The 57,671-nt window shown below is 48.3% G+C and carries 53 protein-coding genes (1 of these 53 running past the window's edge); 13 read left to right on the plus strand and 40 right to left on the minus strand.

The annotated features are described in order from the left end of the window. Positions 1-353: 353 nt before the first annotated feature. The 13 genes from rfaD to Q8L79_RS06110 all read right to left on the minus strand — a co-directional run bounded on the left by rfaD (position 354) and on the right by Q8L79_RS06110 (position 12,397). Positions 354-1,298 carry an ADP-glyceromanno-heptose 6-epimerase gene (gene rfaD, locus Q8L79_RS06050; RefSeq protein ID WP_305269000.1) on the minus strand — a complete coding sequence of 315 codons (945 nt, stop codon included), beginning with the start codon at positions 1,296-1,298 and terminating at the stop codon, positions 354-356. Next, positions 1,295-2,719 carry a bifunctional D-glycero-beta-D-manno-heptose-7-phosphate kinase/D-glycero-beta-D-manno-heptose 1-phosphate adenylyltransferase HldE gene (gene hldE, locus Q8L79_RS06055; RefSeq protein WP_305269003.1) on the minus strand — a complete coding sequence of 475 codons (1,425 nt, stop codon included), beginning with the start codon at positions 2,717-2,719 and terminating at the stop codon, positions 1,295-1,297. The genes rfaD and hldE overlap by 4 nt, the downstream gene beginning before the upstream one ends. After that, positions 2,719-3,276 carry an SIS domain-containing protein gene (locus Q8L79_RS06060; RefSeq protein WP_305269006.1) on the minus strand — a complete coding sequence of 186 codons (558 nt, stop codon included), beginning with the start codon at positions 3,274-3,276 and terminating at the stop codon, positions 2,719-2,721. The genes hldE and Q8L79_RS06060 overlap by 1 nt, the downstream gene beginning before the upstream one ends. 11 nt (positions 3,277-3,287) lie before the next feature. Beyond that, the gene (gene msbA / locus Q8L79_RS06065) at positions 3,288-5,081 is read right to left on the minus strand and encodes a lipid A export permease/ATP-binding protein MsbA (protein ID WP_305269009.1); all 1,794 of its coding nucleotides are present in this window, start codon (positions 5,079-5,081) and stop codon (positions 3,288-3,290) included. A gap of 29 nt (positions 5,082-5,110) precedes the next feature. Then, positions 5,111-5,959 (minus strand): glycosyltransferase family 2 protein, encoded by an 849-nt coding sequence (locus Q8L79_RS06070; RefSeq protein ID WP_305269011.1) that lies wholly within the window; start codon positions 5,957-5,959, stop codon positions 5,111-5,113. 2 nt (positions 5,960-5,961) lie between these two features. Continuing rightward, on the minus strand, positions 5,962-6,708 hold the full coding sequence (locus Q8L79_RS06075) for a glycosyltransferase family 2 protein (RefSeq protein WP_305269014.1): 747 nt from the start codon (positions 6,706-6,708) through the stop codon (positions 5,962-5,964). Between the two features lie 25 nt (positions 6,709-6,733). Further along, a complete protein-coding gene (locus tag Q8L79_RS06080) occupies positions 6,734-7,459 on the minus strand; it encodes a glycosyltransferase family 25 protein (protein ID WP_305269015.1) in 726 nt (241 codons plus the stop codon). Between the two features lie 113 nt (positions 7,460-7,572). Then, positions 7,573-8,676, minus strand: coding sequence for a putative lipopolysaccharide heptosyltransferase III (rfaQ, locus tag Q8L79_RS06085; protein WP_305269018.1), 1,104 nt, complete (start codon positions 8,674-8,676; stop codon positions 7,573-7,575). Positions 8,677-8,784: 108 nt separating this feature from the next. Next, entirely contained in the window at positions 8,785-9,210 is a 426-nt protein-coding gene (locus tag Q8L79_RS06090) for a desulfoferrodoxin family protein (protein ID WP_305269020.1), read from the minus strand. A gap of 95 nt (positions 9,211-9,305) precedes the next feature. After that, on the minus strand, positions 9,306-10,091 hold the full coding sequence (locus Q8L79_RS06095) for a hypothetical protein (RefSeq protein WP_305269022.1): 786 nt from the start codon (positions 10,089-10,091) through the stop codon (positions 9,306-9,308). A 170-nt stretch (positions 10,092-10,261) separates the two neighbouring features. Next, positions 10,262-10,699: a YqaA family protein gene (locus tag Q8L79_RS06100; protein ID WP_370869884.1), complete on the minus strand. Its 438-nt coding sequence runs from the start codon at positions 10,697-10,699 to the stop codon at positions 10,262-10,264. A 49-nt stretch (positions 10,700-10,748) separates the two neighbouring features. After that, positions 10,749-11,651 (minus strand): copper oxidase, encoded by a 903-nt coding sequence (locus tag Q8L79_RS06105; protein ID WP_305269025.1) that lies wholly within the window; start codon positions 11,649-11,651, stop codon positions 10,749-10,751. Between the two features lie 155 nt (positions 11,652-11,806). Then, positions 11,807-12,397 (minus strand): hypothetical protein, encoded by a 591-nt coding sequence (locus Q8L79_RS06110; protein ID WP_305269028.1) that lies wholly within the window; start codon positions 12,395-12,397, stop codon positions 11,807-11,809. A gap of 276 nt (positions 12,398-12,673) precedes the next feature. Between Q8L79_RS06110 and pgi the strand changes: the two genes are divergently transcribed. Then, positions 12,674-14,329, plus strand: coding sequence for a glucose-6-phosphate isomerase (pgi, locus tag Q8L79_RS06115; protein WP_305269030.1), 1,656 nt, complete (start codon positions 12,674-12,676; stop codon positions 14,327-14,329). Between the two features lie 129 nt (positions 14,330-14,458). After that, positions 14,459-15,982 (plus strand): membrane-bound lytic murein transglycosylase MltF, encoded by a 1,524-nt coding sequence (gene mltF / locus Q8L79_RS06120; protein ID WP_305269031.1) that lies wholly within the window; start codon positions 14,459-14,461, stop codon positions 15,980-15,982. Positions 15,983-15,989: 7 nt separating this feature from the next. Here the strand turns inward: mltF and tadA are convergent, their stop codons facing one another. The 5 genes from tadA to metG all read right to left on the minus strand — a co-directional run bounded on the left by tadA (position 15,990) and on the right by metG (position 23,048). Next, positions 15,990-16,451: a tRNA adenosine(34) deaminase TadA gene (tadA, locus tag Q8L79_RS06125; protein WP_305269033.1), complete on the minus strand. Its 462-nt coding sequence runs from the start codon at positions 16,449-16,451 to the stop codon at positions 15,990-15,992. Then, positions 16,442-18,028 (minus strand): glutamine-hydrolyzing GMP synthase, encoded by a 1,587-nt coding sequence (gene guaA / locus Q8L79_RS06130; protein ID WP_305269036.1) that lies wholly within the window; start codon positions 18,026-18,028, stop codon positions 16,442-16,444. Before guaA ends, tadA begins: the two co-directional genes overlap by 10 nt. A gap of 123 nt (positions 18,029-18,151) precedes the next feature. Then, positions 18,152-19,618 (minus strand): IMP dehydrogenase, encoded by a 1,467-nt coding sequence (guaB, locus tag Q8L79_RS06135; protein ID WP_305269038.1) that lies wholly within the window; start codon positions 19,616-19,618, stop codon positions 18,152-18,154. 609 nt (positions 19,619-20,227) lie between these two features. Beyond that, positions 20,228-20,935 (minus strand): RnfABCDGE type electron transport complex subunit B, encoded by a 708-nt coding sequence (locus Q8L79_RS06140; protein ID WP_370869885.1) that lies wholly within the window; start codon positions 20,933-20,935, stop codon positions 20,228-20,230. A 94-nt stretch (positions 20,936-21,029) separates the two neighbouring features. Continuing rightward, the gene (gene metG, locus Q8L79_RS06145; protein WP_305269041.1) at positions 21,030-23,048 is read right to left on the minus strand and encodes a methionine--tRNA ligase; all 2,019 of its coding nucleotides are present in this window, start codon (positions 23,046-23,048) and stop codon (positions 21,030-21,032) included. A 189-nt stretch (positions 23,049-23,237) separates the two neighbouring features. Here metG and apbC point away from each other — a divergent pair, with 189 nt between their 5' ends. Then, the gene (gene apbC, locus Q8L79_RS06150; protein ID WP_305269045.1) at positions 23,238-24,329 is read left to right on the plus strand and encodes an iron-sulfur cluster carrier protein ApbC; all 1,092 of its coding nucleotides are present in this window, start codon (positions 23,238-23,240) and stop codon (positions 24,327-24,329) included. Positions 24,330-24,584: 255 nt separating this feature from the next. Beyond that, on the plus strand, positions 24,585-25,151 hold the full coding sequence (dcd, locus tag Q8L79_RS06155) for a dCTP deaminase (protein WP_305269047.1): 567 nt from the start codon (positions 24,585-24,587) through the stop codon (positions 25,149-25,151). An 87-nt stretch (positions 25,152-25,238) separates the two neighbouring features. On the opposite strand, the gene Q8L79_RS06160 is transcribed toward dcd, so the two are convergent. Continuing rightward, positions 25,239-25,496 (minus strand): YcgL domain-containing protein, encoded by a 258-nt coding sequence (locus Q8L79_RS06160; protein ID WP_305269048.1) that lies wholly within the window; start codon positions 25,494-25,496, stop codon positions 25,239-25,241. A 94-nt stretch (positions 25,497-25,590) separates the two neighbouring features. On the opposite strand from Q8L79_RS06160, the gene Q8L79_RS06165 reads away from it, so the two are divergent. Further along, a complete protein-coding gene (locus Q8L79_RS06165; RefSeq protein WP_305269051.1) occupies positions 25,591-26,196 on the plus strand; it encodes a CPBP family intramembrane glutamic endopeptidase in 606 nt (201 codons plus the stop codon). Between the two features lie 9 nt (positions 26,197-26,205). On the opposite strand, the gene Q8L79_RS06170 is transcribed toward Q8L79_RS06165, so the two are convergent. The 3 genes from Q8L79_RS06170 to Q8L79_RS06180 are packed head-to-tail and all read right to left on the minus strand — an operon-like array spanning position 26,206 to position 27,841. After that, positions 26,206-26,487 carry a YkgJ family cysteine cluster protein gene (locus tag Q8L79_RS06170; protein WP_305269054.1) on the minus strand — a complete coding sequence of 94 codons (282 nt, stop codon included), beginning with the start codon at positions 26,485-26,487 and terminating at the stop codon, positions 26,206-26,208. Next, a complete protein-coding gene (locus Q8L79_RS06175) occupies positions 26,484-26,897 on the minus strand; it encodes a hypothetical protein (RefSeq protein ID WP_305269056.1) in 414 nt (137 codons plus the stop codon). Before Q8L79_RS06175 ends, Q8L79_RS06170 begins: the two co-directional genes overlap by 4 nt. Positions 26,898-26,911: 14 nt before the next feature. Beyond that, on the minus strand, positions 26,912-27,841 hold the full coding sequence (locus tag Q8L79_RS06180; RefSeq protein ID WP_305269059.1) for a hypothetical protein: 930 nt from the start codon (positions 27,839-27,841) through the stop codon (positions 26,912-26,914). Positions 27,842-28,029: 188 nt separating this feature from the next. On the opposite strand from Q8L79_RS06180, the gene Q8L79_RS06185 reads away from it, so the two are divergent. Further along, positions 28,030-28,977, plus strand: a complete 948-nt coding sequence (locus Q8L79_RS06185) for a DnaJ C-terminal domain-containing protein (RefSeq protein ID WP_305269061.1) — start codon at positions 28,030-28,032, stop codon at positions 28,975-28,977. A 5-nt stretch (positions 28,978-28,982) separates the two neighbouring features. Next, positions 28,983-29,300: a chaperone modulator CbpM gene (locus Q8L79_RS06190; RefSeq protein ID WP_305269063.1), complete on the plus strand. Its 318-nt coding sequence runs from the start codon at positions 28,983-28,985 to the stop codon at positions 29,298-29,300. A gap of 141 nt (positions 29,301-29,441) precedes the next feature. On the opposite strand, the gene Q8L79_RS06195 is transcribed toward Q8L79_RS06190, so the two are convergent. Both Q8L79_RS06195 and Q8L79_RS06200 read right to left on the minus strand, forming a co-directional pair. After that, positions 29,442-30,974 carry a hypothetical protein gene (locus tag Q8L79_RS06195; protein WP_305269066.1) on the minus strand — a complete coding sequence of 511 codons (1,533 nt, stop codon included), beginning with the start codon at positions 30,972-30,974 and terminating at the stop codon, positions 29,442-29,444. 123 nt (positions 30,975-31,097) lie between these two features. Then, entirely contained in the window at positions 31,098-32,591 is a 1,494-nt protein-coding gene (locus tag Q8L79_RS06200) for an OprO/OprP family phosphate-selective porin (RefSeq protein ID WP_305269069.1), read from the minus strand. A gap of 801 nt (positions 32,592-33,392) precedes the next feature. Between Q8L79_RS06200 and Q8L79_RS06205 the strand changes: the two genes are divergently transcribed. Next, positions 33,393-34,685: a lipopolysaccharide biosynthesis protein gene (locus Q8L79_RS06205; protein ID WP_305269072.1), complete on the plus strand. Its 1,293-nt coding sequence runs from the start codon at positions 33,393-33,395 to the stop codon at positions 34,683-34,685. Positions 34,686-34,766: 81 nt separating this feature from the next. Here Q8L79_RS06205 and Q8L79_RS06210 read toward each other — a convergent pair whose 3' ends face one another. Next, entirely contained in the window at positions 34,767-36,140 is a 1,374-nt protein-coding gene (locus Q8L79_RS06210; protein ID WP_305269075.1) for a sensor histidine kinase N-terminal domain-containing protein, read from the minus strand. After that, positions 36,133-36,807 carry a response regulator transcription factor gene (locus Q8L79_RS06215; protein ID WP_305269078.1) on the minus strand — a complete coding sequence of 225 codons (675 nt, stop codon included), beginning with the start codon at positions 36,805-36,807 and terminating at the stop codon, positions 36,133-36,135. The genes Q8L79_RS06210 and Q8L79_RS06215 overlap by 8 nt, the downstream gene beginning before the upstream one ends. A 155-nt stretch (positions 36,808-36,962) precedes the next feature. Between Q8L79_RS06215 and Q8L79_RS06220 the strand changes: the two genes are divergently transcribed. After that, positions 36,963-39,278, plus strand: a complete 2,316-nt coding sequence (locus tag Q8L79_RS06220) for a SulP family inorganic anion transporter (RefSeq protein WP_305269080.1) — start codon at positions 36,963-36,965, stop codon at positions 39,276-39,278. 258 nt (positions 39,279-39,536) lie between these two features. Here Q8L79_RS06220 and Q8L79_RS06225 read toward each other — a convergent pair whose 3' ends face one another. Next, positions 39,537-39,722: a hypothetical protein gene (locus Q8L79_RS06225; RefSeq protein WP_305269083.1), complete on the minus strand. Its 186-nt coding sequence runs from the start codon at positions 39,720-39,722 to the stop codon at positions 39,537-39,539. Positions 39,723-39,839: 117 nt separating this feature from the next. Next, complete coding sequence (locus Q8L79_RS06230; RefSeq protein WP_305269085.1) at positions 39,840-40,388, minus strand: DUF4136 domain-containing protein; 549 nt, start codon at positions 40,386-40,388, stop codon at positions 39,840-39,842. A gap of 224 nt (positions 40,389-40,612) precedes the next feature. On the opposite strand from Q8L79_RS06230, the gene Q8L79_RS06235 reads away from it, so the two are divergent. Together Q8L79_RS06235 and Q8L79_RS06240 are read left to right on the plus strand one after the other, a co-directional pair. Beyond that, positions 40,613-40,822, plus strand: coding sequence for a hypothetical protein (locus Q8L79_RS06235; RefSeq protein WP_305269087.1), 210 nt, complete (start codon positions 40,613-40,615; stop codon positions 40,820-40,822). 98 nt (positions 40,823-40,920) lie between these two features. After that, entirely contained in the window at positions 40,921-41,430 is a 510-nt protein-coding gene (locus Q8L79_RS06240) for a hypothetical protein (protein ID WP_305269089.1), read from the plus strand. A gap of 71 nt (positions 41,431-41,501) precedes the next feature. Here Q8L79_RS06240 and recC read toward each other — a convergent pair whose 3' ends face one another. After that, positions 41,502-44,687 (minus strand): exodeoxyribonuclease V subunit gamma, encoded by a 3,186-nt coding sequence (recC, locus tag Q8L79_RS06245; protein ID WP_305269092.1) that lies wholly within the window; start codon positions 44,685-44,687, stop codon positions 41,502-41,504. A 113-nt stretch (positions 44,688-44,800) separates the two neighbouring features. On the opposite strand from recC, the gene rpiA reads away from it, so the two are divergent. After that, positions 44,801-45,454, plus strand: coding sequence for a ribose-5-phosphate isomerase RpiA (rpiA, locus tag Q8L79_RS06250; protein ID WP_305269095.1), 654 nt, complete (start codon positions 44,801-44,803; stop codon positions 45,452-45,454). A 136-nt stretch (positions 45,455-45,590) separates the two neighbouring features. Here rpiA and gspD read toward each other — a convergent pair whose 3' ends face one another. Genes gspD through gspE form a run of 11 tightly spaced genes read right to left on the minus strand, consistent with a single transcriptional unit; the run spans position 45,591 to position 56,234 of the window. Next, positions 45,591-47,735 (minus strand): type II secretion system secretin GspD, encoded by a 2,145-nt coding sequence (gene gspD, locus Q8L79_RS06255; RefSeq protein ID WP_305269098.1) that lies wholly within the window; start codon positions 47,733-47,735, stop codon positions 45,591-45,593. Next, positions 47,732-48,355 carry a hypothetical protein gene (locus Q8L79_RS06260; protein WP_305269101.1) on the minus strand — a complete coding sequence of 208 codons (624 nt, stop codon included), beginning with the start codon at positions 48,353-48,355 and terminating at the stop codon, positions 47,732-47,734. Before Q8L79_RS06260 ends, gspD begins: the two co-directional genes overlap by 4 nt. Beyond that, positions 48,352-48,984 (minus strand): type II secretion system protein GspM, encoded by a 633-nt coding sequence (gene gspM / locus Q8L79_RS06265; protein ID WP_305269104.1) that lies wholly within the window; start codon positions 48,982-48,984, stop codon positions 48,352-48,354. The genes Q8L79_RS06260 and gspM overlap by 4 nt, the downstream gene beginning before the upstream one ends. Then, positions 48,968-50,113, minus strand: coding sequence for a PilN domain-containing protein (locus tag Q8L79_RS06270; protein WP_305269106.1), 1,146 nt, complete (start codon positions 50,111-50,113; stop codon positions 48,968-48,970). The genes gspM and Q8L79_RS06270 overlap by 17 nt, the downstream gene beginning before the upstream one ends. Then, positions 50,088-51,095: a general secretion pathway protein GspK gene (locus Q8L79_RS06275; protein ID WP_305269109.1), complete on the minus strand. Its 1,008-nt coding sequence runs from the start codon at positions 51,093-51,095 to the stop codon at positions 50,088-50,090. Before Q8L79_RS06275 ends, Q8L79_RS06270 begins: the two co-directional genes overlap by 26 nt. Next, a complete protein-coding gene (locus tag Q8L79_RS06280) occupies positions 51,092-51,910 on the minus strand; it encodes a prepilin-type N-terminal cleavage/methylation domain-containing protein (protein WP_305269111.1) in 819 nt (272 codons plus the stop codon). The genes Q8L79_RS06275 and Q8L79_RS06280 overlap by 4 nt, the downstream gene beginning before the upstream one ends. Then, complete coding sequence (locus Q8L79_RS06285) at positions 51,907-52,308, minus strand: prepilin-type N-terminal cleavage/methylation domain-containing protein (protein ID WP_305269114.1); 402 nt, start codon at positions 52,306-52,308, stop codon at positions 51,907-51,909. Before Q8L79_RS06285 ends, Q8L79_RS06280 begins: the two co-directional genes overlap by 4 nt. Further along, positions 52,301-52,744, minus strand: a complete 444-nt coding sequence (locus tag Q8L79_RS06290; protein WP_305269117.1) for a GspH/FimT family protein — start codon at positions 52,742-52,744, stop codon at positions 52,301-52,303. The genes Q8L79_RS06285 and Q8L79_RS06290 overlap by 8 nt, the downstream gene beginning before the upstream one ends. Positions 52,745-52,803: 59 nt before the next feature. Continuing rightward, positions 52,804-53,268 (minus strand): type II secretion system major pseudopilin GspG, encoded by a 465-nt coding sequence (gspG, locus tag Q8L79_RS06295; protein ID WP_305269120.1) that lies wholly within the window; start codon positions 53,266-53,268, stop codon positions 52,804-52,806. 18 nt (positions 53,269-53,286) lie between these two features. Next, positions 53,287-54,501, minus strand: coding sequence for a type II secretion system F family protein (locus tag Q8L79_RS06300; protein WP_305269123.1), 1,215 nt, complete (start codon positions 54,499-54,501; stop codon positions 53,287-53,289). Next, positions 54,501-56,234 (minus strand): type II secretion system ATPase GspE, encoded by a 1,734-nt coding sequence (gene gspE, locus Q8L79_RS06305; protein ID WP_305269126.1) that lies wholly within the window; start codon positions 56,232-56,234, stop codon positions 54,501-54,503. The genes Q8L79_RS06300 and gspE overlap by 1 nt, the downstream gene beginning before the upstream one ends. A gap of 725 nt (positions 56,235-56,959) precedes the next feature. Here gspE and Q8L79_RS06310 point away from each other — a divergent pair. Beyond that, positions 56,960-57,671: the 5' portion of an NAD-dependent epimerase/dehydratase family protein gene (locus Q8L79_RS06310; protein WP_305269131.1), read on the plus strand. The gene runs 1,796 nt beyond the window's last position; the window shows 712 of its 2,508 coding nt (coding positions 1-712); its start codon is at positions 56,960-56,962; the stop codon falls past the right edge of the window.

Consider the following 57,671-nt stretch of genomic DNA (forward strand, 5'->3'; position numbering starts at 1 on the left):
CTTGTGTCGATTATTTATTACAAGCATAAACAATCCATCACAAGCACCCACACAAATTATTTTGATCAGGTTTTTAAAGAGCGTGGAGTTAAACCCCGGTTGAGCTGGACAATTATACAGATCCAATTCAGTTTGTCAACAGCCTGTTAACTTTATTTTTCATCCCGAACTACCGAAGCCGTTTACCGAACCCCGATGAAGCCGACCATTATAACCTACTCAGTCCGCTTGTCAACATCCTTGCCAACTTTATTTCTTGTTGCTGTCTCTGCCAAGGCGCCTGCCCTGAAAGAACTGCGCATTCTACAGCTTTTTCTGACTGCGTCAAGAGGTTATTTTCTTATAAACGCTCTTTATGCATTCAACCAATCCAAGTATCTTGCGACGCCTTGCTTAACGGTCAAAAAGTCCTTCGTGTAACCGGCATCTCTTAGCCCGGAAATATCAGCTTTCGTATAGCTCTGATACGCGCCCTTTAAATGCTCGGGAAACGGAATATACTCAATCTCTCCTTCTTTATGCCAATCAGTCACCGTCTGAGCGACCGCATTAAACGTTTCCGCTCGCCCCGTTCCTACGTTATAAATACCGCGTTGCTCCGGATGATCCAAAAACCACAAATTTACATCCACAACATCATCAACATGAACAAAGTCCCGCTTTTGTTCGCCATTAGCCATGCCATCGCAACCCTCAAACAACTTTGCTCTTTTTTGCTCAATAACCTGCCGATTAAAATGAAATGCAGTGCTACTCATAGAGCCCTTATGCTGTTCTCTTGGTCCGTAAACATTAAAATAGCGAAAACCGACAATCGGGCTTTTTGTTTTACTTAATAAAGGACGGACATATTGATCGAATTGAAATTTTGAATAGGCATACATATTGATAGGATGCTCGCAGCTACGATCAACCCGAAATCCATGCTCGCCAGTCCCATAAACCGAAGCGGAAGATGCGTACATAAATGCGACATTCTTCGCGATGCACCAATGCAATAGACGCTTAGAATAATCATAATTATTCATCATCACATACTTTCCATCCCACTCCGTCGTCGCAGAACAGGCTCCCTGATGAAAAACCGCCCGCACCCCATCAAAAAAATGAGCCACGCCAATTTTCTCTAGAAACTCCTCCTTGTCCATGTAATCGGCAATATCAAGATCGGCGATATTGTGCATTTTCCGCCCATTAGCCAGATGATCGACCAGCAATATATTGCTTTCGCCGCGCTGGTTTAACGCTCGAATAATATTACTGCCGATAAAGCCGGCGCCGCCCGTAACAACAATCATTCCAATCCCCTCGCTTTTTTTATCATCGCGGTTGTCGACTGCCCGTCAACAAACTGCAAAATCTTTACTTCACCGCCCGCCTTAATGACGCAATCCCCGCCGGCGACCTGCTCCGAACTATAATCTCCACCCTTGACGATGACATCCGGCAGCAATCTGCAATACAGTCTTTCCGGCGTTTCCTCTTCGAATGAAACCACCCAGTCGACGCAGGCTAATGCCGCCAAAACCGCCATCCGTTCCTGCAAACCATTGATAGGCCGGGACTCCCCCTTAAGCTGTCTGACCGACGCGTCCGAGTTTACGGCCACAACCAACCGATCGCCCAAGGCCTTTGCCTGCTGCAAATAAGTCACATGTCCGGCGTGTAATAAATCGAAACAGCCATTGGTCATGATGATGCGTTCATCATGGGCTTTGGCGCCAGCCATTATTTGCGCCAATTCGTCTTCCGAAACGATGCCGTATTGGGAATCCCGATCACCGTGCATTGCCCTCGTTAGCTCCTGCATTGATACGGTTGATGTACCCAGCTTTCCGACCACAATGCCTCCCGCCAGGTTAGCCAGATACATCGCATCATACAACGCCATATCCAGCGCCACGCCCAGAGCCATCACCGCAATAACCGTATCTCCGGCACCAGTCACGTCAAAGACATCCTTGGCCTGAGCCGGTAATGAATGCACTTGATCGTCTTGTATCAAGGTCATGCCCGCCTCGCCGCGAGTCAACAAAAGTGTCGGGATTTGATACCGCTTTAACAGTCCTCGCCCTTTTTCAATCAAATTATCTTCATTTTCAGGAATACCGACCACCGCCTGCAATTCAGACAGATTCGGCGTTATCAGGTCCGCTTGCGCATATCGCTGATAATCCACCCCTTTCGGATCCACCAAGACCTTAACTCCGGCTTGCTTGACCTTAATGATATACCTTGAAACATCCGCCAATGTTCCTTTGCCATAATCCGAGAAAACAACCGTATTATTTTCAGGCAGATGTTCAACCAGCCTTGCCAACAACGCATCCGAATCAAACTTAAGAGACGTCTCTTCAAAATCAATACGAATGAGCTGCTGATGCTGCGCCATAACCCGTAGCTTGCAGATGCTGCGAATTTCCTGCTCGACTACAAAATCGCAGGCCACGCCTTCCGCTTCCAGCAGCCGCCTCAGTATCTCGCCTTCGGCATCATCGCCAACAACGCCCAGTAGAGTCACCTTGCCGCCTAATTTGGCAATATTGAGCGCGACATTGCCCGCGCCGCCGACGCGATCTTCAATAGTTTTAACCCTGACCACCGGCACCGGCGCTTCCGGCGAAATACGCGCGGCCTGCCCGGACCAGTACCGGTCCAGCATCACATCGCCGATGACTATGATACGAGCTTCCCTAAACTCAGGTGTAGCTGCCAACATTAATAAGCCCCCTCAATCGCGCCACACCACCAGTGGCCGATCAATATATGCGCCTCCTGAATTCTTGCAGTTACATCCGAAGGAACAATCACCGAATGCGTAACTTGTCCGCTCAGCTCACCGCCTTCACACCCGGTTAACCCGATAACAGCCATACCTTTCAACCTTGCAGCGTCCACCGCGTTTAATATATTTTTGCTGGTTCCTGATGTGGAAATAGCAATCAAGCAATCTTTTTCATTGGCAATGGCTTCAATCTGCCGGGAATAGACTGTATCGAATCCTATATCATTGCTGTGCGCCGTTAAAATCGAGCTGTCAGTGGTCAACGCAATTGCAGCCAGAGCCTTCCGGTTCTTTTCATATCTCACCACCAACTCCGCAGCGATATGCTGACAATCGGCCGCACTGCCGCCATTGCCGCACAGCAATATTTTCCCGCCCTGCCTTAATGTTTCAATCAGCAACGCTCCGGCCGCCTCAATAGCCCCGGAACAATCAGCCAAGCGCTCCATCATGGCCTTATGCTCTTCAAGCTCGGAAATAAATGTCTTCAAAATAATGCCCCCTAGGCAATGTCTGAATTTAATGCTTCAGTAGCGGCGATCGGTTGATCGCCCTTGCGATGTTCCTTAAATTGCATGGAATGCAAACGCGCATAGGCTCCATTTTTTGCAATCAGCTCCTGATGAGAGCCTCTTTCCACGATGCGCCCGTGATCCATAACCAAAATCATATCTGCATTTTCAATAGTCGACAGCCGGTGGGCAATAACCAGCGTCGTCCTATTGCTCATTACTTTTTGGAGCGCCGCCTGTATAAACCGCTCCGATTCGGTATCGAGCGCCGATGTTGCCTCATCCAGTATCAATATGGGGGCATCTTTCAGCAATGCCCTGGCCAAAGCCAACCTTTGCCGTTGTCCGCCTGACAGCTTGACGCCATTCTCGCCTATTTCGGTATCCAGCCCCTGTTCATACTTGGCGATAAATTCCATCGCATAAGCGTCGGTTGCAGCCTGGGTTATTTCACTTCGGGTCGCGGTCGCAAGCGACCCGTAGGCGATGTTGTTGGCTATCGTGTCATTGAATAAAGTGACTTGCTGGTTGACCAGCGCCAACTGTTTCCTCAAATTTGCCAGCTCATACGTATTAATTTCCACACCATCCAGCAATATTTCACCGGTATCATGCGGATAAAAACGCGAAACCAAATTGGCGAGCGTACTTTTACCGCCGCCGGAAGCCCCTACCAACGCAATAGTCTGTCCCGGCTCGGCCTTAAAATTGATGTCGATAAGTGCAGGTTCATTTGCGCCTGCATATTGAAAGGTCAGATTTTTGAATTCCAGCGCACCTTTGCATCTTTCGGCTTGATACGTACCTTCATCCAACTCGCCCGGCTCATCCAAAATCTCGAATAACGATTCGGCAGCCGCGATACCTTTTTGAATATCCCCATTTGCATCGCTCAACTGCCTGATAGGCCTCGGCAATAAAAATGCCGCCGTCAGGTAACCGACAAACTCGCCGACACTGGCTTGCTTCATGAAAAACAAAGCCATATACATCAGGAATGACAAGGCGATGGCAATAATAAACTGCATGATCGGATTGTGTATCGCCATCGTCGTTGACAGCTTTAGCGATTGCCTCCGGTTGTATAAACTGCTTTCCAGAAAGCGCCGACGCTCGTATTCTTCACCGCCGTAACTGCGCACCACCCGGTGTCCGCCCACCAATTCCGACGTGATATGCGTCATGTCGCCAATCGATTCTTGTATTTTTTTACTGATCCCCCGGAGACGCTTACTCACATAGCCAACCAGCACCACAATAATCGGCGCTATAGCAATAAAAACCAGCGACAACATCCAGTTTGAATAAAACAGATAGATTAACAAACCTATCGCAGTAAAACCTTCGCGTACAAAAGTGCGCACTGCATCCGTGGTGGCCTGGGTAACTTGCCCCACATTATTGGTTATCCTTGAAATCATGTAACCGCTGTTATGCGCATCAAAGTAGGCTGTCGGCAGTCGCGTATACTGATTAAAAATTTCACAGCGCAAGGCATGTACGACATTGGTGGATACTTTGGCCAGAAAATAGTTGCCCAAATAAGCGCCAATCCCATGCACCACAATTAAACCGCTAAATAACAGCGGTAAATAACTCATACCCTCCCGAGTCTCGGTTTGCAACGTGTCAATGATATGTTTGATTAATGCCGCAAATAAGGTCTGAGTACCTGAATACATCAGGAAGCCAACAATACTGATTGCAAAAAGACCACGATGCGGCTTTACATAGGTCAATAATCGCTTATATATTTGAGTGCTTGCTTTGGGTGTTTTGTTCATATTTTTGAAAAGTTCATTAACGGTTAACGCTATTTGATCTTGCTCTGAGTCGAGGAGCTACTCAAAAGATACTGGGAGACGCCTTTTGTTGCGACAATAAAATCCCGCTGCTTCAGGCGGTCCAACAATCGTTGGTAATTAAGGTCTTGTTTGCTTTTGTCATTATGAGGGTGCCATAAATGCAGCACAGGCACCGCAAATCGCCCTTCCTTGCGTTTAATGCCGGCGTGTATCAAGCGAATAACCAGGTCGGAATCCTCAAAACCCCAGCCTTCAAAAAGCTCATCAAAACCATTGGTCCGTAAAAAGTCGCTTTTCCAGAGCGCCAAATTACAGGTCATGGCTTTTTGCCACTTCTCAGGTTGAGATTTTCTTAAAAACCCTAAGGGCAGCCGAATAAAGGCGGAAATCCGGTTGATCTTTTTTTGTACCCAAAGAGAAATGAAATAACTTAGCGGTTTTTGATGTAACGGAATATGTTTTCCAATGACGTCCTGAGTAAACGACTCGCTTAGCAGCACCCTGTTTCCCGGCACGAAATACCCGGGCTCTGCCAGCTGCCGGTGCCGTGCGATAAAATCAGGCCCAAGAACGCAGTCGCCATCGATAAACAGCAAATATTCACCCTGACTGCTCGCAACCGCCTTATTCCTGATGGTTCCCGCCCTGAATCCGTGATCATCATGATGCACATATTGAATGGGCACCGGGCTTTTAGCGCAATAAACCTGGGCTTGGGCCTGGTTGACCGGTGTGGAGCCATCATCAGCGATGATGATTTCAAACGCCGGATCACGCTGGGCAAACAAGCTGTCCAGACAGAGTTCTAATGCGGCCGGCCAGTTATAGGTGGTTACGATAACGGAGATTAAATTCATTGTTAACGGGACTGCCGGTTTTGCAGTTCCAGTAATTTAAGGTACTTATAATAAGCGCCTTCCGCATTGGAAATCGACAGCATCAGCCCTTCCCGCCCATCCAGAATAGCGGATTTAAGCCAATAGGTGCGTATGAATGTCCAAAGCGCTTTTAAAATGGCTTTGCTCAAAGATGAGCGAACGCCCCGTTGATAAAGCAACTCAGCACCCAAGGTCGAATAGCAATTCACTTTATGTAAAACCTCATCCAGGTTTATAAAAGCATCGTGCAGCAACGGAGTGGTTAACTGCCCGATTTGCCCCTGAACAATAATACGCTCATGAACAACTGAATCAGTAAACTGGCCGCAATCATGACGAAATAGCCTAAGCACATGATCCGGCCACCAGCCGCCATGGCGCATTTGCCTGCCGCAATAGCTGGAAAGACGCGGGATCTCATAGCCGTTATAGCCTTCTTGCCGGAGCGCTGTTTCGATTTCCAACCTTAATTCCGGCGTTACAACTTCGTCGGCATCTATCGATAAAATCCAGTCGCCGCTGGCTTTATCGACAGCGCGTTGTTTCTGAATACCGAAGCCGGGCCAGTCTGTTTGATAAACCTTATCGGTGTATTGACGACAGATCGAGACCGTATCATCCTCGCTGCCCGAATCCAGAACGACAATCTCGTCGGCCCAGGAAACTGACTCAAGACAACGAGCGATATGCCCGGCTTCGTTTTTTGTAATGATGACTACACTAAGCATGGCGTATCGATAGAAGAATAAGTTATTAGCGCCATAATTGATAAATGTGTTTTCGCTTAAGCTTTTCCCAATTGAACAAGAGGCGCTGCAACCAGACAGGCGGGGCTTTTTCGACAGCGCTCATAAACAAGCCGGCCTTACTGCCTTGCTCCACTACGGGTTCTTCGAGCCACAGCATGCTGATTCCCAGTTCCCGATCGATTTTTTCAAACTGATTGTCTATCGGCAATGAAACCTTGTTGCGGGTAATCCAGTCCAGCCGTTTTTGTGCCGTGTTGCAATCAATAATATAGGAGTCGGTAAATCGACCGCGAGAACCCACGTACAAATGCTGACCGGGTTTTCTAAGGCTTTTCGGCGTATAAAAGTTGCCGCCGCAACCGATAAAAATGACTTTCGGCCCGTCAAAGCGAGGGCTTTCTTCCAACGCATAATGCAGGCCGTCGTTAAACCCAGGGGAAAAAATAGCATCATCTTCCAGAACCAATGCCTGTTGCTGTTTGTTTTCAACAATGCTTTCCAACGCCATGATGTGTTTTAAGGCACATGACATTTGGTTGACCGATAAGTTATCACCAATAAAATATTTGTTAATAATCTCCGCTGTCAGCTCGTCAGCATCACCGTCAAGAATAAACTCAGCCGTCATGTCATGCTTTAAAAGCTGCACCTCCATAAACGCACGACGCTCATGGAATGCTTTTACGTTTATTACGTAAAGACCATCCAGTTGTTTTGTTGCTAAATGCATTCCGGCTATTACCTTGAAAGACTGCGGACTATATCGGGAAACTTTACCAAAAACCGCAAGTAAAGCGAAATCAATTACGGACAAATCATTATTTATCGTTATTCAGGACAGGATTACTCTTTTCCAAGCGCACGTCGAATAGCTTCTTTGACTCGCTCAGGGCTAAGCGTATCAAGACATAGGCTTCGGCTTTGCCGATGTTTATCACAGCCTTCCAAATGACAGGGAACGCAGTCGCCTTTACCTTGAATCAAGCTGATATTGTTAAGCTGCAGGCTGCCTGTTTTATGAAAGGGATTTATGTTTTGGTTATACCCGGCAGGCCAAGGCGCCCATTTTACCGGATTGGTCGGCCCATAAAGTGCAATCACCGGGATTCCCGTTGCAGCCGCCAAGTGAGTGATACCGGTATCCGGGCCGATATATAATTTTGCCCGAGCAATAATAGTCTCCAACTGCGCCAATGAAACCTGACCAGCCAGATTGATCGTATCTTCGGGAAGTTGACGTTGAATATTAGCGACATAATCAACTTCCTCTCGGGCCGGTCCTCCCGAAAGAACCAGTCTTAATCCCAGTTTTTTAAGATAAAAACCAATCTCTATCCAGCCTTCTACAGTCCATTGCTTGTATGTCCACTGTGGATGCGGGTGCAAAACGGCATAAGCGGTATTATCAGTTAAAAAAGGAAATTGCTGCGCCAACTGCCTGGCATCATTGATTTGCGGAGGAACCAGTGAAAAGCACTTCGGAACATTGATCAATTCCAGCAACTTCAGATGTTGCAGGACCGTATGCGTATTGTCGTCGTCAAATTCTGTCCAGTGTTGAACAAAAAAACGCTTCCACCAGCCTGTGGTGTTTTTCGGCGGCACTACGGCAACCCGTAATGGCGCTGCAAGTAATGTATATAAAAAAGGGCGATCCCCGGCCTGCGTAGCAATGGCAAGATCATACCGCCTGAACAACTGCCGTAATAACTGCCAATAATCATGGCGCCTAGGGCGGTTAGGCGTAGTAATGATGTGACTTATATCAGGATTGCCTTCGAGCATGGAGGCGGTATTGCGAAACACCAAGACGTCAAGCTGAGCATCAGGATAAGCCTGCCGCAACGAATGCAATAAGGGTGTTGTCAGTAGCACATCGCCGAGGTATCGCATTGCGATTACCAGAATTTTTGTTGGCTTTGGCTGTAAAGATGGGTAGCTTTTCATTGATTGAATTATATTACGGCGACGGCTAAGCAGATCATTGAAGTTAACGCGACTTAATGAGCTGCCTGCAATAAAATCAACGCCAAAATAATAATCTAAAGCTTATCCTTACACTTCTGCGCCGTTTAACCAAAGGTCATGCTTATTACACATGCTCAGCGCGTAAATCGGTCCACTGTAGTCATGCAGTGTAAATGTCGATATGGCTGCCTTGTCCTTAGTAGGGTTAAAGAGATATTCATCTATAAACTTATAGTTTTGATCCAGTAAAACATGCTTAACAATATAGTGTTCGTAACCTTTCATTTCATGTGCCGTTACGATTTTTACAGCGATATTTCCTCCCGCTTTTTCTATTTCAATGCTGGGCAAGTGCGTTGCAACTTTATCACTCCAGCGACCGGGCGCCTCTTTTGTATAATAGATGTTTCCTGTAGCTGCCTGTTTGCCACTGTCAGCCAGTGCAATTGCTGGCACGATTATACCGGCACCAACACCCACTACACTTAATCGAATAAAATCACGACGTTCCATAACACTCACCTTTTTTGATTACTGATTCCCCTGCCTATCACAGAGGCGTTTTACTTAACTAGCAAATCCGGTCGACGCTATTTTATCTAAGCACCTTATTCATTCTCCGCGCCTTGATATGCGTTTTTCCGCAATTTGCCGGACTTTATCCAGTCACGGGCATTCTTCGCTCTTCTTAATACCGGTGCAGCGCCACCCATCGCTACCGCATCGACGAGGCAATACCAGGCAGCAACTCCGCTAGGCGGGTTCCCCTGAGGCAAACCGAGAACCGGATCTATTGCCGCCCATGCCCAGGTTCCAACAGCGGTGCCAATTAACTCCAGCCATGTGGTAATAAAAAAGGCCGCCAGATAAACCATTGGCGAGCGGCCTTTAAAAAGATAGCCCAGAAAAACACAAAACAGTAGCGCGCCTACTGAATCACCCTGTTCTGCATAACCGCTGATACCCCAAATTGACCATGCGCCGCACACCAATACCACCAATGTGGCGATTTCTCTGGCATAGCGCAAGAATAATCCGGAACGCCCCAGCGCAACAGCGGTTAAATAAACCATGCCGTGACCGGGCGGCACATAAGCGGGCACATTCTCAAACCGATACGTGTATCCCCCCATGAAAGGGGACGCAAAATGCTCGCCGATGGTCGCGAAAATGACCGCAATGCCAACCTGCACTCTTATTTCCCTATTTTCTCCGAGCAACAATCCAATCAGAAACACCCAGCCGCATACACCGAGGGCGTTTTGCTTTTCCAAACTTGCATGTGCATCGCTGATTAAGCAGACCGCCACGCAAAAAAAAGTAAACGCCGCTATAAAATAGTCCCGTTTTCTATGGGCGTAAGCGATGTTAACTTGTGGGAAATGGCGTAACACAATTACCTCGTATTCAATGTAAGCGGATTAATTAACCACGAAGAATACGAAGTTTTATCTTGGTTTTTTTCGTAACTACTCAGTGTCATCAGTATTCTATTTTTGGTTGCTAAGTAGTTATCGTTTTTCTTCGTGGTGATATATTTTAAGTTGTTAGAAAATCCAAGCCTTCACACAAACATCCAGGCTATCACCGTATATCGACCCAACTTGCCCAGCAATATGATTAAACAAGCCTGAAAGAATGGCAGTTTTAGCCATCCGCCCGCAAAACACAAGGCATCCCCCACCACCGGCAACCAGGTAAAAAACAGCGTCCAGATACCTTTTTTTCTGACTACATCCAACGCTTTCTGTTTTTTTTCCGATAAGAGCGTAGCAACCGGGAATTTTTTAGCTGCCAGCACACCCAAGCCCCATGTGGTCATAGCCCCCAGCGTGTTGCCTATCGTGGCAACGATGACTAAAAGCTCAACCTGATAATGTCCTGCCGCTACCATATAAGCCAAGACAGCTTCAGAGCCTCCTGGCGCTATCGTTGACGATATAAATGCGCTGATAAACAGCCCGCCTATTTCAAACCCTGTGTCTTGCACTTTTTCTCTCAAAAAAAACCCCTGCACTCAAAGAGCGCAGGGGTTTTTGTGTTGCCCGAATTTAACTCCCAGGCAATATTTTATTTTTATTGGAAATAATCAGCTTAACCAATCTGGACAACAGCTTTACGACCAACTCAATTCCGGTTCTTAACATATCAAAAATAGTAGCTACCACTTCTGATATGCTCATACCTTTAAATTTTTTCGCTAAAAATGGGGCCAGCAGTAAGCCAATCACCAAACCGATCACAGTAACACCTGAAATAATAGAATCTTCTTTTGGCGGCTGACTTACCGGCGCAGGCTTATTGGCCACAACAGCCGCCGGTGCTGCTTCAGCTGCAGCCGAAACATCGGCCATCACTGTCGGCAGACTTCCCTTGTAATCATCGGGTATGACGTAAGCCGTCACGCCTGGAATACTGGGCAGATCGCCATCACCTTTACCGACTTTCAACTGGGCTTTCATGCCTTTTTCCATATGCTGGGCAATGTCGCAATGCACCAGATAGGTTTTATCGCCGGGAGGCAGGATTAATGTTCCGGAGATTTTTGCGGGACCGGATATTTCCAAATGGAACATGCCTTTAGGGTATAAATACTTGGGCAAGCCGTGCATCATCCATTGATGACGAACATTATCGTCATTGATGAAATGAACCGTCAATTTAGTGCACGGTTTAAAATTAAATTCCTGAGTATCAAACGCAAACATTCTGCCCGGAAATTTCTCAGCATATTTATGACCGGCATGCACGGTAATTTCCTTGGTCTCAGCAATGCTATCGCAGCCACCCGGCAACGTGCTGGTATTTTGACCCATAACCATACCACCGGCCATATCCATCAAATGGCCATCACCGTGATCCATGAGCATCCCATCATGATCTTCATACTCCACCGCCAATACTGACGTAGAAAAAAGAAAAACCAGTGCCCCAGCCGATAATAACTTCACCATTACTTATTTCCTCTATTGTTCAATAAAATCAAAGCCTCCGCTCCTACATCTTGCCTACGTCCATGTAAACAATGCCATTGCTTTTTTAAGGCCAACTCTCTACCCGTAACCAAGCAATGGCACCAACACACAACCTACCAAAAAGTCGTGCCTGCTTAGCTTTTAATCTTCGCTATTGCTTCATCTACCTTACTTTTGAAACCAGCGTGTGACAGATAAAGTACATATAGTCCGGCGAATGCGAAAAATGCATATAAGAGCAGGTTATTTTTGCTCACTGCTTTACCGCCGCCTGCACTAAAACTCATATGCGCATCTAATCTATCACCCGAATCAGGAACCAGAGTAATATGAATCAGGTATTTGCCTGCCTCTGGTACACCATTTGGGAGTTTTAACTCAACCGTACCTTTTTTATGCTTTGCAGCCGGCAAGAAGAATACGCGAGTACCTTCAGGTTCTTTTGTCACTTCAAATTCAACCGCCATATCTCTGTATTTCATATCTTGATAGTCGAATACGAGTAAAGTCATTTCATTAGCGCGAGGAAGATTGGCACAAAAATCCTCTGCGGGAAATGCGTTAGGTTGATAAGCAGTGTAATGTAACCAATGAGTAGGTTCCAATTCAAATTTACATTGGTCGGTATCGGTACCTGCGGCTCCACCATGCGCCCATAACGATGCAGAAAATAACAACCCAAGAAGTACCAGGAAACCCTTTCTTAAAATATGTGTACTGTTCATAACGCCTTCCAGTTTTGATAAAATTATTATTATGAGAAAAATGTAGATGCTATTAATGTATTTTGAACTCATCAAAAACAAGTGTCTTGCGCTGTACTTTTGACTAATAGCAATAAGTCACTCTAGCACATCGATTTAGCCAAATACAAGGAATTGATGGGAGTCGAATCTACAAGAGCCATTATATAAGCAAAAGGTAATGCGTTGTTGTACTATTGCTATCCTTCCCTGCTTTTCGTAGACTTAAGCCAACTTTATTTAAACGGAGCTTTACGCATGTCATCCTTGACCACCTCTACAGCCTGGACAGCTTTAATAACGCATCACAACGAAACCAAAAATATCCTCCTGCGCGACAGCTTTAATGCTGATCACAACCGCCACCTCAAGTTTTCTCTTCATTTTAATGACATCCTTTTTGATTACTCCAAAAACAGAATAACCGATCAAACCTTGCCCTTGCTCATCGATCTTGCGAAACATGCAGGGCTGGAAGCAAAAATTAAAGCCATGTTTTCCGGGGCAGAAATAAATAAGACCGAACACAGATCCGTACTGCATACCGCCTTACGTAATAGAAGCAATCAACCTGTTTATGTTGACGGGCAGGATGTGATGCCGCAAATTAACAGCGTTCTCGCCAAAATGCGAGCTTTCAGCACTTGCGTTCGCTCAGGCGAATGGAGAGGTTATACCGGCAAGGCCATTACTGACATCGTTAACATCGGTATAGGCGGCTCCGACTTGGGACCGAAGATGGTCTCAACAGCTCTTACTCCTTATGCTTCCGAGACATTAAAAGTTCATTTCGTCTCCAATATTGACCAAGCCGACCTTGTTCAAACCCTAAAGCACCTATCCCCTGAAACGACACTATTTCTTATTGCGTCCAAAACATTTACTACGCAAGAGACCATGACCAATGCAAAATCAGCAAGAAGCTGGTTTCTTGATAGTGCGCAAGATCAGCAAGCTATTGCCAAACATTTTGTTGCCATTTCTACCAGCACCAAGAATGTCGCCGAATTCGGCATAGATACCAACAACATGTTTGAATTCAGGCATTGGGTCGGCGGACGTTATTCATTATGGTCGGCGATAGGGCTGTCTATCGCTTTATATGTAGGCATGGATAATTTCGAGGAGCTTTTACAAGGCGCTTATGAAGTTGACGAGCATTTTCGCGCCACGCCTTTTGAGGAAAACATCCCTTTAATCATGGGCTTGCTTGGCATCTGGTATAACAATTTCTATAATGCCGAATCCCACGCCCTTTTACCTTACGACCAATCCATGCTTTATTTTGCTGATTATTTTCAGCAAGGCGACATGGAAAGTAATGGTAAAAGCATAGATCTTAATGGTGATAAAGTAGATTATAGCACTGGCCAGATTATCTGGGGGCAACCCGGTACCAATGGACAACATGCTTTTTTTCAGCTGATCCATCAGGGCACCAAACTCATACCCTGCGACTTTTTGGCCGCCGCAAACAGTCACTACAAACTGCCCGAACATCATGATATTTTGATTTCAAACTTTCTCGCCCAACCCGAAGCCTTGATGAAAGGTAAAACAGCCGAAGAAGTTAAGCGGGAATTGTCTCCCGAAGACCAGGCCGATGCCGTACTGGTCGCCTCCAAAATATTTGACGGCAATAAACCGTCCAATTCATTTTTGTTTAGCAAACTGACGCCCAAGACCTTAGGCTCGCTCATTGCATTTTATGAACATAAAATTTATGTACAGGGCGTTATCTGGAATATCAACTCATTTGATCAGATGGGCGTGGAATTAGGAAAAACTTTAGCCAAGATCATCCTGCCGGAACTTCAAAATGACAAGATCATTGATAGCCACGATTGCTCAACCAATGCATTGATTAATGCCTACAAACAATCACGACTGTCAGGGACAGTGGAAGCATCGTAACCGGTACGGCTGTATGGACAGATTTTTGCTCCTCGGTAATCGCTCCTGCATTACCCTACTACACGCCATCCATGGCGTTAATGCAAAATCTGCCTTGCCTGCATGAATGCAGGAGGTACGACCACAAGGATGAGGGCGGTAGAATCGCGTCTGGAACAGCAATCGAGAGCAACGCAGGAGCAGTTGCCGAGAAAACTGATGCGATCGGCAATCTTGATCCGCCTGCCCAGACTGATTATTGGCTTTATTTTCACCATTACGCTGACGACTTGCGATAGCGGATTCCTGTCGTTTAATAAGCTGGAGCAGGTTAAACGGGCAGGAATCTTGCACGTATTAACCAGAAACGACCCAACAACCTATTACGAAAGCCCGGAAGGCTTTACCGGACTGGAGTATGATCTGGTTATACTTTTCGCCAACCAGTTAGGCGTCAAAGTAAAGTTTGAAACCCCCAGTACCTTTGATGACATTCTAAATCGCATTTCCAAAGACAAGGCCGACATTGCCGCCGCAGGCTTGACCGTCACCGAACAGCGTAACAAAAAAATGCGCTTTGCCCCTGCCTATCATGAAATAACCGAACAGCTCATTTACCGGTCGAGTACTCGCCGCCCCAATAATATCAGCAGTCTGACCCACGGCATTATCGAGGTCGCCAAAAGCACCAGCCACATCGACAGCCTGATCTATCTACAGAAGGATACGCCTGACCTGACCTGGAATGTCAACGATGAGTTGGATACCGATGGCTTGCTGTATCTGGTTAACGAAGGACTTATCGATTACACCGTAGCCGACTCGAACCAGACCGCTTTAATCCGCCGCTTTTATCCCAAACTTAACATTGCCTTCGACATTTCCGAACCCCGTCAACTGGCCTGGGCGTTAAGCCCATCGGACGACAACAGCTTATACAATGAAGTGGTGCATTTTTTCGAGCGCATAAAAAAGGATAAGACGCTCGATCAACTCATTGAAAAACATTACGGACATACCAGTAGTTTGAGCTATATCGGCAACTGCAAATTCCGTCAGCAACAAAAAAGCAGACTTCCCCTGTATCAGAAATATTTTAACGCAGCGGCAACGCAATACAATATAGACTGGCGCTTACTGGCCGCAATCGGCTATCAGGAATCCCACTGGCTGGATAAAGCGGTTTCCCCGACCGGTGTCGAAGGCATTATGATGTTAACCAACGACACGGCCGCCGAACTCGGCATCAAAAATCGTGCCGATCCGGCACAAAGCATCGCCGGCGGTGCGCGATATTTTCAACAAAGAATCCAGACTATCTCCGCGCAAATTCCGGAACCGGATCGCACCTGGTTTGCATTAGCCTCATACAATGTCGGCCTGGGTCATCTTGATGACGCCAGAGCGTTAACAAAGAAGCAAGGCGGCAATCCCGATAAATGGATGGATGTCAAGCAGAGGCTGCCATTGCTCACCCAGCAAAAGTGGCATCAACAAACCAAACACGGCTACGCCCGAGGCCAGGAACCGGTTGAATTTGTAGAAAATATCCGCAGCTATTACGATTTGCTGGTCTGGTTGACCGAGGAAAACCAGATAAAGAAAAATGCCATGAAAGCAGATAGCGAAGATACTGAGCATGAAGCGGTAACTGTTGATCTATTGGCGCTTTAAAACGCTTTCACCGTCTGGCTTTAAAAAAATCCCTCAACATTTCCGAGCATTCCGTTTCCAGCACGCCGCCGTCCCAGCTGATCCGGTGATTTAAAAAACTCGCATCGGTCAGGCTCAATGCATTGCACACCGCGCCCCGTTTGAGATCGTACGCGCCGAACACCAGCCGCTTAATTCGTGCATGGCTCATAGCGCCTATGCACATCACGCAAGGCTCCAAAGTCACGTACAAGGTCGCATCATTCAGCCGATAATTTTCCATGACCACGCCAGCGCCACGCATTGCAACCACTTCGGCATGGGCTGTCGGGTCATGGCTGGTTATCGGAATATTCCAACCTTCCGCGATACATCGATTATCCCTGACCACGATAGCGCCAACCGGGACTTCACCCTGCTGCTCGGCTCTTTGCGCCAGCCTGATGGCATGACGCATCCATGCTTCATCCGTTGTACTGCTTATTCCCATTCGATAGTTGCGGGAGGCTTGCCACTGATATCGTAAGCTACACGGGAAATACCCGGAACTTCATTGATAATGCGCCGGGAAATCAAATCCAAAAACTCATAAGGCAGATGCGCCCAGCGAGCGGTCATAAAATCGATAGTTTCGACCGCGCGGATAGCGATCACATAATCATAACGTCGACCGTCGCCCATCACGCCGACCGACTTGACCGGCAAAAATACCGCAAATGCCTGACTGACCTTGTCATAAAGATCATGGCGATACAGTTCTTCAATAAAAATAGCATCGGCCTGACGCAGTAAATCGGCGAATTCTTTTTTCACTTCACCCAAAATTCTGACGCCCAAACCGGGACCTGGAAACGGATGGCGGTAAACCATATCAGCAGGCAAACCCAACTCGACGCCCAGCTTTCTAACTTCGTCCTTGAACAGCTCACGTAACGGTTCAACCAACTTTAAAAGCATATTTTCCGGTAAACCGCCGACATTGTGATGCGACTTGATCAAATGCGCTTTGCCGCTTTTGGAACCGGCCGACTCGATCACATCCGGATAAATCGTACCTTGCGCCAACCATTTTGCATCGGTGATTTTCGCGGCTTCCTCGTCAAAAATATCAATAAACAAGCCGCCGATGATTTTGCGTTTTTGTTCCGGGTCGGTGATGCCGCTCAAGGCATCCAGATAGCGCTTCTCGGCGTCCACCCGGATAACTTTAACGCCCATGTGCTCGGCGAAAGTCGCCATCACTTGGTCGCCTTCGTGCAGGCGCAGCAAACCGGTATCGACAAAAACGCAGGTCAACTGGTCTTCAATAGCTTTGTGCAGTAGCGCCGCAACGACCGATGAATCAACGCCGCCGGACAAACCCAAAACCACATGATCGGTACCGACCGTTTTACGAACGACTTCGATGCTGTCTTCTATAATATTGCTGGATGTCCACAATGCTTCGCAGCCGCAAATTTCCAGCACAAACCGCGACAATATCCGCCCGCCTTGTTTGGTATGGGTTACTTCGGGATGAAACTGCAAGCCGTAAAAGCCCTTGTCTTCATTGGCGATACCGGCAATCGGCGCACCGTCCGAGCTGGCAATCAGACTAAAACCGCTCGGCAAATCGACCACGCGGTCGCCATGGCTCATCCAAACATCCAACAGGCCGAAACCTTCCGGCGATAAATGATCCTCGATATCGGCCAATAATTTCGAATGGCCGCGCGCCCTGATTTGCGCATAACCGAACTCCCTGTGATCGGAGCTTTCAACCTTGCCGCCCAGTTGCTCGGTCATGGTTTGCAGACCGTAGCAAATACCCAGCACCGGAACGCCCAACTCGAAAACGATTTGCGGCGCTCTTGGCGTATCGCCGCTGGTTACCGTTTCCGGGCCACCGGATAAAATAATGCCGTTGGGCGCAAATTTTTCGATTTGTTCAGCACTACATTCGCAGGAATAAATTTCGCAATAAACGCCGATTTCACGAATGCGTCGTGCGATTAATTGAGTGTATTGCGAGCCGAAATCCAGGATTAGGATTTTATGAGTGTGGATGTTTGGGGATTGTTGATTCACGATAGAACTCTTTTAGATCAGGCGAAAGGTCAAGGGCGAAAGGCAAAGGACGAAAGGCGAAAAAAACCGAGCTTCAAAATTAGGTCAACCTTTAGCCCTTCGCCTTTCGTCTTTCGCCTAAACTCACTCCATCCGGTAATTAGGCGCTTCTTTAGTAATGGTCACATCATGCACATGGCTTTCCCGCATACCGGCACTGGTCACCCGTACAAACTGCGCTTTTTCATGCATGATTGCAATGGTTTGGCTGCCTGTATAGCCCATGCTGGCGCGAATTCCGCCCAGCAACTGATGAATAACGGCCAGCAGACTGCCTTTATAAGGCACACGGCCTTCAATACCTTCCGGCACCAGTTTTTCGACCAATTCGGTTTCTTCCTGAAAATAGCGGTCACTGGAACCTTGCTGCTGCGCCATCGCGCCCAGCGAACCCATGCCGCGATAAGATTTATAAGACCGCCCTTGAAACAGCTCAACCTCTCCCGGCGCTTCTTCAGTACCGGCAAACATGCCGCCCAACATCACCGCATAGGCACCGGCAGCCAGCGCTTTGGCGACATCGCCGGAATAGCGGATACCGCCATCGGCAATCAACGGCACGCCGGTTCCTTTTAACGCATCGGCGACATTGCTGACTGCGGTAATTTGCGGCACACCGACACCGGCAACAATACGGGTCGTGCAGATGGAACCGGGGCCGATGCCGACCTTAACGCCATCGGCACCTGCCTCAACCAAGGCCAAAGCCGCCGCTGCGGTGGCAATATTACCGCCGATAACCTGCACCTGAGGATAGTTCTGTTTTACCCAGCGCACCCGGTCCAATACACCTTGAGAATGACCGTGCGCTGTATCGACGATAATCACATCCACGCCGGCTTCAACCAGCGCGGCAACCCGCTCTTCAGTGCCCTGTCCGGTACCGATTGCCGCACCGACCCGCAACTGCTCGTGTTCGTCTTTACAAGCCAACGGATAATCCTTAGCTTTTTGTATATCTTTTACCGTAATCATGCCGCGCAAATGAAAAGCATCATTGACCACCAGCACTTTTTCGATGCGATGTTCATGCAGCAGCGCAATCGCTTCTTTACGATCGGCATTCTCGCTGACCGTAATCAAACGCTCTTTAGGCGTCATAACTTTTGAAACCGGCTCATCGAAGCGCGTCTCAAAGCGTAAATCACGGCTGGTCACAATACCGACCAACTCATCGCCGTCAACCACAGGCACACCGGAAATATTTTTCGAGCGGGTGAGTTTGATAACGTCCCGAATGCTCACATCCGGCGAAACCGTAATCGGATCTTTAATCACACCGCTTTCGTATTTTTTAACGCTACGAACTTCACGCGCTTGCTGCTCGGCCGTCATATTTTTATGAATAATGCCGATACCGCCTTCCTGGGCAATCGCAATCGCCAGCCGAGCCTCGGTAACCGTATCCATCGCGGCCGCAACCAGCGGGATATTCAGCATAATGCCCCGCGTCAGCTGTGTTTTCATTTCTACATCGCGTGGCAGCACAGTCGAGTGCGCAGGCACTAATAAAACGTCATCAAACGTCAGCGCTTCCTGAAGAATTTTCATAGACCACACCTTATAACTCAGTGAAAAATAACCGCGTATTATACATCGTAGGATAGGTAGAGCGCGAGCGAAACCCATAATTTGTTGAATAATTTGGGAATTTTTGGTTGCGAAGGAGTGCGTTTGCGGCATCTAGCGTTTAGGTTTATTATCCCTATACTTTATAGGTACCTATACTTCGATTCCTTATCAATTTTATGAGTTTTTGGCTAAATTATGACAACAGAACGAAGCAACAAAAATGTGGCTACATGCCTGATTCAGTCATGTAGCATCGCTACTCAACCTATTGCATCAAAGATTCTATTCGCGGAGCTCGCTATTTCCAGGCTCTATTGGGTGCATCGCATCAATCTTAGAAAGTGCCGCCCTTAAGCGCAGTCAGTTTCACATATGAATTTGGCGCACACCAAAGTAATGCGGCCTAACGAATAAAGTCCTGTAGGCCGGAATAAGCTGGTTCAAGCGACAGCGAGAACTGGCGTTTCCCCCCCGGATCACCGGAAACGCCACCTCGCGCTACGCGCTTGGATGGTCTTATTCCGGCCTACGCCATTTTGATCGAATTGGGGTGACGGGAGGATCGCGCGCGCCAATCCGATCTCCGTCCTATTTCTTCGCCGCTTGCAGCTTCAGCAATGCCAGTTTTCTCTTTTTCGTACGCTCCGCTTTTTCAGCCTCTTCCATTTCCTTGCGCAAACAACGCGCATCGTAGCGTCGCTTTGCCTGCACGGATTTTTGCGCCCGACTCCCTTCGGTATTGTTGACCGGTGCGGGTTGCATGATGATGCAATCGACCGGGCAAGGCGCTATACACAATTCACAACCTGTACATTCCGAAGCTATGACCGTGTGCATGAATTTTGCAGCGCCCAATATCGCATCGACCGGACAGGCTGCGATACATTTAACGCAACCGATACAGTCTTCCTCAATAATCAACGCGACGCTTGGGGGTTTGTGGAGGCCGAATTCGGTATTCAGCGGCTTGGGAGGGACGGCTAATAAATCGGCCAGATCGCGTATGCCTTCGTCTCCGCCCGGCGGGCACTGGTTGATGTCCGCCACGCCCGAGACGATGGCCTCGGCGTAAGGGCGGCAGCCTTGGAAGCTGCATTGCCCGCATTGGGTCTGCGGCAGTAAGGCATTGATTTGGTCAATTAAGATGGGGGTTTCAAGCATGGGCACTACGCAAGCCATGTCGCTGTCATTCCGGCAGGGATTGCCGGAATCCAGATTACAAGGATGTGAAAAATAGATACAAAAGATTTCATTTGGATAAAAAACAGTCTGCGAAATGCGGTGTTTGCCATCCATGGCTTCTGGATCCCGGCAATCCCTGCCGGGATGACGTGCTTTAAAATACTTGTGTATAACAATGAACGCCGGAGCGTGGGAATGATAACGTAAGTTATTTAACCCGCATCCCAGGCTCGGCGCCTTCATCCGGGCTCAAAATCCAAATATCCTTGCCGCCGGGACCTGCGGCCAGCACCATGCCTTCGGACAGGCCGAAACGCATTTTCCGGGGTGCAAGATTGGCGATGACCAAGGTCAATTTTCCTTCCAGATCTTCCGGCTTGTAGGCGGATTTAATCCCGGCAAAGATATTGCGGGTTTCATCGCCGATATCGACGGTCAGTTGCAATAACTTGTCCGCGCCTTCGACATGATCGGCCTTGATGATTCTGGCGATACGCAAATCCAGTTTGGCAAAATCTTCAAATTCGATGGTGTCGGCAATCGGTTCGCATTTTTTAGCTTTCACAAGCTCGGCGGTTTTTTCCAGGTTTTCTTTGGACGCTTCTACAATCGCCTCGATTTTATCCGCCTCAACGCGCGTCATCAACGGCTTAAATTCATTGATCGCGTGATTTAACAAAGGTTTGGCATCAACCGGCCAAGCTTGCGCTTCGATGTTTAAAAAGCTTTCCGCATTACCAGCCAAAACAGGAAGAACCGGCTTCAAATAAACGGCCAGCAACCGGAACAGGTTGAGTCCCATGGTGCAGACTTCGTGCAGTTCCTTGTCTTTGCCTTCTTCCTTGGCGATTAGCCACGGCTTAAGCTCGTCGATATATTGATTGGCTTTATCGGCCAGCGCCATGATTTCGCGCATGGCCTTGCCGAATTCGCGTGCTTCGTAAAGTTCGGCAATTTGTGCATTGGCGGTAACGAACTCATGAAACAAAGCTTGTTCCGAACATTGCTCTGACAACTTGTTATCAAAGCGTTTGGCGATAAATCCGCTGCAACGGCTGGCGATGTTGACCACTTTTCCGACCAGGTCGGAATTGACCCGCTGACTGAAATCGTCAAAATTCAGGTCGATATCATCGACCCCGGCGCTGAGTTTGGCGGCAAAATAATAGCGCAGGTATTCTGGGTTCAAATGATCCAGATAAGTTCTTGCTTTGATAAACGTACCGCGCGATTTGGACATTTTTTCGCCGTTCACGGTTAAAAAGCCGTGCGCAAAAATCGCGCTGGGCGTCCTGAAATGCGCACCGCTCAGCATCGCAGGCCAGAACAAGGCGTGGAAATAGATGATGTCCTTGCCGATAAAATGGTACAGCTCGGCGTCGCTGTTTTTTGACCAGAATTCATTAAAATCGAGTCCCTGTTTATCGCACAGGTTTTTAAAGCTGGCCATGTAGCCGATCGGCGCATCCAGCCAGACATAGAAGTATTTGCCCGGCGCATCAGGGATTTCAAAGCCGAAATACGGCGCATCGCGACTTATGTCCCATTGCTGCAAGCCGCCATCCAGCCATTCGGCTAATTTGTTGCTGACTTCGGGCTGCAAGTGACCGGCGTTGGTCCAGTCGCGCAACATGTCGCTAAAGTTAGCCAGATCGAAAAAATAATGTACGGAATCTTTATCGATAGGTTTTGCGCCTGAAATCGCGGAAACCGCGTTTTTCAGTTCGGTCGGCGCATAAGTCGCACCGCACGCTTCGCAGCTGTCGCCATATTGATCGGCCGCGCCGCATTTGGGGCATTCGCCTTTGATAAAACGGTCGGACAAGAACATGTTCTTAACCGGGTCAAAAGCCTGGGTAATGCTGCGTGAGCTGATATGCCCGGCATCGCGCAAGCGTTCGTAAACCAGCGATGACAGCGCTTTATTTTCTTCGGAATGGGTGCTGTGATAATTATCGAAGGCCACGCCGAATTCGATAAAGTCAGCCAGATGTTCCTTGCCGACCTGCGCGATAAGTTGTTCCGGGGTAATGCCTTCCCGATCCGCCCTGAGCATGATCGGCGTACCGTGCGTGTCGTCCGCACAGACGTAATAGCAGAGGTTGCCGCGTTGTTTCTGGAAACGCACCCAAATATCGGTTTGAATATATTCAACCAGATGGCCGAGATGAATGGGGCCGTTGGCATAAGGTAGCGCGCTGGTGACGAGAATTTTTCTATCTGACATAGTGTAAAAAGTTCAAACAATCCGAAGGCAAAAACAGCCTTGTATTATGGCATAAAATAAATGCAACCTGTGATTATCAGCCATCTAAAAAGTGCAATATAGCAGGGGAGCCGGTAAAATGTTTTTATCTTGAGCTAAATGCTTGGTTATTGATCAGGCGCATTTTATTGACAACTATGGAGCATGGACATGGCAAGCATCGAAAAAACTGATGTAGAAGACCTTCTGCAAACATTTATCGACCCCAATAATGGAACCGATCTGGTTTCGGCAAAATCGGTTAAAGCCATTGTTATAGAGGGTAACAACGTCAGCGTTAAACTGGAATTGGGCTATCCTGCCAAGAGCTATATCCCCGAACTCAAAGCCGCAGTTGAAGAGCATTTAAAAACATTGGCGGGCATCGGCGATATCAGCGTTGAAGTCAGCGTAAAAATCCTTTCCCATGCCGTACAACAGGCGTTAAAACCGCTGCCCAACATCAAAAACATTATCGCCGTGGCATCCGGCAAAGGCGGTGTCGGCAAATCGACGACGGCAGTCAATCTGGCTCTGGCTCTGGCCGCAGAAGGCGCTAATGTGGGCATTCTGGATGCGGACATTTACGGACCCAGTATTCCTACGATGTTGGGACTCTATGGTTATCCTGAAAGTAAAGACAATAAAACCATGATGCCTAAAGTCGCTTACGGCGTGCAGACTATTTCTATCGGCTATCTGGTAGAAGCCGGTCAAGCCATGATCTGGCGCGGCCCGATGGTCACCACCGCTTTACAGCAATTGCTTAAAGACACCAACTGGGACAACCTGGATTATCTGGTTGTCGATTTACCGCCCGGTACCGGCGATATTCAACTCACCCTGTCGCAACAGATTCCGGTCAGCGGCGCGATTATCGTCACTACGCCGCAGGATATTGCGCTGATTGACGCCCAGCGCGGCTTAGGCATGTTCGAGAAAGTCAACGTGCCGGTACTGGGCCTGGTTGAAAATATGAGCATGCATATTTGCAGCAACTGCGGCCATGAAGAGGCTATTTTCGGCGCAGGCGGCGGGCTTGCGATGGCTGAGCGCAACAGGATTGAGTTTCTTGGCTCCCTGCCTCTGGATATTAACATCCGCCAATTTGCAGATTCCGGCAGACCAACTGTCGTTGCCGACCCCGACGGGCGGCCTGCGCAAATTTACAAACAAATTGCTCGCAAAGCAGCGGCCAGACTGGCGTTAAAGGCTAGGGATTTCACTACAAAATTCCCCAAGATCGTCGTGCAGAATACGTAATATAAAAAGCTTTTCACCACGAAGGCACGAAGGACACGAAGTTTTATTTTTTTCTTCGTGTCCTTCGTGCCTCGGCAATTGCTCCTGCATTGCTCTACCTCCTGCATCCATGCAGTCGTTCGTGGTGAATAAAAAACTTTTAACCTGGATGTTTACTTAACTTCCGCGCTTAACTCTTGCTCCGCCTGTGGATGAGAAGTTACTCGGTTCTGTGTTAAAATCCGCCTTTTTAAATCAATCAGGTAGTAATACTCCATGAGCATTAAGTCGGACAAGTGGATACGCCGCATGGCGGAACAACAGGGCATGATCGAGCCGTTTGAAAGCGGCCAGGTCAGGGATTCGGAACGCGGCCGGGTCATTTCCTACGGTACATCCAGTTACGGCTATGATGTCCGGTGTTCAGACGAATTCAAGATTTTCACCAATATCAACTCCGCCATCGTCGATCCCAAAGACTTCGATTCGAACAGTTTTGTCGATGTTAAATCCGATGTCTGCATTATTCCGCCTAACTCATTTGCCTTGGCCAGAACGGTTGAATTCTTCCGTATTCCCCGCGACGTCTTGACGATTTGCCTTGGCAAATCCACCTATGCAAGATGCGGCATTATTGTGAATGTAACGCCTTTAGAGCCCGAATGGGAAGGTCATGTGACGCTGGAGTTTTCCAATACCACAACGCTGCCCGCAAAAATCTATGCCAATGAAGGCGTTGCGCAGATGCTGTTTTTCGGCGGCGATGAAATTTGCGAAACCTCTTACAAAGACCGGGGCGGCAAGTATCAGGGGCAGACCGGCGTTACCTTGCCGAAAGCGTAAGCAGCAGGTTTAATAATTCACCACGAAGACACGAAGAAAATTCAAGGTAAAAAACTTCGTGTCTTCGTGGTTTAAGTTTTTATAAACTTACTGTATTTTCAATGGCGCAGGCAAATTGGTCGGCGGCAGCTGCACAAAAAAACCTTTCACCTTCAGGCTGTCAATCACTTTTTCGACATCTTCTTTGGCCAGTTTGCGCTCCGGCGTCAATTCCAAATCCATCACAAATTCCATTTTGCCAAAGCTGTTGAAAAGCGCTTCCGGTACCTTTGAAAAATCGTCTTTTTTATCGATATACAGATAAAGATGTTCTTTTTTCAGGCTTTTATAAATAAAACACAGCATAAGGTCAGTCGCAGTAGTGAATCAAAACGGCTATTTTAACCATTTTTGATTAGAATGTGGTTTTCTTACTGCGCTGACTGCACCCATAAAACCCATGGATAAATCTTCGTTCAACCCCGACGATTTTTTTAAAAAGGCCTGTTCTTTTGAAGCGACGCTGATTCCGGTTGCGATAGCGTTAGGCTGGCTCGCCAACATCAATCCTTTTGCTTACCTGCATTTTTCAGAAACCGCCATCGCTTACGGCGTAATAGGGGCTATACCTTTATTTTTATTGCTGTTAAGCCTGGAGCAGATGCGGATAGAATCGGTAATCAAGATTAAAAACCTGCTGTTTGAAACCTTAGGCCCCAGCTTGCAGCGTTATCACTGGGCTGATTTATTGATGCTGGCATCGATTGCAGGGCTTTCCGAAGAGCTGCTGTTTCGCGGCGTTATCCAGCCCTGGATAGAATCGTCCTGGGGAATGACCGCCGGCCTGATCGGCAGCAATATTATTTTTGGACTGGCTCATGCCGTGACCCCGCTTTATGCGGTGCTGGCAGCTTTAGTGGGGATTTATTTAAGCCTGGCGATGGATTATAGCGGCGACAGGAATTTATTAATTCCCATAGTGATTCACGGCTTGTACGATTTTCTGATCTCTATTGCCTTAATACGAGCCTATCGAGCCAATCAATTAACTAATTCAAAAGAGTAGCAAAATATATTATTTTGTTTCCTTGTTAATACAATTCTTTAAAAGCTCTTCACAGGCTTTTTGATTGACTGTTACAAATTCAGACCAAACAAAACTATTTTTATAGTGTTTGTCATACATTATTCGGACATTACAAACTTCAGGGCGGTTTTCATAAATGGTGCAAGTATTGTGTGTATCATCAAAATACTTGCACACGCCATCCCCTCTATCTAGCCAATCGGTCAGTGTTGATAGGCGTATAGATTTACAACACGCGCCACAGCTATTACAGGGGAAAACTTCATTCATATTTCAATCATTGTTACGTTGGGATTGTGATAATTGGCGATTAATTCTTTGGCTGCTGTTAAAGGTGATTGTTTAGTAATATCTACGATAGCACCAATAGTTAATGCAATCACTTCGGTATTACCCGATTCTAAGCCTTTGTCTAAGCGATCAAACATTTCTTGAATGGTATAAGCTCGTTCGGCAAAGGTTTTTTCTAGGTAAAGTTTTAAAATAGCTGAGTTTTCTTCGATAGCTTTGACGTTTATATCGCGATAAGCTCTTATATCTTCTCGTTTAGTTTGTTCTTGTTCAGAAATAATCGAGCATTCTTTCCATGCGTTCACTAAATTATTAAATGCTAGAACAGCTGGATTAGATATGGGAAGCGGTGATTTAGGTATTTTAGTAATCACTTTTTTAATATCCATAGAAGCCCCTTGCGTTAAATTTCTAAGTAACCCGAAATTTTGGCTTTTATATTTTTCGACGCACCGCCATCTTGTTCCATGATAGCGGTATCCAATACGCTTTTAAGTCCTTTAGCCACAATTATCATTTGATTGAACGCTTGGCTATTACTATCGTCATGTACTTTGATGGCATCAAAGCGTTTTGCCATTTGACTTAAGACATTACTCACTTCTCTTGCATTAGCTTGCAGAGCTAACAGTACAATTTCCATTTTATCTATTTCAGCAATGGCAATATCTACTTCTGCTCTGTATTTATGCGCTTGGGTTAATGCTTCTTCGGCTTTACTTGCCAACATAAAACCGCCAACCGCAAGCGCGGGACCGAGAACAATGCCACCTAAGGCAAGTGCACCACCCGCCATACCGAAACCACCCGCGCTTAATGCACCACCGCCCAGCCATGCTAGTGTGGCATTGGTCGCGGCTACACCACTTAACCCAGCGATTGCCGTGCCTGTTGACGCGCTGGCTAACAATCCTACACTACCGTAAGCCCCCCATGCTGCAAGCGCACCTGTTACCGCACCCGTACCTAGACCTTTTTCTATTTCTAACGATGTTAAAACCAGCCGTTCCATCTCTTTTAATTCGTCAGGGCTGATGCTTACATCAAAATCCTTTAGTTTAGAAGAGGCTTGTTTAGATTTTTTGATGACAGTAATGAGGTGATTAATTTGATTTTTGAAAATCGACACTTTAACCTTACCCAGTGCTTCAAACTCCGAATTAGTCTTATCACGGGAACTTTGTAAGCTAGATTCAGTGTTTTCATAGCGGCTACGCGCTGATTCGCCAATAGATTTAGCTTCATCAAAATCGTTTTTTGCGCCAATACCTTTTACAACCCCTGTACCTGCAAGTAGAGCTGCTGCGCCCCACAAAATAAATGGTAAAGCCATGATTTTTCCTTGTCTAGTTAAAAAACATCAGTTGATTTTTCAAAAATATACTTAAGTTGAACTTAAAACTCAAGTTTTTAATTGTCACAAAGAGTAGTATTAAAAACATACTGTGATATTCAACGCAAAAGTGCATTCACCCACTACCCCCACTTCCCATTCAATTGCAAGCGGCCAGACAATTCAACATGCAATATAAAGATTACTACAAGATCATGGGGCTCTCCAGAAACTCCACTCAGGACGAAATTAAGCGCGCCTATCGTAAGCTGGCGCGCAAGTACCATCCCGATGTCAGCAAGGAACGGGATGCCGAAGCAAAATTCAAGGAACTGGGAGAGGCCTACGAAGTGCTTAAGGACCCGCAAAAAAGAGCCGCTTACGATAGATTGGGCACCAACTGGAAAGCCGGTGAAGATTTCAGGCCGCCACCAAACTGGGATGAAGGCTTCGAATTCAAAGGCGGCGGTTTTGCCGGTGGCGACGCCGGCGCTTTTAGCGATTTCTTTGAGCAATTGTTCGGACGCGCCGGATTTCGTCCATCCGGTCACGAACCGCACCAATTCCATGCACGAGGACAGGATACCCATGCAAAAATATATGTTGATCTGGAAGACAGCGTCCGGGGTACGACGCGCAATATTTCCCTGAGTGCGCCGGAAATGGATGCGCAAGGCCATGTACAGGTTAAGCATAGAAGCCTGAATATCAAAATTCCCAAAGGCGTAAAACCCGGACAACACATCCGGCTGTCAGGTCAGGGCGATCCCGGCTCAGGCGGCGGAAAATCCGGTGATCTGCTGCTTGAAATAGCCTTTAACGCCCACTCGCTGTACCGGGTTTCCGAAACCGACATTTATCTGGATCTGCCGGTCACGCCGTGGGAAGCCGCGTTAGGCGCAAAAATCAAAGTACCCACGCCGGAAGGAAATATTGACCTGAAAATACCGCCCAATTCCCGGCAGGGCAGCAAACTGCGCTTAAAAGGACGCGGCTTACCGGCCAAAACACCGGGTGATTTTTTTGTAGTACTGCAAATCGCCCTGCCGCCTGCAAGCACCGAACGCGCCAAAGCGATCTACCGGACCATGCAACAGGAACTTGATTTTAACCCGCGCCTATCTCTGGGAGTATAAAACCGATGAGTTCACATGACTTATTGCCAGTGCATACCGGAACAGTCATTGAAGACGATAGCCTGACCCTGGAGCAATTGTGCCATGCTTGCGGCGTCCATGCAGACTGGGTTATCAGCCTGGTCGAAGAAAGCATTATCGAGCCGCAAGGGGATGAAATACATGTATGGCGCTTTTCAGGAGCAAGCCTGGTACGGGTACGCTCTGCGCTAAGATTACAGCGCGATCTGGGCGTAAATCTGGCCGGTATCGCGCTGGCGCTGGATTTGATGGAAGAACTTGAAAACTTGCGTACCCAACTAAAAGTAAGGGGGCATGATTGAGAATATCGGAGTTATAGATAGTCAGTCGAGACCTTGGCACCGCAAACTTCTGGATTATGCGGTGCCTGCTTTAACGCCTTTTCAGTTAAAAACTCTTTCCTAATCCAGCTTGTTTCAAAAAGCACATTACATAAACAAGAGCTACTGGTATTCACTGCCTTGCCGAACGATTTTAAAACACTCAACGGTTCCGCTCATTTCATTGGCCGTAAGCAGATAATGCTCGCCGTTCACGACAAAATGAGCCATTCCTTCCGGCGATTTGTCTTCATCGCCGCCGATCTTGCCCAGAGCAACCACTTTAGGATGAAAGGGATCGGCCAGGGAAATCAACTCAACCGAACCGGCTCTTTCCATGCCGACGGCAACATACGGTATGCCGTCCAGTTCCAGGGGAACCAGCATTTCCGGTTCCGAGCCTTTTTTGCCGCTGCGCCGCTCCGGGTAGACTTTATTGGCGAATGCAACCTCATCGAGCTGGCTGCCGGTGTCGCCCAGCAAAGTACCTGTCGCCGCATCGAAAACGCTGACCGAACGCCCGCCGCTGGTCGGCTGGTTGTCCGCTGGAAGAGCATTATCCGAGTCGGTATCGCCCTCATCGGCAGTCACGAAATAACGCCCGTTGGCTACCGTGGTTATCCCGTCGGGTTCGCGCAGCCCCGTCATCGATTGGTCGAATTTCACCCAGCCGTCGTAACGGGCGTCGGTTTTATGCTGGCTCGCTCCCAACCCGTAATAGCCGATGACCTGTTCACTGACTAAATCGACAACCGCGACCGCATCGTCTTCCTGCAAGGTTACATAGGCTTTCTTTGCATCCGGCGAAATGGCGATATATTCCGGCTCTAATAAGGCTGGGGAATGGGTTTTTATCGGGATCAATATTTTCTGCTCGCCTTTGGTTTCCGTGCCGAACACATCCTGCCCTTCAAAGCATCCCAAGTAAATTTTTTTCTTTTCAATCTTGCCGTTACCGTCGAAATCCATGCTTTTGCTGATAATGCCGTCGCCATTCCAGTCGATTTCTCGTTCCATAAACCGGCCTTCCCTGCTGATCACAAAGCCTTCATAATTGATCGCGTTAGCCAGCTCCAGATTTTTGTGGCTCACAATATGCCCGGATTGACTCAAACGAACCATGGAAATACTGCCTTCCGGGGTAAAAAATTGCTTGCTTGACGGCTCAAACAAAAAATCCTCCCCTTCATTGGCGATCATGGCAAGGTTGCCGTCTTCGGAAAAAACCACTGCATCAGGCCCAAAGCCAACCACGATACGATCGATCAATGCCCCCGTTGTTGCCGAACGAATCTCCAGCCTGCCGGGGCGGTTACCGACATCGATAACTGCCGCAAACAGATCCAAGTCAGGATGAAACGCAACCGAGGTCAGCTCTTCGCCCTTGCTTAGTTTAAGATTGAACCGCTCTTTTCTGTGCATGTGCTGAGGTTGGCTGACATCCAGTACATCAACCTCGCCCGTTGCGAAGTTGCTGAGTACCGCCCGCAACGTGGATTGCTGCACACTGACGATTTCCGTGCCTTTGTCATAACCCGAGTCATAGAGACTGACCGGCTCTATTCCCCAATGACCGGTAGCGGACGGGGCAGGCGCCAATGCGCAACCGGCCAGCCATAAAACCGGTAAAAATTTAATGATGTGACTAACTTTCAAAACTAACCTCATTTGATGACAGGTTTTTAATACGCTCATCATATATGAATTTTCGACAATAAAAAAAGCCGCACTGGAAATCCAGCGCGGCTTTGAATGCTAATAAAAAACTATAGCTGGGTTTTAGAACGCCAATTGTCCGCGCAGCATAAAGACATCCAGATTATCAGGCTTTCCACCTGTGACTGTAGTCACTTGTGGATTCTTAACTTCCAACACTTTATTGTAATCTGCCATGAAGCGGATATTGTTGTTTACATACCAGTTAAGCGCAACAGTCAAGTTGCTCATCCGTCCGCCGTTAATAGAACCACTGTTTAAATCAGCTTCCGCATAACGTGTCGCCAGTTCCCATGCGCCCCATCCGCCATTTTTAAAGCTGAAATTCTTGTTGGGTTCAACTTTATAGAATTTGCCTGTCTTATACTTGCGCGATTCGCCGGTTATTGTCCATGATGCTTCGCCATACCACCCATCAAACTCCACATTAGCCGAGTTTCTTTCTCGATCCAGCCATGTGTGGGTATACTCACCACCCAAGGTGAAAGGCCCGTACATACCGTTAGCTTCCAGCCCCACCATTTTGATGTTGTTAATGCCAGTGATAGCGTGCGTATCAAGCACCTTCAGGTTAGACATATGAGAGGTTTCATATGAATAACTCAGAGCTTTATCATTGACTGAATCTGCAGCGTTCGGAGCCCGGTAATTACCGGCAACGCCTAAGTGAATCAGCTTGGTTTTTTCGTTAATCGGCGCAACAGTCCAACGGGAGTTAATCCCCCAGCCTTCATCCGCTGTAGTGTTTGAAGTATTAGCAGTGACTGTATCCCCATAAATGCCGACTTGCCCAGTCCAGTCTTTGTTGAGCGTTGCAACATTAAGACCGATGGCGCGATCTACGGTCGGTTCGTTAAGCACATTCATTAACGAACGTTCCATAAACATCATATCGTTAGAACTTTCCTGCAACTCGCGACTGAATGCCTGCTTTTGCGATCCAAACGTGATCGCTAAAGGAAGGGATGCAACCTTTAAGCCGTTATATTGCACAAACATGTCCTTGATTGCGACTAGGTTGTCGGCGAAATCAACCTGGCTTTTAAACTCCCAGTCTTTATAGAAAGTGCCTAAAAACTCCAAACGTCCGCGACGGATTTCGGTGCCGTCATTGGCTTCAACATGGGTTCTTGTGCCTCTGGCAACAAGACTATCATCGTTGCTGTATGAGGCGTCGGCATGAATACGACCGCCCAATCTGAAATTGAAGTTTTTATCCGCTGTTTCAAACTGTATGCCTTTTTCATTCAGCTTGAGATTCACTGATTTCGGCCCAGTTGATTCTTCTTTGTGCTCTTGTAATGCTTTGATTGCATTATCTTTTAATGCCAAGTCTTCACGAATGGCTTTAATTTCCGCTGTGTCTAATTTCTCGGCTGTTTTCGCTGGAGCACCTTGAACCTTCTCGAAAGAACCCATCAGTTCCCGGCCACGGCCCGGTTCCGCATAAATCTGCTTGGTTTTGGTATCTACATAAAGATCCATGGCAAAAGCGCCGGATGTTGCGCTCGCACCTAAAACGGTAGCGATTGCCAATGTAAGTTTAGATATTTTCATGTTTTGCTCTGGTTGTTGTCGAAAAGGTCCGGGCAAGAATAAGAAAATAAAATGACAGCTTAATGACAGCTTTATTACAGTTTCATGACAGCGCAACAAAAGCGATACACGGTTGCGGATCTACAAAGAATTTAAGACATCGTTAGATCTTGGCGAAATTTTCAATAAAATCCAGCAGGTTACCGATTATCTTTTTAGCAACAAAAATACCGCATAATTGATCAAAGCCTGAGGTATCCCCACGAATTTCCCAAGCTCGTCGTTCCGGCAGGGACAGATATTTGCTCCTGCAATATCTGCATTCCCCACATCCCTGTGGGTTATGCCGGAATTCAGTGCCATGCCTGTCCTGAGCGTAGTCGAAGGGGATGGTAACTTTGGTGACTTTCCGGGTGCTTAATAAAAGCGAGTGGTATTTTAAAGTTTCACATCCTTGTGACTGGATACTGGCATCCCTGCCGGCATGACGACTTTTCGGCTATGTTGTATATATTGAATGCGCAAAATATCAAAACCTGTTGTTTTATAAACTTATTTTATGAGGATACCTCCGGATCAAAGTATATTTTGACCGCCAAAAACCACAGATACCGACGTTCAAAGCTTGCTTTGCCTGAATAAATGAGAACCGTGAACACACCACTATAGATGCAGACAAAAAGATAAAACACCCAAAGCAGATGCTTTGCGACCCGCCACTATCTCCATCCTTGAGAAAATTTATCCGATATTGTCATCATATTGCACAGTCTGTTGCTTTATACTCAAGCCCACTAAAACAATCAATTTAACGGATTTATATTGAACCCCGGCTTTTCCGTTCATCCCAATAACTTCAGTTCCCTGATGCTGTTTAGCTTAAGCCTGAGCAATTATGCGCTGATGTATTGGGCGAATATTTTTCTGGCCAGACATCTTACTATCGGGGCTTTCGGTGATTACAGCGTGGCAATATCCATCGTCACTTTGCTATCGACGCTGGCAACATTAGGCCTCGAAAAATACGCCCTGCGTCTGGTTTCCCTGTATATCGAGCGCGAAAACTGGCCGCGTCTGCGTGGCTTCTGGCTGTTTTCGTTGCGCACGATCATACTGTTCAGTATTTTGCTGATGGGTTTGCTCAGCTTGGGGCTGGGCGCCTTTTTGCCCTTGCATAAGACCGATTATCACGCAGTAACTATTGTCTACTCGGGCTTTCTGCCCGTGATTGCGCTTTGCCTGTTTTTGGTTGAAGTCATTACCGTCTACGGTGTGCGGATTCTGGCTTTTGCTTTATATCGCTTTTTTCTGCCTGCGGTATTTTTGCTGCTGATTACCGGTTTACACAATTTTCAATTTGAGCTGACAGCTGTTTCGGCGGTGCTGTGTTTTGGTATAGCCTGGTGTTTGACGCTGATACTAATGATAATCACGGCGCGAATGGCCAGTCCAAGAGCACTCAGACAGGCAGAAGCCAACTCAAAAGGCCGACGCTGGTGGCTGATAAATTCGCTGCCGTTGTTGATCAGCAGTGTGATGATGACCGTACTCACCAGCGCAGGCATTATCATCCTGGAAGTGTTGCACCCGTCCCAAGCGGTGGTCGGAACTTACGCTGTTGCCATGAAAACATCGGCCTTGATTTCGCTGATCGGCACATCGACCAATCGCTATTATCTGCCTATGCTGGTGGTTTTGCTGGAGCGCAAAGACCAACGCGGCATCAAAGCCCTACTCGATAAACGCATGCGCTTGATCGCGGGCTTTATCGCAGTTTTTCTGAGTATTATCGGCGTTTGGGGGCAAGAAATACTCGACCTGTTCGGCTCCGATTTTTCCCAAGGTTACCAAGCCTTATTCATCACCGCGACCGGAGCCGCTTTTAGCACCCTGTTTTCCGACTCGCCCTACTATCTGCAATTCATGGGCCGCAATCGCGTGGTCGTCAGCTTAATGTCATTGGCTGCGATCAGCATGATAGGCTTGAGCTATATGTTGGGCTCCTACTACGGTGCAACCGGCGTTGCATTGGCTTACGCCATGCCGACCATGCTGCTATTTGTCAGCCTGAAATGGCTAGCCAATCGGCATATGCGTAATTTGTTCGGCAAATAACGCGCCACTGGAAACGGGTATTATTTTTCAGCGCGTACCCAGGCTATCTAAAGTATAAACTCAACTCGGCCGGGTTTATGTTCACGTCTCCTTAAAAATAAGGTTAATCCGGGTTCCGCCTGTCGCACTGGCGCGGTTTAACTCAAGCCGCGCTTTATGCAGATCGGCAATCTCATTGACGATTGCCAACCCCAGCCCGCAACCGTCGCCGGGGCTGCCGGGGATACGGTAAAACCGTTCGAAAACCTTGCCCGTTTCAAGCTCGGGTATGCCGGGTCCATCATCTTCGACGATCAGACAGGGCGACGGCTGACTCTCGACTTTGACTACAATATTGCCCTGGTCATGACCGTAACAGATGGCGTTATCCAGCAAGTTAGCCAGCAGTTCCCGCAACAGAACCTCGTCGCCGCGCACGTATAGCGCCTGCTTCGAGCCTTCAAAGCTAAGCTCCATGTGCCGCTGCAATGCTTTAGGCACCCAGTCCATGCAGGTTTCCCTGGCAAGTTTGCACAAATCGACCGGCCGTAACTCATAATCGCCATCGATGGGTTCCGATCTGGCTAAAATCAATAATTGCGTGGTCAGGTGCGACATACGATCGGCGCAACCTTGAATATGCATCAGGGCGGGTTTCATAGCGGGCAAATCTTGTTCACGCTGCGCACGTTCAACTTGCAACTTCAAGCCCGCCAACGGGGTGCGCAATTGATGCGCGGCATTGGCAATAAAACGTTGCTGGGTAGCGATGGCCAACTCCAGACGCGCCAATAAATCATTGATAGTATTGGTCAGTGCCCGCACTTCCAAAAAAACATGTTGTTCAGGAATGGGCCGCAAATCGCGTGACGAACGCTGAGCAATTTCATCGGCCAATACATGCAACGGTTGCAAACCGCGTTTTACTCCCGCTACCAGGTAAATACCCGCCAGAAAAACCAGCGCCATCTGCGGTACAAGGTCGGCCAGCAAAATATCCAACATCATGTTTCGTCGTTTATTCAAGGTCTCCGCAACGTGGACAAAAACCTTTTCCGTGGTGTGCTCGGGCGCAATGAGCATAGACACGACCCTGACCGGTTCGCCATACATTTCGTCGTTAAAATAGACGGGCCGCGTCCAATCGGTTTCCACGTCGAACGGCTCGGGAACGAATTTATCGCCCGTTATCATGCCTTTTTGTTCCGAGATGATTTTAAAATAGGTTTTGTCCGACTCATCCCATTTAAAAATCTCCAAAGCGGCGGGCGGCAATTCCACAACCACCTCGCCTTTATGCACCTTGATTTCCTGGGTTAATGACCGCGCGGAATCGAGTAACCAGCGATCGTAAGCGACATTGACATGGTGCAAGGTAACAAAATAGGACAGCACCGACTCGATGCTTATAAAAAAAATCAACGGAATGGCTAATCGTAAAAGAATTTCCGTTTTGAGGCTGCGCTGTTTATTCATCGTCTGCCCGCTCCAGTAAATAACCCAGTCCGCGCACCGTTCTGATCACCGCGCCATAGGGTTCGATACGTTTGCGCAACCTGTGCACGTAAATTTCAACGGCATTATCGGTCAGCGCGTCGCCGTCAACAGCCAGACGCTGGGCAATGCGGTCTTTGCTGACGACTTTTCCGGCCTGAATCAGCAATATTTCCAATACGCCGTATTCCCGCGCCGACAGGTTAATGGTCTGTCCGTCGACCAAAACCTGATGATTATGGGTATCCAGCGCCAGGCGCCCGATCACAATATCGTTATTAAAGCCGCCGTAACAACGCCGAATCAGCGCGTGAACCCGGGCTTCCAATTCTCTCAGCTCAAAGGGTTTGGTCATGTAGTCGTCAGCGCCCTGTTCAATACCGTTAATCCTGTCGTTGACACCGTCACGCGCCGTCAAAATTAAAATCGGCAACGGAATTTTCCGGCTGCGAAGTTTGCGCAACAATTCCAGTCCATCCATATCCGGCAGTCCCAAATCCAATACGACCAAATCGAAGCCTTGCGCCAGCAGCAACTGTTCGGCGTATGTGCCGGTGGTGGCGGATGTCACCGAATAACCGCTGCCGCTCAAGGTGTGAGTCAAACCATCGGCCAGAACGGCGTCGTCTTCTATCAATAAAATGTTCATGTCTCAGGGTGCTGCGAAAGGTTCTTGAAAGGTTAAGGGACTAGGATAACAACGTATTCAATGGTTGCCGACCAAAGACTCACTGCCGTTAAAGTTAAGGGTTATGGGTCGGACAGACAAAGGAATAGCATGTCCCATTCATGAGGAAATCACCAATGATTTTGCAACGATTAAAACTTTTCAACACCTTTTTTGACAGTCGCTGGGAGGATTTAACCCGCGAAACCTGGATACAGACGACCTATCGGGACTTTAGCGCCGGATTGATCGTAGCGCTGACCGCAATTCCGATGGCCATGGGTTTTTCAATGGCGATGGGGCTTCGTCCTGAGCAAGGCATTATTGCCGGTGCTTTGGCCTGTGCGGTAGGCCGAACCTGGGGCGGCTCCAAATATCAGGTTTACGGCCCTACCGCGGCCTTTATTCCGTTAATTGCCGGGCTAATGGCCAAGTACGGCGAAGCAGGCGGCGGCACCTTTCCGGAAGCCCATGGGTTTCTGGTGTTGGTGTCGATCATAGCCGGTGTGATATTAATGCTGATGGGCGTATTCGGCCTCGGCAAATACGCCAAACTGGTGCCGAATTCGATCGTCGTCGGTTTTACCGTCGGCATTGCGGCCGTTATCGCGCTCACCAATGTCGAGGATATTCTGGGTTTGGAGAATTTCAAGGACTTGCTCGGCCAGGATGAGAATATAACCGGCGGTTTTGTTCATAATATTACACTCGCCTTCGCCAATCTGAACCTAATAAACGGCTGGTCTGTGCTCATAGGCTTGGGTACCTTTGTCTTGACCAAGTATCTGTTGCGCGTTTCGATATTTATTCCGGCCCCGCTGATCGCTATCGCAACATCGACTGTGGTGTCGGCAACATTATTAGGCGATAAGGGTATTATCGTCGTCGGCGATATTTACGGCTCAATCCCTAATCATTTTTTCGTCTTTACGCCGCCTGTTCTGCCGGGCATGACTTCGGGCGTTATCATCGATATTATCTATTTCGCCTTAGCCATCGTCTTCGTTTCCGGAGTCGAGAGCCTGCTTTGTTCGTCGATGGCCGACCGTCTTGCCGATAACCGCAAAACCCCGTTCAATCCCGACAAGGAATTTTGGGGCCAGGGTTTGGTGCAAATTATTGTACCGTTGGTCAACGGCTTTCCCTGCACCGGCGCTCTGGCCCGGACTGCAACCAGTATCAAGGCTGGAGCCGTCACTCCGCTGGCGGGTTATTTCAAGTCGATCCTCAAACTGGCTTTGGCTTATTATATAGCCAGCTATCTGGAACTTGTACCGATGGCCTGTATCGGCGGCATTCTACTGTGGGTGGCGAGCAACATGTTTAAACCGGCTGAAATCAAAGAAGTCTTGAATCACAACAAATTTCATGCAAGCTTGATGCTTTATACCGCGATTATGGTGCCCATGACCGACTTTTTGACCGGCGTACTTTCAGCGTTGATTCTTTATGCCGTGCTGTTTAAATTTCTGGATAAACCGGTTAAGCGCGAAGAACATCTCGTGGAAATTACCGGCGAAGCGCAAAAAATCATGGCTTCGCCCGGACAATTTAATTGCGTTACCGTTCCCTTGTCGATGACCGATGAAGATGCTGAATTACTGCATTATGCCTCCACGCTTGCAGCGCGGGACATTGCTAGGGAATTCCATTTCGTGCATGTGATTCCGCCGCAAAAGCAACCGATGCGGCCAAAACAGGAAGAAGCCATCAAACGGCGCATTTACGATGAAGTCGAAAAATGTTTCGATGCGGCTGCTATAGAAGGGCTGACATTAAGCGCTCACGTCATGAGCGGTGCATCGCGTCTCGACAAGCTGATTGAATATACGGTTACCTCCAACTCAGACCTGATTCTGCTGGGTCATCGTAAAAGCCGCACCGGGCAACGTTCGTTGGGCCGCCGCTTAGCGATGGTCACCAACGCCTCGGTCTGGATGGTTCCTGAGGACACAGCCCGCGACATCAAGCGGATTATGGTTCCCATCGATTTTTCCAAACCTTCGGCAGACAGTTTATCGCAGGCGGCTGCGCTGGCGAAACTGCACGGCTTGAGCGAGATAACGGCGGTACATGTCTATTTCGACGATTCGACGGTACGCTACGAGGAGCATATTAGCGAGATCAAATGGCATGAGGTGCATGCCTTTGAGGAGTTCCTGTCCAGTATCGACACGCACGGCATAACCATCAAACCTGACTTTGTCGAGAGCAGCATCCCAGCCAAGGCGATTTTGCGCAGAGCCAAGGAACTTGAAGCCGATCTGATCGTCATCAGTACCCGCGGTCACAGCAGCGCTGTGACTATTCTGCTCGGCAGTGTAACCTCGGAACTGATGGCGGATTCGCCGATTCCAATTGTTGCCATTAAACATTTCGGCGATAAATTGGGCCTTTTTGATACTTTAATCGCCAACCGGTTCTGGGAACATTCCGAACCTAAAACCAGCTAAATTTTCCTTCTGCAAATACCGGCCTGTGATTATCAGACCGGTATTCTTTTGGGGGTATTTACCACAAACAAGTTGCGCATCTGCCGATTGTTCAGCCATTTTGTGTATGAGTATCCCTGTTTTTTTGTCATCAAAACCAAATTTATCGATCATGACATTCTGGAAACAGTCGAGGATTTTCGGCTGGGCGCCGGATGGCGACATGACAGATTTATGCGGCAAGGAAAAGATCAAAAAACATGAGGCTTTAGGATATAGTCAGTAATAACTTCCCGATATTGATTGAACGGAATTTTTCCGTTCGCCCTGAGTAAAGTAAGCCCCTTGATGAAAACCAGTCGTTGCCGTCTTGTCTTCTAGCGACAGCGCATCCACGCGCGCCAAATGACCTTGACGCTTGTCTTCCTGGCTGAGGGCGACGGTCCGGTTGCTGTTCAGGGCCATGACGAAATCCTTGTTCACCGAGCACTCTCTAAGCTCAGATTATTTTAGAGTGTGCGTCCGGTTTAGTGTAGCCACATCAGTAGGTGGCTCGTCAATAAAGTGGACCGCTTTAGAGCATCAATGAGCGACAGTTCCGGGGAAATCCTGGACGATTTTTTCAACAGCTTCCCGAATGCGTTTGGCATTGGTTTCCGGATCGCTGATAGTGCCGGTGCCAATACCGCGAAACACCAGTTTTTGCGTCTTGGTATCGACGAAATCCAGTATTAGCGTACCCTCAGTATATTGCGATACATCGGTGTAAGTGCGTGGTGCGCCTTGCCACATGCCGTAATGACCATAGCCGTATGGCATGCCGGTATAAGCCCAATCGGTCGAATGATGAACAGCCAGCTTTTCCTTGCTCGACACATGTCCTATCACATGCAGGTCGGCATTCTCGGCGACCTCGCTGAGACCGCGCTTCAAAAGATTTGCACGCAAGGCATCGCGGAGGGCTGCTTCGCCAGAAGGCGACAGCGGAATTTTGTCGGTAGAAGGAGCCAAAGTATAGCTTCGGTATTGGGAAAAAGATGCCGATTTGTCATAGTCGGTGGAGACAGAAACAGTAGAACAGGCTGTCAGTAGGCTAATAGCGACAATCGTGCATCGGCGTAGTGATTTCAATAGGGTTCTCCATATGATTGCGGGATTAGGGAATAATTGTTTATTCCGCTTTTACCGCTACGCCTTAAAAGGACTTCTAAAAGCTCATAAAGAAGTATTTCCTGTTTGCATATCGAAGTAAATACGCATAACTACCAGTCAAATAATCACCGGTTTCTGACCCCTCATACAATGGCTTTGACGAAAATGCCGAGCTTCTATTTTCGGTGCATGGAGAGGCACAAGTGCGTTTAAACTCACTTTACGAGTTTGAGCAAAAATGGCTGCGCGGCACAGCACTGCCTGATGAGCAGCTTATCGGCAGCAGTGATATTCAGCCCTTGAACGACCTAGCCGGCAGCTTTGAAGCGCTTCGCAGGATGCGGGCATTTCCGTTCGACAAGACCATTGTGTTGAAAACAGTTAGGCGGTGCCGGCACCATTGCTGCCACTGACATTGACAATGATTCCCCAGGCAGACTTAAGAAACTTTTATACACATTAGCGCAAACAAGGTAGTAAGCGTATATTGATTTTTTACTAGGAGTAAACCATGCAGCAATTTACCTTGAAAATGAGTTACACGTTGGTCCTTGCGGTCGCCGTAATACTAACGACCGGCCCGGCGCTCGCAGATAAGCCGTCACGGAATAATCATGATAAAGCCGGGAAACATGAGCAACGGGAAAAACAAAATCACGACCGGGATCGCGATGATCGGGCGTATCATTCAAAAGATGCAGACAACCAGCGCCGCTATTTCGATGACCGGCATCAAACCATTGTCCATGACTACTATAATGAGCAGTTCCGTACCGGCCGCTGTCCTCCAGGCCTGCTCAAGAAGCACAATGGCTGCATGCCGCCCGGACAGGCAAAACAGTGGCAGATAGGCCGGCCGCTGCCTCGTAACGTGATTTACTACGATCTGCCGCCGAATATCCTTGCGCAACTGGGACAACCGCAACCCGGATACCGTTACGCACGCGTGGGAGCCGACGTTCTGCTGCTCAGAATAGGAACGGGGCTGGTCGTGGACGCACTTTTGGGCATGAACCGCTAATAGCTGCGTTAGGCCGTTTAATTAATCACCGCGATGAATGCAAAAAACAGCGTGTCCTTTCAGGCCTTAAGTTAATGCGTTGCATTCCAAACCGGTTGCAGGAGACTTTGGCATTGCCGCTCAAACGATTCGCCCAGCACCAGTCCGATGTCCGCCGCATTGGCGTAAAGTCGCCTGAGTTCCGGCTCGTATGGCTGTTGGGCGGCTCTGGACAATTGTTCTATTGCGGCATCAAGCGCAGACTTTGACGCCCGGCTGCTGGTTGCCAACTTATAGGCCTGCTTAATGTACGCCAAGGCAGGATCGACAAAAAATGCATCGGGCTGTTTTCGGCCGAGTCGGTATATTTCTATCAATTCGGCCAGATGCTCCGGCTGATAATGTTCAGGCAACAAACCTAAGTCTTCATCGGTACTGAGCAAAAACGTCGACTGTTCTTGAACCTGATTAATAATGAGGTGATGCAACAGGGCGCAGATAAAATCCCTGCCCTTAAGATCGGCATAGCGATAAAACAGGCTGCCGCATTGATAACGGTTGCCGAGTTTGCCTACCAAGCGATAGCTGTTGACGGTTATGTCTATCGGCAAATCGTCCAAAGGCGCGCCCAGATTTTTGGCCTTTATTCGTTCGACAAATTCATTAATCACTCGCTGTTGGCGCTCAAACTCCAGCTCGCCCGGTATACCCGCCAGCCACCGTCCCTGCGCCTGAAGTTTCTTCACCAATAGCGGTTTGCCGTTTAACGCTTCGTGTATCCATTCATGGTAAATGGCATAACCCTCCAGCTTGGCAATGCTAAACGGCTCCCGCTCTTCGGCTGCGGCCTCCATGCGACTAAAGCGCAAGTCCATTTGTCGCTGCATGAAATGACGTTGAGGATGCCGAAAGAAACTGAACAATTCGTTCAGGTCGATCACTTCCGTTTCTACAGTATCGCTAGGGATTGTTCCTTGCCACCATAAACCCGTAGGGGCTAGCGATTGAGTGTTCCTGCCGGATAGTGCCCTGGCGGTTTCGCAATCGGCCTCCGAAAAACTGAACAAATTTTCTGTCCCGTCAAAATAGCGGCGACTGAACGCTTGCAACGGATGCCGGGTAATCAGGTCGCCGCCGTACTGTAAAACTTCCAGCAATTCGCTGATGACTACCGACGGCGGAATAGGGTCGTTATGGCAGATCGATTGGCCGACATAGGTCATAATCAGCTGCTGCCTGGCCGATAACAGGATTTCCAAAAACTGGTAGCGGTCGTCGGCGCGATGCGAGCGGTCGCCTTTGCGAAAGTTATGCGCCAGCAAATCAAAGGTTGGATGGCGATCTATTTTGGGAAATTCGCCATCATTCATACCCAACAGCGCAATCACCTTGAACGGGATGGAGCGCATCGGCAGCATCGAACAAAAGGTCAGTTGGCCGCGTAAAAAACCGTTCGCTGATTTGCGTTCGGCAACCATGCCTTTCAGCCAGCTGGTAATCACTTGCAGTTCCACATCATCACTATGCACTAAGGCCGACTCGGCGGACAATTCCGCCAATAATTCGTTAAGCTGCTGACGTTCGACCGGTTCCGCCTTCGCCAATAACTGGTCGGCGTAATAATAAAGCTGTGCGCTCCAGCTTTTTAGCGGTTTCGCCTGTTTAAGTTCCTTGCTGGCTTTAAACAGCAGTTGCATAAAATCGCACAAACCGCCCAAGGCCAGCGCAGAGGAGCCTTCAATATCCTTGTAAGGGAGCACATCGCCTACAGGATGCAGGTGCTTGGCGGCAGCGGCGGCAACAAAATCCCGGTCGCTGCCTATAGCATAGCCCATCAGCAATCGGTCCAAGGTTGCCTGCCAGGTATTTTCGCTCAGTTCGGGCAGGCCGAGTTCCTGCTTGTGTTGCGCTGACCTGCCCCAACGCACACGGGTATCCCGCACCCAATGTTTGATCAATTCCAGGTCAGCCTCGGATAAACCGAACCCCGGATACACCACCGGCTGTTCCAGCAAATCCAGCACAGCCTGCCAGCCGAAACGGCTTTGGCTTAAGTCTAGAAAACGAATGAATGCGTCCAGAGCATTGTTGCTCAGGCGTAAGCTCCGGTCGGCGATGGCATGTTGAATATCGTCAAAAACGGCAGAAATAAACGGCTCATACACTTGAATATCCGGCGCCATCACCACAATATCGCGCAGCTCCAGCGTTGGCTCATTTTCCAACGTTTGCAGCAACTGGTTTTTTAATACCTCCACCTCGCGCATTCTGGAGTGACACGCATGAATGCTGATGGAGTTATCTTGTTGCAGAGGCTTAATATTCTGCGTCTCTACCGCTTCACCCAGCCGGTTATTTAAAATATCGTTTTGTAACTGTTGCAGATTATTTAGCGCTTCGCTAGCCTCAAAACTTTCCGGTTCATAATCGAACTGTGCCTGTTCCAGCAACATCTCCTGAAATTCCCGTCCCTGCTGGCCTAATGTCGACAACAAGGGATGTCCGGTAAAATCCTCATCATTCGCTCTCTGCCGTTTGCTTGCCAGATCGGCCCAAAACTCCTGCGCCGGATTAAGCAAATAAAGATGCAGCTGACAATGTTTGGACAGGCCATCCAAATAACTTAAAAATAACGGCGGCATGGTATTAAGCCCGAACACTGAAATCCGTTCCGGTAACTGCTCGCTAAACTCGCCTTGCTCTGCGTTATTCAATTTGGCGATTACGTCCAGCCATAACGAGCCCCGGTGCTTATTGCCGGTCTGCTCGGTTATTTGCAGCCATAGCGCTTGCTGCCAACGTTCGGTTGCCGTTTGGTACAAAAACCGGCCCTTTTGCCAGGCCTCCAGCATATCCGGCCGCATCATCTGATATTGGTCGAAAATCTGCGCCAGCTGCTGGGCTAACTGATAACGCTTTAAGGCGATATTTTCGCCCGACAGATATTGCGTTAACGGCAAGAACACATCGCCGTCCAGCCTGCGGAACAATGCTTCAATCCGCCAGAGCATCAAATTACGCTCAAAAGCCGCATCGCTTAAACGGCTGTCGATGCTCTGCGCCAGAGAGCTGAAAAACTTGCCGGGAAATAAAAATTCGTAATTGCCCCAGACTTTAAATTGACTGGCTAACTGCTGCGATAGCCATCGCTCCATGCCCTGACTTTGAATCAAAAAAACTTCTTTTGCAAAAGGCGATGCCAACGGTGAGTTTTCAATGACTGTGGTCAGGTGAAAGACCAGGTTTTCGGTTTTATTGGAGCTGTGCAGGATGAACATGAGGGCTTTAATTTATCGTAGCGGCATTTTTCAAAAATCAGCTGAGTAATCTTTGTATCTGCTGTATTATCACACACCCTCTACATACCTATAACTAAAATCAGGATAACTCTATGACTCAAGATGAATTAAAGCAAAAAGTAGCTCAAGCCGCTTTACATTATATTAAAGATGTTGCCATTATCGGCGTAGGCACGGGCTCAACCGTTAATCACTTTATTGATTATTTGGTCGATTTTAGGGCCGATATTGAGGGCGCTGTTTCCAGTTCGATCGCAAGTACCGAACGCTTAAAAAAAATCGGCATTCCGGTGCTTGATTTAAATGCGGTGGGTACGCTGGATGTTTATGTCGACGGAGCGGACGAAATCAATCCCCGTAAACAGCTGGTTAAAGGCGGCGGCGGTGCATTGACTCGCGAAAAGATTATCGCTGCAGCCAGCAAAAAATTCGTCTGTATTGCCGACGAAACCAAATGCGTCGATGTAATGGGTAAATTTCCTTTACCGGTTGAAGTCGTTCCCATGGCCAGAAGTTATGTTGCCAGAGAGCTTGTTAAATTGGGCGGTCAGCCGGTGTGGCGGGAAAATTTTATTACCGATAACCACAACGTGATTCTCGATGTGCATAATCTGGATATCATCGAGCCGATCAAACTGGAACAAATTATCAACAACATTACCGGCGTGGTCACTGTCGGTATTTTTGCGATGCGCCCTGCGGATGTCGTGTTAATCGGCAAAGGTAACGAAGTAACTACGCTTTAAAACAGTTGGCCGCCGGGTTCGCACTGTACCCGGCTTGCCCCTGCATAACACACGCTTGTGATCTTGGATAACGCCATGGATGGCGTGTAGCAGGCGCTTCACCTTGTCGTCGTTTGTGTGTTTAAGTTTTCATCAATTATTCTATTACCGAACCTGTTGAAACAACGGGTCTACTCTCGTAAATTCCGGTTAGTTTACGTTTGAATTCGTCAGAAATCAGCCTGGAATCCTGCTTGCTTTTTACAACACGCGGTGTGATCAGGACAACCAATTCAGTTTTGGCTCTCGTAAAGGTTTTACCGCCAAATAAGGACCCTATCCATGGAATATCTTGTAAATAAGGAATCCCTGCATTACCTTCAGCATTATTATCATCAATTAAACCGCCTAGCACTATCGTTTCCCCATCATGTACAGCCACGGAACTTTCAATTTCTTTTTTTGCAATCGTAACCGTCGTTGTAACACCGGTCGTTGACGGTTTTGCATTGCTGACTATTTGCTTGATTTCCATAATGACCATACCGTTTGCATTAACTCTGGGCGTAACTTCAAGGGTAACACCGGTATCTATATATTGTATCGAACTGGATTGAGCTATGCTGGGTTCCGTTCCACCCGATATAGGGAGCTGTGTGGTGCTGGTTTGTACAGGTACTTGATCGCCTACATTTATCTTCGCTTGCTGGTTGTTTAATACCATTAACGACGGAGAAGAAATTACATTCAGGTTATTAGCGGTGGCTTGCGCATTTAAAAGAGCTTTCACCGATCCCGAGCTGTATATAGCGCTAAATCCGCCTGTTGCAGCGGCAGCGGCAGCTTGAGCGGCAGTTCCTAATATATCCGCCACTTTGCCGGGAGGCGCCGAGGTGCTGGCAAGCGCATCGTTCCCTTGAGATAAATACCATGATATTCCGTACCTTAAGTCACCGGTTAAAGCAACCGAGACTATTGTTGCGTCAATCAGCACTTGCAACGGTAATACATCGAGCTGTTTAATGACAGGAAGTATCACTTCGTAATCCTGCGGAGTGGCAACAATAACTACCGAATTATTGGCCGCGTCCGAAATAATTCTTACATCGCCCACATCGGCAACTTCCACATCTCCGGTTGGCCCTGATATTTTTTGAACCTTTTGTTTTTCAGGCGCTTTATTACTTAACTCAGCCGCTTGTTGCCCAGGCGCGACTTTTGCAGATTTTTCTTTCTTGGCGGCACCGGTAAAAATCTCATTTAACGTGGACGCCAGTTCTTCTGCATCGACATGTTGAACCCGATAGACATTAACGCCGCCGCCGGACGCTGTGTTTGCGCGATCCAGACGAAATATCCAGCTTTCAATATCCTTCAAGTAACTGGCCCGATGCGTAATCGCCATAACCGCATTCAATCTTTCAACCGCAATAAACCGAAAAAAATTATCCTCTCCTTCCTTGCCGTCTTTACTAAAAACCTCTTCCAATTCTTTAATAATAGTATCCGGCTCAACATGGGCTAATGGAAACAGGCCGAAAGATTGTCCTTTCAACACATCGACATCAAAAGTGCTGACCATGTCCATGACCCGTCCCAGTTCATCAGGAGTACCGGAAACGATCAGCATATTGCGCGTGCTATCGACATTGAGAATGGTCTTTTCCTGCACCAACGGTTTGATCACATCGACAATATTTTGTACGGCGACATTTCTAACCGGAATAACCCTGACCTGAAAGCCGGCTCTTCCGGCAGTGCTGGGAGTGGCAAAACTGGAGCTGTACAGAGCCTCGCTGGCGGGTTCGATATGGTAAATGCTGGCGTCCTTAATCAGGACGGCATTGTTCATGCGCAGCAGCATTTCAAGGGTGGGAATTAGCTCCTCTTTGCTTAAAGGATCGGTAGTTTGCAGGGTGACCTTGCCTGCCACCTTGGGACTGAGTACGTAGTTTTGTCCAAGGATGTCGCTTAATATTACTTTGGCCACTTCCCCCAAATCGGCTTCATCAAAGTTGAGACTGTATTCGCCTTCGCCGCGGCCCTTGATTTTTCTATGCTGCGTTGTCGTATCCGGTACAAACCGGTTGGTACCGGGAAATAGCTCAGGTTGTGTCGGCGTTGCCACAGTAACTGGCGCTTTATTTTGCAGTTGCTCAATAGTGACATCGGCTTGCTCCTTTTTCACCGGCGTCAACGGCAATTTAGCGGCGCGCTTGGGCGCGAGCGATTCGCAGCTTGACAGCGTTAAACCGACGACCACCAGACAGGAGGCTGTTATTATTTTTTTTACATTAGTCATCGTTTACCCTCAGATGTGTCTCCAGTAGTGTCTGATGGAGGTTCAGGAATAGCTGCCGGGACAGGCGCAGGAGCCGGTGTAACCGGTGTTGCGCCGTTTGTTCCATGTGGTAATACTTTTAATTTCGGTTTTCGAAGCAATAGTTCTTTTTCGTTACTGCCTTGTTTAAACACAGCTCTGTCCTTGTTTATTTCGATCAGTTTCCAGCCGTCAATATCATCGCCCAGGGTTATTTTTCGATGATTGTCTTTGGCAACCCTTGACTTGGAACGACTGAATAATGCCGATACGGTTTTTTTTGTACTGTAAACTCCGGTCAACTGCCAATCGAAGCCCTCCGATTTAGAAGCGCCTTGCGCTGCATCCGAACTCGGCTCATCTACAGCCCTTCTGCCTTTAATAAATAACGGCCTGGCAACCAGATCAGCGTAATTTTCTTCCGGCTGTTTGGTCAGCTCTATTTCGGGCAACTCGTCTGCTTTATAGTCTTGCGGTGTTGCCGAGGTGATCGATGTCAGCAAACGATGTCGCATGTAACTTGCATACAGCCACTCTCCGGCTATAACCAAACACAGGCTAATACAGACAACTGCCAGCAATTTTATAAGTTTACTGTTCATCCCGGCTGCTTTCTCATAAAACTAACCGCTTGAAAACTAATATCCAGTTCGTTACTCAGTTCCATCTGATGCGATGTCCTGCTTCTTACGCCACGTACCGGCCTTATCTCTATCTGATTGACAATAATCAGCGGAGTTGATGTTTCTATCTTGTACAGCACCGCCCGTAACACTTTACTATTACCCGTCATCCTTACGCTGACGGTTATCCGGCTAAGCTCATTCCCGGCGCCCGACTGCATGGATGCAGAAGCCGTATTGCCGGGAACAAATGTCGAGACAGGAAGCGCCTGAGTGCTGCTCAGCTGTCCGCCAGCCTCTACAATCGTTTTTTTAATAAACTCCTGAACCTCCGCGGACGCTAAAGCGTCGGTACTTTGCCTGTTCAAAAGTCCACGCTTTTGATACTGCTCTTTTATCACACTCATGCTTTCGATGACCGCGTCTTTTCTTGCCAGAATCCGCTCGTATTGTTGTAGCCTGAAAACAAGGTTATTTTTGACCTCGTGCAATTCCAAACCTTTGTTAACCACAGGTACGATAACGACCAGGATGACAATCAGTATCGCTGCAACTAACAGGGCAACAGCCAGCCATCGCTGCATTTGCTGACTACCTGTCTTGACCATTGGCCCCTCCCTGTTTCGACGGCACGGAGGGCGGTTCAGCTGTCGGGATAACGTCAACAGTAATCTGGAACCGCTCCTGTCCAGTAATCCTGTCCTGAGTGACCGGCGACACGAAGCGGGCATTGGCAAACAACTTAGAGTCTTCCAAAACGCCGATCAATGCTGAAGCCGCGGGCGACTCGCCCTGTAGTTGCAGATGCCCGTCCGAGTATTGCGCATAGGACAGCCAGGTATCGTCTTTTATTAACGTGCTTAAGGTATTCAGCATATCAACCAGGGTTGGAACCGCATTTTTCTCCGCTATTAATAGTCGTGTTTCGTCTATTATCGAATCAACCTCCAACTGCAAGGCCTTAACTTCCTTGGCATCCTTTTCTATGGCATCGATTTTTTCCTGTAAAGTATTGATCGTCTGATATTCAAACCAGACCGGCAGCACCAGCACGGCGCCCAGCAGTAAAAATATCGCTGCAATCAATCCGGTATAAATCAAACGCTGTGCATTTGCAGGTTTTTCCCTGAGGTTTTCCGGTAATAAATTGTAGCCGTCATAACGTTGCCCAAGATCATTTGGCGCGGCCTCATAATCGACGAATAACGGCGACATATCCATTGTCTTGATGTCTTCATACAAGGCATCAAGTGTTTCTCTTGGCGTTAACACCAGCATGACCCTGATTTGACCAGGCTCATGCTCGCCTTCCAGCAGCTTAACCGCAAAATAAACCTGTTCCGCCTTAAACGGCGTATAGCGATCAAGTTCGTAGGCAACAACCTGCGACAGGTTCTCTTTTACGGCGATCGGCAAGGCAAGCTCTTTTTGAATCGCTTCGGTTCCTGTTAGTCGTAGTATTAAGTTTGCTTTAGCCACCCGTTCATCTTTGGCTCGCAAGGCTTTATATTGCTCGATACCCGAGGCGTTGCGCTCCAGTATTGCCAAAGGCTCGGCTTGCTCATTAAGCATGTAGGTCAACGCTAACTGATTGTTTTCGGGACGAACGATAATGAAGCCCTGCTTCTCGTTAACCAGCTGCCTGATTTTTTCGGGCACCAAAAAGTCAAGCTCGCGCAGCCACCAGCGGAAGAACTTTTTAACATCCAAATCAATTGTCGAATTCAGGCTCGGCATACTGTCTCACTAGCAACTCATCTTGTTCATCTACAAACAATGAACCGTCAACTGCGGTATTGCGCTGCCATTTCAGTATCTGAAACGGCGACGTCCCCGTCGGACTATCCGGTCTTTTTATCAGCGCTTTGAGGGTGGCTGTTGTGCCATCCTCCAACTGCGCTTCGGTAACAACCGTAAGCACCCCTTTTTGTTCTGTTCCGTCATTGATCGCTATTGCAGGTGCGTTCTCACCCGTTTGCCCGGACGCCATACCGGGATCAGAGGCTACCGGAATTACCGGCACGGGCAAGCCGGTTATCGCGCTTACACGCCGGGCCGCAATATATTGGTCTATCAATCGGACATCCATTCCCGGCAATACATATAAAACTTCTTTGGCCGCCTGAGTCACATCAACCTTGGGCTGTCCCGAGTAGACCGTGACCAGGCTGTCAATCCACTTGAAGACCTGTTCATTCATGCCCAATACCAGCTGTAATTCCTCAATAGACTGAAACGGCTTATTGCGCGGCTGGTAGCTTAAGCCTGCGTCTTTATATTCTTCTTTCTCCGCGCCCTCTATATGCACCAGATCATCCGCATCGCGCCAATCGAGAATCGCATTCACCAACCGGGTTTGCAACTGGGCATCAACAGGCGCATGAACCATGAGCCCTTTTAACAGGGTCTGGTCGGCACTATTTAAATCCACTTTGCCTGTTTCAGATAGCAGCCGGATGCGGACTTTCGAATCCGCGTAATTTATTTGGTAAATACTGCCATCGGTACGCCACCGTTGTAGTTGATCGGGATGCATTGCCATCAATTCGGCAATGGCAAGGCCTGATTCTGCGACCGCCGCGGCCTTGGCATTATTACTGCTGCCGGTCACAATGCCCGCTTCCCGCCGCATGCTAAGAGCAAAACTACCGGCCATAATGGTCAGCAGGCTCAGCACCCACAAAACCAGAACAAGGGCAAAGCCGCCAGACCTGATCAATTGCCAGCCTCTAACGGCGCCGCGTTTACTCCAGTCTCTGCACCTGCAACTTTAAGCGCTATAATCATTTCCGGCCAAAAAACGCCATTTGTAGTGCTGATGTTGATTTTGACCAATTTGGGTTGAACATCTTTTTCCAACCACTCCTTCTGCCAACTGTTTTTGCCCGCATTACCGGCATCATCCGCATCATCGGTAGCACCAAAATAAGCAAGCTCAAAATCGCTTACATGCCTTAGCAAAATCACCTCTTCCTGATTCCATTCTTCGCCCTCGGTTACCGGAAAAAACGGCGTTAGCGTCACTTTGATAACCTGCTCTTTATCTTGTTTTTGCAGCTGTATTGAAAACAGCTGCATACCTGCTCTACCGACGCTTGCAGGAAAAACCGAGACAAACTGCAAGGACTCCTTTTTGCCTTGAAAAGAGAATGTTTTGTCCTTGTTTCCCGCCGCCGCGGCATTCCCATCATCCCTGCCGATCGCCGCGCCGGTTCCCGACTGGCTTGAGACATCCGCATCATCCCCGTCGGTAAAATCATCCCATAAAGGGGTGGCTGAGGATAAATGCCGCTGAAAAAAGTTAGAGACTACGGCGACCTCATTCACTTCGGCTATTTTATTTTCTCCCTGCTCCCAGCTTTGGGCGCAAATTCCCAAGCTACTGAACAATAACACCACCATAATGCTTAATAATGTCATTGCTATAAGAACCTCAATCAGCGTGAAGCCCGTCGCATATCTTAACCCCGGCGCGGCACTGATGACATGGTGTGCAATACGTACCTTGCCAGCTTGAACCTGAGCTTTCCTCATAACATTTTATTCGTCAGTTTCAAGGTTATTAACTCAACCTGCCTGCCGGCGGCTCTGGCATCATCACCCCAGCTTACACTAACCTTAACCTTAAAAAGTACCACCGGTATGATTGTGACATCCAAATTTTCAGCCGTAAACTGAAACGGGCTAACAGATACCCGCCAATGGTATTTCCCATTTTCCAGTCCGGTCGCTTCGCCTTGCTGCAAGGGCGCTTCCACGCCTGTTTGGGCTATTAAAGACTCGGCAACCTGAACGGCTGCGGTATATTCCTCGGCTACGCTGGCGGTATTGACGCCGGCAGAAAATATCTTCAGCAAAATCCCTAATGCCAGCGCCAGAATTGAAAATGCAATCAGGATTTCCAGTAAAGAAAAGCCGCGCTGTTTATTCATTTTCAAGTTCAACCTGGCCGGTTAACCAGTTTATGTCCATTTTCCACACTGTCTGCCCCCGCTCCAGGGTGATTCTTCCTCCCGTGGAGGAGCCGTCGGCAAAAAAACGGATGTTTGCCGTGCCTTTTCCGGTTAATTCGCTTTGCGCAGTCACCACGGTGATATCAATACCCTCGGGTATTTGATAAAGCTTGTCCCGACCGCTGACCCTGTAGTTGTTGTTGCCAAGATCAAGAGCAACCGTGGTTTCCTGGTGGGTCATTAAAGCCTGCCCTCTGGCATAACGCAGCGCTGAAACTATATCTCTTGCCGCCGCCTTTATTTCTGTAGAGTCGCTTCCCGATGACAGGTTAAGGCCGATAACCGAAAAACCCAGCACCACAACAAAAAGCACCACGACCAGTTCCAGCAGAGTAAAGCCTCGCTGAGACTGCATTGCCACGCAGCGCGTAGGAATGAGACGAACCTTTTGCCTTTCGTCCTTCGCCTTGCGTCTTACTCCCAACTAACAATATCCTGATCTTCGCCTTCGCCGCCTTCCTTGCCATCCGCCCCCAAGGTGAACAAATCAAACTTCCCGTGCTCGCCGGGAGCAACATAATGATATTCCTGTTGCCATGGATCCAGCGGCATTTTGGCTTTGCGTAAATAAGGGCCATTCCAGCGTTTGGCGTTGTCGGGCGATTCAATTAGCGACTTCAGGCCTTGTGCGGTGGTCGGATAGTTGCCCAAGTCCAGTTTGTACATATCCAGGGCGGCCGACAGGTCTTCAATTTGCACTTTGGCCGCTTTGGTTTTGGATTCGCCCATATGCTTCATGACCTGAGGTCCGACTATTCCGGCCAGCATCGCAATAATGCCCAGCACGACCAACAACTCAAGCAAGGTAAAACCCCGCTGATGCAAAGCCCCGGCCTTTTGCCCTTCGCCTTTCGCCTTGAATCTTAATATCTGTTTCATAATGTAGTATTTCCTCGTTTAAAAAGCCAAATCGTTAACACTCAGAATAGCCAGCAGAATCGATACGATGATGCCCGCAATCATCAGTCCTAATGAAATTATCAACGCCGGTTCCAGCAACGCCAGCATGCGCTGTATCGCCACCCTAAGCTGCTTATCGTAAATAGTTGCCACTCGCAGCAGCATTTCTTCCAGACGTCCTGTCTCTTCACCCATTTTTATCATTTGCATGGCCATTTTGGGGAATATTCCTTTTTCCAGTAGCGCATCCGACATGTTTTTGCCCTGCCTTAACTGCTCTTCGGTATCCTGAATGGCCGCCGCCAAAACCAGGTTATCCACTGTTTCGCGGACAATCACCAGAGCCGCCAGTATCGAAACGCCATTACCCAATAAAGTGCCCAGCGTTCGGCTGATGTTGGCGGTCTCCTTGTTCAAAATAATCGTCCCGGCCAGAGGCAGTTTTAAAAAACGGGCGTCCCAGACCTTCTTTTTTACCGGATCGGCCATCTGGAGATTCATATAACCGGTGATGAATACAACACCCAAAATCAATACCCACCAATAGCTTTGCAGCCATTCGGCCAGTCCCACCACGATCTGCGTCGATACCGGCAGCGCCTTGCCCGCGCTTTCAAACATTTCGGAAAATTGCGGCACCACAAAAGTCAGCATCACAAACAAAGAGGCCAATGACATAACCAGCAAGATGGCCGGATAGATCAATGCGGTGCTGACCGTTTCTTTTAATTCCCGGGAGCGCTCCAGATATTCGGACAAACGCACTAATACTTCGCCCAAACTCCCCCCCGCCTCACCGGCGCGTATCATGTTCAGATAAAACTTGCTGAAAATGCCGGACTGCTTTTCCAGCGCATCGGCCAAGGTGGAGCCGCCTTTGACTTTATCCAGAACTCTGCCGATCAACCTGGTCACCCGTTCGTTGTCTTCGGTCAAGTCCATCAATACCAGCAAAGACTTATCCAAAGGCAAACCGGACTCCAGCAACGTTGCCAATTCGCCGGTGAACAAGGAAATATCTTTTTGCGATAGTCTGGACTGTTTTAAACCCAGCCTTAAGCCCAAAAACGACTTGGCGCTGGCCGGTATCACACGAATAGGGATATAGCCTTCCGTCTGCAAAGTTGCAATCAGCTGCCGATCGTTAACCGCGTCCCTGACGCCTTCTTCAGTCTCGCCCAGACTATTAATCGCTTTATACGCAAATAACATTATGTTTCCGACGTTACCCGCAACACTTCTTCCAGGGTTGTAATACCTTGCAGGGCTTTGACCAAGCCGTTTTCATACATCGTGGTCATGCCTTCTTCAATAGCGAGCCTCTGAATAGCCCCGGCTTCTTCATGCGCCATAATCAATTTACGGAGCGGATCGGTCATTTGCAGAAATTCAATGATCGCCAGCCGTCCACGGTAGCCCAAGCCCCCGCAAGACGCACAGCCGACCGGCTTGTACAAGACAATATCGCCTTCCGCGCCAGTTCCCGGCTGACTTGCGGTATATCCACCCTCCTTGGCGATATTCGAAGCAAACCGTCGTAACTTCATGCCCTCAATGATGTCCGAGGGAGGTGTATAGGGTTGCTTGCATTCAGGACACAGTTTTCTTACCAGACGTTGCGCCAATATGCCGTTGACGGTGGAAGTGAGCAGGTATTCTTCCAGCCCCATATCCAGCAACCGGGTGACACCGCCGGCCGCGTCGTTAGTATGCAGCGTCGATAACACCAAATGCCCGGTTAACGCCGATTGCACGGCGATTCTTGCGGTCTCCAGATCGCGCATCTCGCCGATCATAATCACGTCGGGATCTTGCCGCACGATAGAACGCAACGCCGAGGCAAAGGTCAGGCCTATTTGCGGCTTGGCCTGAATCTGGTTGACCCCTTCCATCTGGTATTCCACCGGGTCTTCAACGGTGATGATTTTTCGCTCGGACGTATTGAGCTGCTTTAGCGCGGCATACATCGTGGTCGATTTTCCGCTACCGGTCGGACCGGTAATCAGGATGATGCCGTGCGGCTGAGACAGTACCTCGATAAACTGCTGTAGATGCTTGCCGGAAAAGCCCAGCGCGGCAAAATCCAGCACCGTCGTTTCCTTGTCCAGCAAACGGATCACCACGCTTTCGCCGTACATCGTCGGTATCGTCGAAACCCGCAAATCCAGCTCTTTGCCCAACATTTGCACCTTGATGCGGCCGTCCTGAGGCAGGCGGCGCTCGGCGATGTTCAGCTTGGCCATGATCTTGATACGTGAAATCACTGCTGCCGTCGATTTGACCGACGGCGCATCAATATCTTTCAATACGCCATCGACGCGCAGCCTGACTTTCAGGGATTGTTCAAAAGGCTCAATGTGGATGTCCGAGGCTCGGGTTTCAATCGCCCGTTGCATGATCAAATTGACCATTTTGATCACCGGCGCTTCACTGGCCAAGTCTTTCAAATGCTCCAGATCTTCTTCGCGCAGATCATCGACGCTCAGATCGTCGGCCAGCTTGTCCGTTTGCGGGTGGCTTTCGCCATACTGCACTTCCAGCGCGGCATCAATCTCCGAAAGCAGACCGACTCTGGGGATAATGTTTTTTCCGGTCGCCAATTTTAACGCATCAATGACAAACCGGTCTTCCGGATCCATCAAGGCAACGGTAATGTTGTTGTTGTTATTCAAACCGATAACATGATAATTTTTTAAAAAGCGCAACGGCACGGTTTCCGGCAATTGCATTTCCAGCGGATATTGATCCGGCGCAACCTTTTCAAACCGGCCCGATTCAACAAAAGCATCGGCTACGTCCAGCTCCGAACACAGCCCGAGCTTAACCAGTAACTGCGGCACAGTTTCCGATACCGATGTTTTTTGCACGCGCTCAACTTTTTTTAATTCTGTGACGGAAAGTTTCTGCTTATCCTGCAAAACACTTAGCAACGATTCATATGCCATTATTCTGGAAAAGCCGGTAGGTATTGTATTAGTGTATAAAGAATAGAGTGTTAGCATTATCCAATCAATAGGCGTTACTACCTATCAAATGAACCTGCTATTTAGAGGAATACTCGATATTAAAATCTCAGGTATCTTTTAATTCCAAGTGATTCTCTTTGGGATTAAAGCTTTCTGTTTTTAGCTTGGACTGTCTTGTTGTGGAGCCAAAACCCTGTTTTTTGTTCATAACGACCATAAAAAATTTGCCTGCTCTGATGCCTTAGTCGAATAATATTTATATAGATTAATGATTAAGTCCGGCTTAAGCGCATTGTTGATACCAAAACGCGCCACCTGTCCCTGTCCCATCTTGCGTCTCTTATCCGAACGGATATTTCCAACTTTTCCGCGCATTACCGGGCCTGGTTTTGTGCCGTCTCCGGGAAAAAATCCGGTATTATCGTCAGGGTTATCATCGAATCCAAAGAACGACGTCAGGTTACATTACTGCAAAAGAAAAAGTAATCTGATCAATCTGCCCCCTTTTACCCTTCAAATAAACAAACACGTACGCTTGTTGAAATTGCCGCGCAGCCGGCAAGTAGACTTGACAAGCCATAATCAGAGGGCGTAAAAATCAAGCTCTCGCGTCATTACGCTCCGTTAGGGTAATGATCGTTTACTGGATACGTAGGTCACCCGATAATCCGGTGACTGTTCAAACAGTTAAGGAGAAAGCGATCATGAGTAAAAAAGACGACATCGTTTTGCGAAGAAACGAAGACCCGATAAAAGAAAAAACTGTCGGTGCCGCAAAAGACATCCTATTAATTACCGGCATCGGCGGCTTCCTCGGGCTTTCACTCAGCAAAGCACTGGCACAAGATTATTGTGTAGTCGGTTTAGATCGGGAATCCGATTGCGCAAAATATCCTGATTGCATTCCCTGCGATTTAACCTCGGACAGTTCGGTCGGAAAGGCCATGGACACGTTGCGAAAGCGCTTCGGCAAACGCTTCATCTCGGTCATACACTTGTCCGGTTATTATGATTTCACCGGCGAACCTAATCCGCTCTATGAAGAGGTCAATGTCAAAGGCACCCGCCGCCTGCTACAGGCTCTGCAAGACTTCGAGATCGAACAGTTCATTTATGCCAGCACCATGCTGGTTCACGCTCCCACCGAACCCGGCGTACCGATCACCGAAGATTGGCCGTTACAGCCCAAGTGGGCCTATCCGCAGTCAAAGCTTGAGACGGAGCACGTCGTCCAAAACGAGCATGGCGCCATCCACTATGTGCTGCCCCGCATCGCAGGCGTATACACGGATCATGTCCAGCCGCCCACACTGGCGCATCAGATACAGCGGATTTACGAACGCCAGTTTACCAGCCGTGTGTTCGCCGGCGATATCTCGCACGGGCAAGCGTTTATTCATATCGACGACCTGATTG

Origin of the sequence: Methylobacter sp. (assembly GCF_030680395.1) — a bacterium.
Lineage (GTDB): Bacteria > Pseudomonadota > Gammaproteobacteria > Methylococcales > Methylomonadaceae > Methylobacter_A.

What these genes read in the sequence shown, in the direction of transcription:
- rfaD (WP_305269000.1), bottom strand. Translation starts at nt 1,298, where the DNA reads ATGATTGTTGTTACGGGCGGCGCCGGCTTTATCGGCAGTAATATTATT.
- hldE (WP_305269003.1), bottom strand. Translation starts at nt 2,719, where the DNA reads ATGTTGGCAGCTACACCTGAGTTTAGGGAAGCTCGTATCATAGTCATC.
- msbA (WP_305269009.1), bottom strand. Translation starts at nt 5,081, where the DNA reads ATGAACAAAACACCCAAAGCAAGCACTCAAATATATAAGCGATTATTG.
- Q8L79_RS06070 (WP_305269011.1), bottom strand. Translation starts at nt 5,959, where the DNA reads ATGAATTTAATCTCCGTTATCGTAACCACCTATAACTGGCCGGCCGCA.
- Q8L79_RS06075 (WP_305269014.1), bottom strand. Translation starts at nt 6,708, where the DNA reads ATGCTTAGTGTAGTCATCATTACAAAAAACGAAGCCGGGCATATCGCT.
- Q8L79_RS06080 (WP_305269015.1), bottom strand. Translation starts at nt 7,459, where the DNA reads ATGCATTTAGCAACAAAACAACTGGATGGTCTTTACGTAATAAACGTA.
- rfaQ (WP_305269018.1), bottom strand. Translation starts at nt 8,676, where the DNA reads ATGAAAAGCTACCCATCTTTACAGCCAAAGCCAACAAAAATTCTGGTA.
- Q8L79_RS06090 (WP_305269020.1), bottom strand. Translation starts at nt 9,210, where the DNA reads ATGGAACGTCGTGATTTTATTCGATTAAGTGTAGTGGGTGTTGGTGCC.
- Q8L79_RS06105 (WP_305269025.1), bottom strand. Translation starts at nt 11,651, where the DNA reads ATGGTGAAGTTATTATCGGCTGGGGCACTGGTTTTTCTTTTTTCTACG.
- Q8L79_RS06110 (WP_305269028.1), bottom strand. Translation starts at nt 12,397, where the DNA reads ATGAACAGTACACATATTTTAAGAAAGGGTTTCCTGGTACTTCTTGGG.
- pgi (WP_305269030.1), top strand. Translation starts at nt 12,674, where the DNA reads ATGTCATCCTTGACCACCTCTACAGCCTGGACAGCTTTAATAACGCAT.
- mltF (WP_305269031.1), top strand. Translation starts at nt 14,459, where the DNA reads ATGAGGGCGGTAGAATCGCGTCTGGAACAGCAATCGAGAGCAACGCAG.
- tadA (WP_305269033.1), bottom strand. Translation starts at nt 16,451, where the DNA reads ATGGGAATAAGCAGTACAACGGATGAAGCATGGATGCGTCATGCCATC.
- guaB (WP_305269038.1), bottom strand. Translation starts at nt 19,618, where the DNA reads ATGAAAATTCTTCAGGAAGCGCTGACGTTTGATGACGTTTTATTAGTG.
- Q8L79_RS06140 (WP_370869885.1), bottom strand. Translation starts at nt 20,935, where the DNA reads ATGGATGGCAAACACCGCATTTCGCAGACTGTTTTTTATCCAAATGAA.
- metG (WP_305269041.1), bottom strand. Translation starts at nt 23,048, where the DNA reads ATGTCAGATAGAAAAATTCTCGTCACCAGCGCGCTACCTTATGCCAAC.
- apbC (WP_305269045.1), top strand. Translation starts at nt 23,238, where the DNA reads ATGGCAAGCATCGAAAAAACTGATGTAGAAGACCTTCTGCAAACATTT.
- dcd (WP_305269047.1), top strand. Translation starts at nt 24,585, where the DNA reads ATGAGCATTAAGTCGGACAAGTGGATACGCCGCATGGCGGAACAACAG.
- Q8L79_RS06160 (WP_305269048.1), bottom strand. Translation starts at nt 25,496, where the DNA reads ATGCTGTGTTTTATTTATAAAAGCCTGAAAAAAGAACATCTTTATCTG.
- Q8L79_RS06165 (WP_305269051.1), top strand. Translation starts at nt 25,591, where the DNA reads ATGGATAAATCTTCGTTCAACCCCGACGATTTTTTTAAAAAGGCCTGT.
- Q8L79_RS06170 (WP_305269054.1), bottom strand. Translation starts at nt 26,487, where the DNA reads ATGAATGAAGTTTTCCCCTGTAATAGCTGTGGCGCGTGTTGTAAATCT.
- Q8L79_RS06175 (WP_305269056.1), bottom strand. Translation starts at nt 26,897, where the DNA reads ATGGATATTAAAAAAGTGATTACTAAAATACCTAAATCACCGCTTCCC.
- Q8L79_RS06180 (WP_305269059.1), bottom strand. Translation starts at nt 27,841, where the DNA reads ATGGCTTTACCATTTATTTTGTGGGGCGCAGCAGCTCTACTTGCAGGT.
- Q8L79_RS06185 (WP_305269061.1), top strand. Translation starts at nt 28,030, where the DNA reads ATGCAATATAAAGATTACTACAAGATCATGGGGCTCTCCAGAAACTCC.
- Q8L79_RS06190 (WP_305269063.1), top strand. Translation starts at nt 28,983, where the DNA reads ATGAGTTCACATGACTTATTGCCAGTGCATACCGGAACAGTCATTGAA.
- Q8L79_RS06200 (WP_305269069.1), bottom strand. Translation starts at nt 32,591, where the DNA reads ATGAAAATATCTAAACTTACATTGGCAATCGCTACCGTTTTAGGTGCG.
- Q8L79_RS06210 (WP_305269075.1), bottom strand. Translation starts at nt 36,140, where the DNA reads ATGAATAAACAGCGCAGCCTCAAAACGGAAATTCTTTTACGATTAGCC.
- Q8L79_RS06215 (WP_305269078.1), bottom strand. Translation starts at nt 36,807, where the DNA reads ATGAACATTTTATTGATAGAAGACGACGCCGTTCTGGCCGATGGTTTG.
- Q8L79_RS06220 (WP_305269080.1), top strand. Translation starts at nt 36,963, where the DNA reads ATGATTTTGCAACGATTAAAACTTTTCAACACCTTTTTTGACAGTCGC.
- Q8L79_RS06225 (WP_305269083.1), bottom strand. Translation starts at nt 39,722, where the DNA reads ATGGCCCTGAACAGCAACCGGACCGTCGCCCTCAGCCAGGAAGACAAG.
- Q8L79_RS06240 (WP_305269089.1), top strand. Translation starts at nt 40,921, where the DNA reads ATGCAGCAATTTACCTTGAAAATGAGTTACACGTTGGTCCTTGCGGTC.
- recC (WP_305269092.1), bottom strand. Translation starts at nt 44,687, where the DNA reads ATGTTCATCCTGCACAGCTCCAATAAAACCGAAAACCTGGTCTTTCAC.
- rpiA (WP_305269095.1), top strand. Translation starts at nt 44,801, where the DNA reads ATGACTCAAGATGAATTAAAGCAAAAAGTAGCTCAAGCCGCTTTACAT.
- gspD (WP_305269098.1), bottom strand. Translation starts at nt 47,735, where the DNA reads ATGACTAATGTAAAAAAAATAATAACAGCCTCCTGTCTGGTGGTCGTC.
- Q8L79_RS06260 (WP_305269101.1), bottom strand. Translation starts at nt 48,355, where the DNA reads ATGAACAGTAAACTTATAAAATTGCTGGCAGTTGTCTGTATTAGCCTG.
- gspM (WP_305269104.1), bottom strand. Translation starts at nt 48,984, where the DNA reads ATGGTCAAGACAGGTAGTCAGCAAATGCAGCGATGGCTGGCTGTTGCC.
- Q8L79_RS06270 (WP_305269106.1), bottom strand. Translation starts at nt 50,113, where the DNA reads ATGCCGAGCCTGAATTCGACAATTGATTTGGATGTTAAAAAGTTCTTC.
- Q8L79_RS06280 (WP_305269111.1), bottom strand. Translation starts at nt 51,910, where the DNA reads ATGAGGAAAGCTCAGGTTCAAGCTGGCAAGGTACGTATTGCACACCAT.
- Q8L79_RS06285 (WP_305269114.1), bottom strand. Translation starts at nt 52,308, where the DNA reads ATGAATAAACAGCGCGGCTTTTCTTTACTGGAAATCCTGATTGCATTT.
- Q8L79_RS06290 (WP_305269117.1), bottom strand. Translation starts at nt 52,744, where the DNA reads ATGCAGTCTCAGCGAGGCTTTACTCTGCTGGAACTGGTCGTGGTGCTT.
- gspG (WP_305269120.1), bottom strand. Translation starts at nt 53,268, where the DNA reads ATGAAACAGATATTAAGATTCAAGGCGAAAGGCGAAGGGCAAAAGGCC.
- Q8L79_RS06300 (WP_305269123.1), bottom strand. Translation starts at nt 54,501, where the DNA reads ATGTTATTTGCGTATAAAGCGATTAATAGTCTGGGCGAGACTGAAGAA.
- gspE (WP_305269126.1), bottom strand. Translation starts at nt 56,234, where the DNA reads ATGGCATATGAATCGTTGCTAAGTGTTTTGCAGGATAAGCAGAAACTT.